The following is a 45,643-nucleotide window of genomic DNA, read 5'->3' as shown; positions in this document are numbered from 1 at the left end:
TGGGGCCTCGAGAACCACCAGCCTCCAAGGAGGACCGGATGAACAACCTGCCTAGGAACTACACCTAGCCGACACAGCGGGCGAGGCCGCGGCCCGCGCCAGCCCGGCACAGGCGTGGCAGAAAACGTGGGCTGAACGTCATTGCTGCCATGCGTCGGCGGCGCCATGATGCACTGCATGTCGATCCATCGCGTGCTCGTCGTCCTCTTCGACGGCGTCCAGAGCCTTGACGTGACCGGTCCGATGGAGGTCTTCACCGGCGCGGCGCGGCATCACGCCTGCGATGCCAGATACGTCGTGCAGACCGCCAGCCTCGACGGCGGACCGGTGCGCTGCTCCAGCGGTCTGACGCTGGTGCCCGACGTCGCGCTCGACGCCGCCGGCACACCCGACACGCTGCTCGTCCCGGGCGGCGAGGGGACGCGTAGCGCCGACCCGCGCCTGGTCGAGTGGCTGCGGGGCGCAGCGCCGTGCGCCGGGCGGATCGTCTCCGTCTGCAGCGGCGCGTTCCTGCTCGCGCAGGCGGGCCTGCTCGACGGCCGCCGCGCGACGACGCACTGGGCCTACTGCGACCTGCTCGGCAGACTGTTCCCGGCGGTCGCCGTCGATCCGGAGCCGATCTGGGTCCGCGACGGCAACGTCATGACCTCTGCCGGCGTCACGGCCGGGATCGACGCGGCGCTCGCGCTCGTCGAGGAGGACGCGGGACGCGAGGTCGCGCTGATGGTCGCGCGCCACCTCGTCGTCTTCCTGCGCCGGCCTGGCGGGCAGAGTCAGTTCAGCGCCCAGCTGGCGGTGCAGGTCGCCGAGCGCGAGCCGCTGCGCGAGCTGCAGCAGTGGATCGCCGACCATCCGGCGGCCGACCTGTCCGTCGAGGCGCTGGCGGCGCGCGCGAGCCTGTCGCCGCGTCAGTTCGCGCGCGCCTTCCGCGCCGAGGTCGGCGTCACGCCGGGCCGCTACGTCGACGACGTGCGGCTGGAAGCGGCGCGGCGGATGCTGGAGGACTCCGCCGACGGCGTCGAAACGGTCGCCCGCCGTTGCGGCTACGGCGCACCGGAGACGATGCGGCGCGCGTTCGTGCGCACGCTGGGCGTGGCGCCGGCGGAGTACAGGCGCCGGTTTCAGCCACGGCCGGTCAGCTACTCACCCTGACGAGCGAAAGGACCCACCGTGCAGATCGCCATCCTCATCTACGACCGCCTCACCGCGCTCGACGCGATCGGGCCCTACGAGGTGCTCAGCCGCCTGCCGGGCGCGGAGGTCGTCTTCGTCGCCGAGCAGGCGGGGCCGCTCACGACCGACACCGGCAGCCTCCAACTGGTCGCCGCTCATGCGCTCGACGAGGTGCCCGCGCCGGACATCGTGCTCGTGCCCGGCGGCCCGGGGCAGACGGCGCTGATGGACGAAGGTCCGGTGCACGCGTGGCTGCGCGCCGCCGACGCGACGAGCACGTGGACGGCCTCGGTCTGCACCGGTTCGCTGATCCTCTCCGCGGCCGGCCTGCTCGAAGGTCGCCGCGCGACCTCGCACTGGCTCGCGCTGGAGCGGTTGCGGGAGCTCGGCGCCGAGCCGACGGGCGAGCGGGTCGTCTTCGACGGCAAGTACGTCACCGCGGCCGGCGTCTCGGCCGGGATCGACATGGCGCTGACGCTCGTCGGCCGGATCGCCGGGCCCGAGGTCGCGCAGACGATCCAGCTCGGGATCGAGTACGACCCGCAGCCGCCCCATGACGCCGGCGCGCCGCACAAGGCGCCGGCGGAGAGCGTCGAGCTGCTGCGCGCGATGAGCCGCTTCGTGCTGGAGGGGGAGCAGGTGGAGCAGGGCTAGTCGGCCGTGCTCGCGGCCCCCGTGCTCGCGGCGCCCGCGCCCGCCAGCTCCGCCAAGAATCCCCGCAGCAGCTCCAGCACCAGCTCCGGCTGGTCTTCCGACACGAGCGTGTAGCTGTCCTCGATCTCGACGAGCCGACCGCGCGGCAGCAGCTCGGCGAGGCGGCGGCCGTGGTCGCGCGGCATCAGCTTGTCCTCGGGCGCCCACAGCACGAGCGCCGGGCGGTCGAACTCGCGCAGACGCTCAGTCGCGGCGGTCGTCCAGGGTCTGTCGAGCGGGCCGCCGGCGTACTTGGCGACGTCGCGGCGAATCGCGTGATCGCGCAGGATCGCGGCGAACCAGGCGTCGGCGATCGCGTTGGGGACGGGCCGTTTGCTCATCCAGCCGAACAGCAGCGGGAAGCGGCGCAGCCGCCGGATCGCGAGCGGCTGCAGCGCGAGCTTGACACCGAGCGGCCCGCCCTTGCCGGCGAGCGCGGCGAGGCGGCCGGGGATCCCGGGCGGGAAGTTGTCGAACGCCTCGCTTGGCGTGATCACGAGCGCGCCGACGCGCTCGTCGCGGCCGAGCGCGGTGAGCAGCAGCGCGCCGCCCCAGTCGTTGGAGACGAGCACCACGTCGCGCAGCTCGAGCGCATCGAGGAAGTCGGCGACGAGCCCGACCATCGCGGGCAGCGACAGGTCGGCGTCGGGTCGCATCGGGATGCGGTGGCCGCCGAGCGGCAGGGTCGGGCGGATCACGCGCGCATGCTCGGCGAGGCCGGGCGCCACGTTGCGCCAGACGCTGCCGTCCATCAGCAGGCCGTGCAGGAGCACGACGGTCGGATGGTCGGCAGCGTCCGCGCGAGAGCCTGGCTGCGCGGCGGACGCCGCGGACTCGGATCCCGCGGGCGGGCCGCTGTCCTCGTACTCGATCGTCCCCGCCGTCAGGTGAACTTCGGGCATCGCGAGACACTCCTCCCGACTAGATAGATCGCTCTAGCTGGAAGGTTAGCTATGCTCGCCCGGAATGTCGAGCGAACCGACCACAAAGGAGCGCATCGTCTTTGCGAGTGCTGAGCTGTTTCGCCGCCAGGGCTTCACCGGCACGGGCGTCAAGCAGATCGTCGCGGCGGCGCAGGCGCCGTTCGGCTCGCTCTACCACCACTTTCCCGGCGGCAAGGAGCAGCTCGGAGAGCAGGTGATCCGCGTCGCGGGCGGCTTCTACGGCGTGCTCGTCGAGGAGGTGATCGACCCCGCTCCCGACCTCGTCGGCGGCGTCGAGCAGTTCTTCTCGCTCGCCGGCGTCCACCTCGCCGAGAGCGGTTACCAGGACGCCTGCCCGATCGCGACGATCACGCTCGAGACGGCCTCCAGCTCGGAGTCGATGCGCCAGGCCAGCGCCGACGTGTTCGAGGGCTGGCTCGCCAAGCTCGCCGACCGCTTCGCCGCCGCCGGCATCGCGCCCGCGACCGCCCGCCCGCTCGCGCTCGCCACCCTCTCGCTGCTGGAAGGCGCCTTCATCCTCTGCCGCGCCGCCCGCACGACCGAGGCGCTCGACGCCGCGGGTGCCCAGGCCGCGGCGGCGGTCCGGGCGGCGTTGCCGGGCGCCTGAGTCTTGAACCGCACTTGAAGTCAAGCGCGGTCTTTGATCTCCTGGACGGCATGTCTGAGACGCTCACGATCGGCGAGGTCGCGGAGCGCAGCGGGGTCGCGACCTCGGCGCTGCGCTACTACGAGGAGCGCGGGTTGATCCGGGCCGAGCGCAACTCGTCCGGTCACCGTCGCTACGGGCGGCCGGTGATCCGGCGCGTCGCGTTCATCGTGTTCGCGCAGCGCGTCGGGCTGACGCTCGAGGAGATCGGCGAGGAGCTGGCGAAGCTGCCGGAGGATCGTGTGCCCAAGCGCGCCGACTGGGCGAAGCTGTCGTCGCGCTGGAGCGAGCGGATCGACATGCGGATCGCGGAGCTGGAGCGGCTCAAGGACGGCTTGACCGACTGCATCGGCTGCGGCTGCCTGTCGCTCGCGCGCTGCAAGCTCGCCAACCCCGACGACCGCGTCGCCCGCTTCGGGCCCGGCCCGGTCGTGTGGACCGGCGGCAACGCGGCCGCCTGATCGAGCCGGAACGGGACCCGCTGTGGGTCGTCAGCCATCGCCGTTGGACGCCGGATGCGGTTCGCTCCAGCGGTCCAGTTCGGTGTCGGCGAACGAGATCGGGTCCTCGAGCGGCTCGAGGTGGGTGAAGACCGTCACGTTGCCGAGCGTGTCGTGCAGCGCCGCCTCGACCTGCTCGGCGAGGTCGTGGCCGCGCTGCACCGACCAGTCGCCCGGCACCAGCACGTGCGTGGACACGAACGCGCGACTGCCGGCACGGCGCGTGCGCAGCGCGTGGAACTGCACCTCGTCGGACGCGAACGAGTCGAGCACGGCGTGGATCCGGGCAAGCTCCTGGACCGTCAGCGCGCGGTCCAGCAGCCCGTCGGTCGACCTGCGCACGAGTCGGACGCCGGTCACGAGGATGTTGCCCGCGACGACGAGCGCGATCAGCGGGTCGAGCGCGTCGATGCCCGTGATCGCGACCGCGATCACCGCGACGACGACGCCGCAGGAGGTGACCACGTCGGTCATCAGGTGGCGGCCGTCGGATTCCAGCGTGATCGAGCTGTACTCCCTGCCGGCGCGGATCAGCCGCTGGCCGACGGCGAGGTTGACGAGCGACGCGGCGATCGCGATGCCGACGCCGACCGCCACATCGGAGATCTCGCTCGGGTTCATCAGCCGGTCGACGGCGGAGACGCCGATCGTGACGGCGGCGAGCAGGATCAGCGCGCCCTCGACGCCGGCGGACAGGTAGTCGGCCTTCTCGTGGCCGTAAGTGTGCTCCTCGTCCGGCGGCCGCGTCGACCACTGCACGACGACGAGCGCGAACAGCGCGGCGACGAGATTGACGACCGACTCGGCCGCGTCGGACAGCAGGCCGACGGAGCCCGTCACAGCCCAGGCGCCGAACTTCATCGCGATCGTGACGAGCGCCGCGGCGATCGAGAGATAGACGAGGCGCAACAAGCGACCGCGTCGCTCGGCGCTTGTGTCTGGGCCGGACACGGACGGGCCAGTCTAGCCCGCTCGCCGCGGTCGTTCAGCGCCGTGCGGCGGCCATCACGCGCTCGATCACGTCGAAGTAGCGCACCGGGGCGATCCGCGTCACGAGCGAGATCGCGACCGCGTCAGGGCCGATCAGAATCCGCTGCTTGCCGTTCTCGACGCCCGCGTGGATCGTCTTGGCCGCCTTCGCGGGCGACGTGCGCGCGTTCTTGGCGAACTCCTGCACGAGCTTCTCGTGGTCGGTGTTGCCGGTGTCGTCGACGTGGAAGCGCGCGTTTCTGACGATGTTCGTGCGGATCCCGCCGGGGTGGACGGTGATCGCGCGCACGTCGCTGCCGCGCAGCTCGTGGCGCAGCGACTCGGTGTAGCCGCGCACGGCGAACTTCGACGCGCAATAGGCGCTCTGCGTCGGGAAGCCCATCAGGCCGAAGACGCTGGAGACGTTGACGATCGCGCCGCTGCCGTTGGCGAGCAGGATCGGCAGGAACGCGCGCGTGCCGTGCACGACGCCCCAGAAGTTGACGGTGACGACCCACTCGTCGTCCTCGACGGCCGCCTCCGCGGCGGTCTGCGAGACGGTCACGCCGGCGTTGTTGACCGCCAGCCCGATCGGCGCCGGCGCCCACTCCTGCACGGCGGCCGCGAACTGCAGCTGCGCCTGGCGGTCGCTGACGTCGAGCTTGCGCGCGAAGACGGGCCCGGGGATCGATGCAGCGGTCTCCTGCAGCCCGTCCTCGTCCCAGTCGCAGATCGCGACCGGGCTGCCGTGCGCCGCGAGCCGCTGCGCCAGCGCGCGCCCTATCCCGGACGCCGCTCCGGTGACGACCGCGGTGCGCCCGTTCAAGCTCGCCGGCCGCCCGTTCCTACGAGTTCGCTGTGCCATGGTACGCCACGGTACCGGGAGCGCGACCCGGCGCGCGCCGGTGTCTGCACGCATGGATATGTGGGAACGAGCTACAAATGTGGGACATTTGCACAGCGTGGTACATTTGGTTTATGGCCCATGCGGAGCGTCATGTCACCGTCGGCGATCGCGGTCGCCTCGTCTTGCCGGCCGCGGTGCGCAGTCAGCTCGGGCTCGAGCCCGGCACCAGAATGCTGCTCACGACGGAGCCCGACGGCTCGCTTCGTCTGCGGCCGTATCGTGCGGTCGCCGATCGCCATCGCGGCATCCTTGGCGCCGCGAACGGCCCGTCGCTGGTCGACGAGCTGATCGCGGAGCGTCGTCGCGAAGCGGCGCGCGAGGACGCCGAGTAGCTCATGGCGACGGTCCTGGACGCGTCCGCGTTCCTCGCTTACCTGCAGGGCGAGCCAGGGGCCGACGTGGTCGCCGACGCGATCGCGAGCGGCACGTCGATCTCCTCGGCGAACCTGGCCGAGGTGCTCAGCCGTGTCGCCGATCGTGGCCGCGATCCGGTCGCGCTGATGGAAGGGTTCGTCGCCGAAGGGCTGCTGGAAGGCGCGGTCGAGGTCGAACCGGTGACGCTCGACGACGCCGCGGAGATCGCGCGCCTGCGTCCGCTGACGCGTGCTGCCGGCCTCTCGCTCGGAGACCGCGCCTGCCTGGCGCTCGCGCGGCGGCTCGGGGCCGAAGCGCTCACCGCCGACGCGGCATGGGGAGAGGTCAGGCTAGACGTCAGGTTGGTGCAGATCTGCTGAGCTGGCGGTCGATGCGCGCCGAGTTGGCGCGCGTCAATGACCTCGTGGCCGCCTCCAGGCCGAGACGCCGAGCGCGATCAGCAGCAACTGCTTCTCGGCGTGGTGGACGATCTCGGCCTCGGCCTCGCGTGAGTCGGTCGGGCGGTCGACGATCGCCTCGGCGGTCGAGACCATCGTGCTGACGATCAGCGAGGCGACGACGGCGAGGTCCTCGGTCGGCCAGCGGTCGAGGTAGGGGAAGCGCGCGAGGTCGGTCGCCAGCTCGCTGGAGAAGAGGCGGATCTCGGTGCGGATCGCCTGACGCATGACGGGCACGCCGCTGGAGCGCTCGCGCGCGATGAAGCGGAAGTGCAGGCGGTGCTCGTGGATGTGCGTGACGAGGATCTCGACCGAGCGTCTGATCACGTGCTCGGGCCGCTGCGGCTCGGCGCGGGCGGCGCGGATCATCTGGCGCAGGGTGCGGAACGAGTCGTCGATCAGGACGAGCCCGAGTTCCTCCATCGAGTCGAAGTGGCGGTAGAAGGCGGTCGGCACGACGCCGGCCTCGCGTGCGACCTCGCGCAGCCCGAGGCTGCTGAAGCTCTTCTGCTCCAGCAGGCGCAGCGCGGCGTCCAGCAGCGCGACGCGCGTGCGCTCCTTCTGCTCGGCGCGTGTGAGTCTCCTCACACTGAGTGTCTCGATGTTCACTGAATCCGGCATGTGGTGGCATCAGAAATTCTACTACGGGACTGGACAGACGGAAAACTGGGTACTACCTTGTGCACAAGTGTTCACTGAAACCGCGACAGCCCGCCGTCCTCGCCTCGCGCGCCGCCTGCTCGGATCGCCGCTCGCCCAGGCGCTCACGACGCCGCATGGCGTCGACCGTTACGTCGAGCTCGTCAAGCCCGCCTTCTCGCTGCGCGACGTGCGCGCCGAGGTGATCGCGGTGCGCCGCCCGACGCCGGCCGCGGTCACGCTGACGCTGCGCCCGAACGAGAACTGGCAGGGCTTCCGCGCGGGCCAGCACGTGCTGCTGAGCGTCGAGATCGACGGCGTGCGGCATACGCGCCCGTACTCGCCGGCATCGTCGGAGCACGCGCCGGACGGCCTGATCGAGCTGACCGCCCACGCGCGGCCGGACGGGCGCGTCTCGCCGCACCTGCGCGCCGCGCTCGCGCCCGGCGAGGTCGTCGGGCTGTCGCAGGCCGCCGGCGACTTCGCGCTGCCCGCCGCCGCCCGCCCGCCCGAGCTGCTGCTGATCAGCGGCGGCAGCGGGATCACGCCGCTGATGTCGATGCTGCGCACGCTCTGCGACGAGGGGCACGACGGCCGCATCGCCTTCCTCCACTACGCCCGCTCCGAGCGTCACGTCGCCTACGCGGCCGAGCTGCGCGCGCTCGCCGACGCGCATCCGAACGTGAGGCTGCTGCGCGGCTTCAGCGCCGGCGGCACGCTCGCCGCGGCGGAGCTGGACGGCCGCTTCTCACGCGACCACGTGCACGCGGCGAGGGTCGATCCGGCGGTCGCGCCGGCCTACGTCTGCGGGCCGACCGCGCTCGTCGACGCGGTGCGCGAGCTGTGGGTCGACGACGGGCACGAGACGCGCCTGCACGTCGAGCAGTTCGCCGCGCCCGCGCCGGTCGCCGATCCCGGCGCCGCCGGCATCGCCAGCGGCGCGATCCGCTTCGCCCGCAGCGGCGCGCAGACCGCCAACAGCGGCGGCACGCTGCTGGACCAGGCCGAGGCCGCGGGCCTCACGCCGCAGTCCGGTTGCCGCATGGGGATCTGCCACACCTGCAGCTGCCGCAAGCTCGAAGGGGCGGTCCGCGACGTCCGCACCGGCGTCGTCTCGACGGCGCCCGACGAGCAGATCCAGATCTGCGTCAACGTCCCGGTCGGCGACGTGACGCTCGACATCTAGGGGTACGACGAGCATGACGACGACAGCACCACGCTTGACGCCGGAGCAGCTCGACGCGTTCGGCCGTGAACTGGACGCGATCCGCGAGCGCGTGCTCGCCGACCGCGGCGAGCGCGACGCCGGCTACATCCGCCGCGTCATCAAGGCGCAGCGCGGCCTGGAGGTCGCCGGTCGCGGTCTGCTCTTCTTCAGCGCGCTGCCGCCCGCGTGGCTCGCCGGCACCGCCGCCCTGTCGCTCTCCAAGATCCTCGACAACATGGAGATCGGCCACAACGTGATGCACGGCCAGTACGACTGGATGAACGATCCGGCCGTCAACGGTCAGAGCTTCGAGTGGGACAGCGCCTGCCCGTCGGAGCAGTGGCGTCACTCGCACAACTACATGCACCACACGCACACGAACATCCTCGGCAAGGACCGCGACATCGGCTACGGCGTGCTGCGGATGTCGGCCGATCAGAGCTGGCATCCGTACTACCTGGGCAACCCGCTGTACGCGCTCCTGCTGGCGTCGTTCTTCCAGTGGGGCGTCGCGTTCCACGACCTCGAGATGGACCGCATCGCGGCGGGCAGGACCGGCTGGCGCGACAAGGTCGGGATGGCAGGCCAGATCTGGCGCAAGGGCCGGCGCCAGGCGCTGAAGGACTACGCGCTGTTCCCGCTGCTGGCCGGCCCGAACGCCCCGACCACGCTGACGGCGAACCTGACCGCCAACTTCGTCCGCAACGTGTGGGCGTTCATGATCATCTTCTGCGGTCACTTCCCCGACGGCGTCGAGGAGTTCACCGAGGAGGAGACCGAGGGCGAGACGCGCGGCGAGTGGTACCGCCGCCAGCTGCTCGGCTCCGCCAACCTCACCGGCGGCCAGCTCTTCCACATCATGAGCGGCAACCTCAGCCACCAGATCGAGCACCACCTCTTCCCCGACCTCCCCGCGCACCGCTACGGCGAGCTGGCGGTCGAGGTGCGGGAGATCTGCGAGCGCTACGGCCTCCCGTACAACAGCGGCCCGCTGCACAAGCAGTTCGGCAGCGTCGTGAAGAAGATCGTGCGGCTGGCGCTGCCGGACGGCGGCGAGGCGGTGCCGATGGTCGAGCCCGGCGCCGCCCCGGGCCCGGCGTCACCGGATCCGGCGAGCCGCGCGCGCGAGCTGGCTGTGGCCTGAGCCGGGAGCGGGCCGCGGCATCCGTGCCACGGCCCGCCCGCTCGTCCGCCGCGCTCAGCGCCGGCGAGCCTTGCCTCTTCTGCCTCCTCTTCTCGGCGCCGCTCTCACCGTCACCGCGAGCGCGCGGGAGCCGGCGCCGGCGGCGGTGAAGTTGCCGGTCCACTGGGCGACGAACTGGGTCGTGCCGCGCGCGACGGGCCAGCTCGAGACGAACGCGCCGTTGGCGGCGACGTCGACCGTCTGGGAGGTCCAGCGCGTGCCGCCCGGCGCGAGCGCGGAGACCGTCACGCGCGCGTTTGCGCCGGCCGGGCGCAGACGGCCGCTGATCGTGACGCGCGTCGGGTTCGTCAGCGTGCGCCGGCGCGTCGAGAGCGTCAGCGTCGAGCGTTCACCCTCGCTGCCGCCGCTCGTGCTCGTCAGCAGCGACGACGTGCCCGCCAGCAGGTAGTCGATGCCGCCGGCCGGCGCCGCGATGCCGGCCGAGCGGATCGTGTCGTTGACGACGAACTGCGGCTGCCAGGTGGCGCCGGCATCCGTCGTGCGCAACAGGTAGCCGCCGTTCTCGTTGCCGAACCGCTCGACCACGAGGTACGCCGAGCGGTCGGAGCCGACCGCCATGCCGGTCGCGCCGGCGCTGCCGACGCTCGTCAGCACGGACCAGCTTCTGCCCGCGTTCGTCGTGCGCCAGATGCGGCCCTGGACGTCGCGCAGCAGGCCCGTCGTCGGCGAGGAGAAGGCGACCTGGCGGATCAGCAGCCGCTTGCGCGCTCTTCTCGTCGCGCCCGGCTTCGCCAGCGCCGTCCACGTGCGGCCGCTGTCGCGGCTGCGGGCGATCGCGTCAGGTCCCCAGACGACGATCGCGCCACCGCGTGCGGCGACAGCGCCGCGCAGCCCCTTGCGCGCGACCGCTCTGTCCCTCAGCTGCACGAACGTCTCGCCGCCGTCGGTCGAGCGCCGCAGGCTGCGCGGCCCGACCGCCAGCACGACGTCCGCGCTCGGCGCCAGCACCGCGCTCGCGATCGAGGTCGAGCCGGTTCCGAGCGTCTTCCAGGTCGTGCCGCCGTTGGCGGTGCGGAACAACCCGCCGCCATCGTCGAGCGCGTAGCCGACATCGCCGCTCGGGAACGACACGTCGAGCAGATCGGCCGCCGTCGGGACGCTGCCGCGCGTCCAGCTGCTGCCGCCGTCGGTCGTCTTCGCGAACGCGCCGACGCTGCCGGTCGCGTACGCGCGCCCGCGCGCGGCTGACGGGCGGATCGACGAGTAGCTGCCGCTCAGACGTCTCCCGATCGCCGAGAAGGTCGTGCCGGCGTCGTCGGAGAGGACGGTCGCGCCGCTGGCGCCGACCGCCGAGACGCGCGTCGGCGAGGCGAACGCGGCCGCCAGGATCGCGTCGCTGGACGGCGTGATCACCGCGCCGGGCGTGTCGCCCGCGTCGGCGGTGCGCACGAGCTGGGCGCCGGTCGAGGTCGACAGGATGCACAGCTGCGGGCTCGCGCAGCGGATCGCGGTGTAGTCGAGCGCACCCGCGCCGAGATCTCTCGGCGTCCACGTCGCGCCGCCGTCGTCGGTGCGCAGGAAGAGGCCGCCGGAGCCGACCGCGAAGCCGTGGGCGGCGTCGAAGAACCACAGTTGGCTGACCGGGCGGGGGAACTGGCCGACGACTCTCCACGAGACGGCCGCGTCGGTCGTCTGGAAGATCCGTCCGTCGTTGGTCGCGGCGACGCCGGTCGTCGGTGCCGTGAAGGCGAGCGACGTCGGCGCCGCGCCGCCGCCCGCCGCGCTGGTGCCGGGCAGCGCCGTGCGCTGGCCGAACTGCGTGCCGCCGTCGTCGGTCGTGAAGACGCTGCCGTCGTCGAGCAGCAGGTAGCCGAGCGTGGCGGAGGTGAAGGAGAGCGCGCGCAGCGACGCGCGGCAGCTCGACTCGACCGGCGTGAACGCGACCGCGGTGAAGGATCTGCCGCCGTCGGTCGAGCGGCGCGCGACGCAGCCGCCGCCCGCGAAGACGGTGTCCGCGTCGACCGCCTGCACGATCGAGAGCCCCTGGAACGTGCCGACCGGCAGGCCGCTCCAGGTCGCGCCGCCGTCGGTCGTCTTCAGCAGCGTGCCGAAGTCGCCGGCGGCGTAGCCGGTGCTGCCGGCGAACGACGCGGACCGCAGCGTGTTGCCCTGCGGGAGCGGGTTGCCCCACTGCCAGCCGGACGCACCGACCTGGACGTTCGCGTCTGCGGCGGCCGGAATCGCCGTCGCCCCCGTCGTCGCGATCGCGGCAGCGACCAGCGACGCGGCGAGCGCGCGCTTGAGAACCATCTGTATTAACCCCTTGTTGGAGTAACGGACTGCCTACATCAACGGCGCCTAGGGCGAGGTGTTGCGCAGAAGCTTGCAAGACCTATCGTCTGGCGGTGAAGTCGCACGCCGGGCAGAAGGTAGTTGCGCGCGCAACGACATGATATAGTTGCGCAAGCAATCACATTGAAGAGAGCGACGAGGAGCGGCGATGAAGCTCGAAGGGCTGCACCACATCACGATGATCACCGGCGACGCGCACAAGAACGTCGCTTTCTACGCCGACCTGCTGGGGCTGCGGCTCGTCAAGAAGACCGTCAACTTCGACCAGCCCGAGGCCTACCACCTCTACTTCGGCGACGAGAGCGGTGCGCCCGGCTCGATCCTGACGTGGTTCGAGTTCGCCGGCGCCGCGCGCGGTCGCGCCGGCCTCGGGATGGTCCACACGCTGCAGCTCGGGGTCCCGTCGGCCGCCTCGATCGACTTCTGGGAGCAGCGCCTGCGCGACGGCGGCTACAGCTCCACCCGCGGCGAGCGCGGATCGCTGCGCTTCGCGGACTACGACGGGCTCGGGCTCGAGCTGGTCGTCGCCGACGATGGCAACCCGCCGCTGCAGGCGACCCACCCCGACGTGCCGGCGGAGCACGCGATCACCGGCCTCGAGGGCGCGCGCGCCTACAGCACCTTCGCGAAGGTCGAGGAGTCGCTGCTGACCGACGTGCTCGGGTTCTCCTACCTCGGCGACGGTGAGTACCGCCTCGACGGCGAGCAGCGCCACTTCCACTGGGCCTTCGACCAGGCGCAGCAGGTCGGCGAACAGGGCGCCGGGACGGTCCACCACATCGCATGGGCGTCGCAGGACGACGACCACCTCGAGTGGCAGGCGCGCGTGCGCGAGGCTGGCGGCTTCGTCACCGACGTGCGCGACCGCGACTACTTCAACGCGATCTACTTCCGCGAGCCGCGCGGGATCCTGTTCGAGATCGCGACGCTGTCGCCCGGCTTCGCCGTCGACGAGGACCTGCAGACGCTCGGCGAGGCGCTGCGCCTGCCCAAGCAGCACGAGCACCTGCGCGACCACCTGGAGCAGTCGCTGGTGCCGATCGTCAACCCGCGCGCCGAGCGCCGCGAACAGGTCGCCGGCGAGGTGTCGGCATGAGCGCGCTGACGTATCTCGAACGCCCCGCCGACGGGGCGCCGGAGGGCCTGCTGGTGCTGCACCACGGCCGCGGCGCGGACGAACACGACCTGCTTCCGTTCGGCGACGTGCTCGATCCCGACCATCGCCTCCACGTCGTCACGCCGCGTGGGCCGCTGACGCTGCCGGGCTGGCCGGGGAGCCATTGGTACTACGTGCCGCGCGTCGGCTATCCGGACCATGACACCTTCCACGCCGCGTACGCGAAGCTGGCGGCGTTTCACGACGGGCTGTGGGAGCGCACCGGCATCGCGCCGTCGCAGACCGTCTTCGGCGGCTTCTCGATGGGGTCGGTGATGAGCTACGCGCTCGGGCTCTCGGGCGAGCGGCCGGCGCCGGCCGGGATCCTCGCGTTCTCCGGCTTCGTCCCGACGGTCGACGGCTGGCAGCCCGACGTCGCGAGCCGTGCCGAGGCCGGCACGCGCGCCTTCGTCGCACACGGCCGCAACGACCAGGTGATGGACGTGACGTTCGCGCGTCACGCGCGCACGCTGCTGGAGGCGGGCGGGATCGAGCTCGAGTACCACGAGTCCGACGCGGCCCACCACATCGACCCCGCACACTTCCCCGCCGCGACGCGCTGGGTCACGACGACGCTGGCACTCGACAAGGCGGCACGGTGATGGCGCGGGATTCTGCGTCCGAGGCGGAACCCGGCGCGCCGTCGCGGCCGGCGGGCGCGCCGGCGTCGGTCGCGGCGTTCCGCCAGCGCGAGCTGGACCGCACGCTCTTGTTCGGCCGCGGCGCTCTCGCCGAGGCGGGCGAGCTGCTCGGCGACGGCTACACGCTGCTGAGCACGCCGCGCGCGGTCGCGGCCGCACCCGACGTCGCTGCGGCCGCGCCGCGCACGATCGAGGTCCCCGCAGGCAGGGTCGACGCGATCGCCGGCGACCTGCTGGCGGCCGAGGTCGACCTCGGCCCCGCGGACGCGCTGCTCGTCGCGCTCGGCGGCGGCCGCGTGGTCGACGTGACGAAGGCGCTCGCCGCAGCATCGACGCCGCCGCGCGTGGTCGCCGCGATCCCGACGACGGCGTCCGGCGCGGAGATGACGGCGAGACACCGCCGGGCGCGCGGGGCCCCCGCCGAGACGCCGTTCGTGCGCCCGGCGATCGTCGTCAACGACCCCGCGCTGAGCGCGTCGCACGCCGTCCCCGACCTCGCCGCCAGCAGCGCGAACGCGCTCGGCCACGTCCTGATAGCGCTCACGAGCGACCGCGCGACTCCGTTCAGCAGCGCCGTCGCGCGGGAGGCCGCGCAGCGGTTCGCGCGGGCGTGGGGCGGCGCGGGTTCCCTGACCGACACCGACCGCGACGAGATCGCGCTCGGTGCGCTGCTCGCCGGCTGGGCGGTCGATCAGAGCGGGCTCGGCTTCCACCACGCGCTCGCGCAGACTGTCGTGCGCGAGGCCGACGTCGCGCACGCGGTCGCGAACGCCGCGCTGCTGCCCGAGTCTGTCATCGCCGTCCATGGCCGCCGCCCGGAGCCGCTCGACACGCTCGACGCCCAGTTGCCGATCGACTTCCTCCAGCTCACGCGTCTGCTGCGCGCGCAGGCCGGCGGCGACGGCCTCGCGCTCCTCGCGCGCGACGAAACGCTGCTGCAGCACGTCGTAGCGATCGCCGCCCGCCGCACCGCCGACCTCGCCCACGTCCCGCCGCCGCTCGACGAGACCGAGATCCGCCGGCTCTACGAAGCCGCCGCCGCAGCGAGCGCGTGATACCGATCGACCGCATTCGGCTCCGAACGAGGTGCGGTGACACCGGTCGGTGTCACCGCACCTCCTCCCGCCGGATCCGCCACCAGCCGGCGACGAGCGGGAAAACCATCCACAGCAGCAGGGTCGTGCCGGCGCGCGCCCATTCGGTCGCGCTCAGCAGCTCGTTCGGGAGATGTGCGAGCGACTGCGTGCTGTCGAGCCATTCGCCCGCGGTCTGCAGCGCGGAGATCGAGCTGAGCGCCGCCCACACGAGCGGCAGCACGAAGTAGAGGACGATCGCCGGGGCGGAGGCGAGCAGCAGCGCGCCGAAGCCGACGCCCATCGCCATCGCCGTCACGACGTAGACGAGCACCTGCAGCAGGAGGCCGGCGGACATGCTCCAGGTGTCCGGCACGTCGGGCGCCATCACCGCGGTGGCGACCGCCGCGATCGCCACGCAGAGCACGGTCGCGGCCACCGACAGCAGGATGCCGGCGAGCAGCTTCGCGACCAGCACGCGACCGCGCTGCGGTACGAGCGCGAACGTGATCAGCGCCGTGCGCTGGTTCCACTCGGAGCTGACGAGCAGGATCCCGATGATCGGCAGCAGCAGGCTGACCGGGAAGATCGCGAGCTCGAGCATTCTGCTGAACGTGTGGTCGACCGGGTCACCGGCGATGCAGACGATCGCGACGAGCGCGAGCGTCACGGCGGCGGTCGCGATCAGCAGCCACAGGCCGGCGCGCGTGTCGACCATCTTGCGCAGCTCGACCCCGGTCAGACGACCGAGGCCGGGACGGGCGTGCGCGGAGCGGGCCGCGGCGGGGACGGGACCAGCGGTGGTCGCACTCATGCGACGTCCTCCTCGATCGTGTCGGTGGCGCCGGTTGTGCCGGCGCCGCCCGCAAACGCGGGCTGCTCCAGCGGCCGCGCCGCCGGCGGCGCGTTGCCGTCGGCGCGGGCGGCGCCGCTGCCGTCACCGGTCAGGTCGAAGAACAGCTGCTCCAGACCCGCTCCCTCCGACGGCCCGAGCGCCGTCAGCACGACGCCGCCGGCCAGCGCGGCCCGCCCGACCTGCTCCGGCTCGGCCTCGACGACGAAGCCGCCGTCGCTGCCGCGCCGGGCGGCGAGTCCGGCCGCCTCCAGCGCCGCCAGCAGGATCCGCTCGTCGCTCGCGCGCACGAGCGTCCCCGCATCCGACAGCAGCTCGTCGCGCGTGCCCTGCGCGACGATCCGGCCGTTGCCGATGATCACCATCCGGTCGGCGACCGCCTCGACCTCGCGCAGCAGATGCGAGGACAGCAGCACGGTGCCGCCGCGGTCGGCGAAGTCGCGCAGCAGCTCGCGCATCCAGCGCATCCCCTCCGGGTCGAGGCCGTTCGCCGGCTCGTCGAGGATCAGCACCTCGGGGTCGCCCAGCAGCGCGTGCGCGAGGCCGAGCCGCTGGCGCATCCCGAGCGAGTACTGGCGCACACGCTTGCGCCCGGCGGCGCGATCGAGCCCGACGCGCACGAGCAGCTCGTCGACGCGGCGCTCGTCGACGCCGAGCGTCTGCGCCGAGACCGCGAGCGCCTCGCGCCCGCGGCGGCCGGCGTGCTGCGCGGAGGCGTCGAGCAGGATCCCGACGCGCATGCCGGGGTTGGGCAGGTCGCGGTAGCGCCCGCCGAGCACGCGCGCGTCGCCGCCGTCGGGGCGCGACAGGCCGCACAGCATCCGCATCGTCGTCGTCTTGCCGGCGCCGTTGGGGCCGAGGAAGCCGGTCACGCTCCCGGGCTCGCAGCGGAACGAGATGTCGTGCACGACGGTCCGTCCGCCGAACTCCTTGGTGAGGCCGTCGGATTCGATCATGGCCGGGAGGATCGCCGCGGCGGACGTGCGCGCGCCACGGCCGCCGGTCGAGACTCGGATCGACTTCGGTAGGGGGTCGGGGCGTCTGGGTCGCCGTAGGCTGTCGGGTGCGATGAGCGAGCTGGTCCAGTCTCCGCCCGACGCTGCGGCGCCGCCGGCCTCCGCGCCGTTCGTGCCCTCGCGCTGGCAGCGGGCGCTGCTGCCGGGCGAGCTGCGCGGCGCGGGCGACCAGGGGCGCTCGGCGCGTGACTGGGTCGTCGACGTGGTGCAGTTCATGCTCGCGGTGGGGATCGGCGCCGCGTTGCTCGCGACGACGTGGGACGACCACAGCCAGCTCGGCAAGGTGCTCGACGTTGCGCTCGGAGTCGTCTGCTGTGGGGCGCTGTGGTGGCGTCGGCGACACCCGCTCGCGATCGCCCTGCTGACCGGTGCGGCGGGCGTCGTCGCGGCGGCGCCGGCCGGCGCCGGCGCGATCGCGCTGTTCGGCGCGCTGATCCGGTTGGAGTGGAAGTGGGTCGCGTGGCTGTCGCTGCTGGCGGTGGTGGCGGCGTTCGTCTTCCCGCTGCTGCTGCCGACCGAGGAGCGCTACAGCACGGACCTGGTGTTCGGCCTGCTGTTCACGGGGGTGGTGATCGGTTGGGCGCTGTTCGTGCGGGTGCAGCGCGAGCTGGTCCGCTCGCTGCAGGAGCGCGCCGTGCGGCTGGAGTCGGAGCAGCGGTTGCGGGTCGACCAGGCGCGCGAGGCGGAGCGGCGGCGGATCGCGCGTGAGATGCACGACGTGCTTGCCCACCGCGTCGCGCTGCTGTCGCTGCACGCCGGCGCGCTGGAGTTCCGCCCCGACGCGCCGCCGGAGGAGATCTCCGCGGCGGCGGGCGTCGTGCGCGCATCGGCGCGGGCGGCGCTGGAGGATCTGCGCGAGGTGATCGGGGTGCTGCGCGAGCAGGAGGCGGAGGGCGAGGCGAGCGCCGGCGCGGGCGGCGCCGGTCTCGGCGACGGCGCGCGCACGGCCGGTGCGCCCGAGCCGCCGCAGCCGACGCTCGTGCAGATCCCCGCGCTGGTCGAGCGCTCGCGCGCGGCCGGGATGCGCGTCGGCTGCAGGATCGAGCTGGGCGGACTCGACGGCGCCGCCGTCGGCGACGTACTCGGCCGAACCGCCTACCGGATCGTCCAGGAGGGCCTCACGAACGCGCACAAGCACGCGCCTGCCGCGGCGGTGGAGGTGCTGGTGGAGGCGCACGACGGGACGCTGGTCGTCGAGGTCGTCAGCCGCCGCTCGGTCGGTGCGGCGACCGCGGAGGCCGCCGCGCGCGGCGAGCAGCTGCCAGGGACGGGGATCGGGCTCGTCGGCCTCGCCGAGCGGGTCGCGCTCGCGGGCGGGGAGCTGGAGCACGGGCCGGACACGCGCGGCGATTTCGTGTTGCGCGCGACGTTGCCGTGGGAGTCGCGATGACCCCCGTCCGCGTCCTGCTCGTCGACGACGACGCGCTCGTTCGCTCGGGGCTGCGGATGATGCTGGCGGGGGCGGCGGATCGCGTCGAGGTCGTCGGCGAGGCGGACGACGGCCGCGGGGTGCTGGCGGCGGTCGACCGTCACCGGCCCGACGTCGTGCTGATGGACATCCGCATGCCGCAGCTCGACGGGATCGCCGCCACGCGGCTGCTGCGTGCGCAGCCGGCGCCGCCGCAGGTCCTCGTGCTGACGACGTTCGACGCTGACGAGCTGGTCCTGCAGGCGCTGCGCGCGGGCGCCGCCGGCTTCCTGCTGAAGGACACGCCGCCGCCGCAGATCGTCCAAGCGATCGAGCTGGTCGCGGCCGGCGAGGCGATGCTGTCGCCGGGCGTCACGAGGCAGCTGATCGCGCTGGTAGCGGGTGACGGCGAGGCCGCGGCGCGCGCCGAGCGGGCGCGCGAGCGGCTGGCCATGCTGAGCCCGCGCGAGCACGAGGTCGCGCTCGCGGTCGGCCGCGGCTGCGCGAACGCCGAGATCGCCGCGCAGCTGCACATGAGCGTCGCGACCGTGAAGGCGCACGTCTCGCGGCTGTTGGCGAAGCTCGAGTTGGACAACCGCGTCCAGATCGCGCTGCTGGTCAACGACGCGGGGTGAGCGGCTCCCGCCGCATCAGCCACACGTGCGGCCCGCCGTCGGGCATGTCCAGCTCCGCGGTCGTGACGAAGCCGAGCCGCTCGTAGAGGCGCACGTTCGCGGCCGAGGAGGTGTCGAGCACGGCCGGCTCGCCGCGCGCGTCGAGGTCGGCGAGGGCGGGCTCCAGCACACGCGTGCCGAGCCCCTCGCCCTGCCGCGCCGGCAGCACGCCGACGGCGGCGAGGACCCAGTGCTCGTCGCGGGGCGCGTACGGCAGCAGCGCCTCGATCCCGCGCGCGACGTTGTCGATCCGCGCCCCGCTCAGCTGCGCGATCCGCTCGATCAGCCCGTCGCGCTCGAACAGCTCGTCCTGCGCGGCAGCGGACCGGCTCGACGTCCACGCCGCGACCGCCGCCGCGTCGTCGCTGACCCACAGCTGGCCGAGCTGCAGCGCGACCTTCAGATAGATCCCGTACAGCTGCTCCAGCCGCTGACGGTGGTCGCGCTCGTCGACGACCCAGCGCGTCCACGCATAGTCCGCGAACGCCTCCGCCAGCGCCCCCGCCGCCCACGGCAGATCGGCGGCAACGGCACGGCGGATGACAGGCACGGCGTCAGGCACGACCCGTCCGAGGATGCCACGTCAGGGCCCGAGCAGCGCCGCGGGGACGACGGCGATCCCGTCTCTGCGTCGGTACGCGTCGGTCCCGGTCGTGACGACGACGGCGTCGAGCAGGTCGTCGCCGAGCTCGCGCGCGAGCCATCTCAGGTGCGTCGTGTCGTGGTCGCGCGCGTCGCGCGCGAGCTTCACCTCGAACGCGACGACACGACCGTCGGCGCGCTCGAGGATCACGTCGACCTCGCGCGCGCCGCCGGCGGTGCGAAGGTGCTTGACCGACGCTTCGGCGGCCTGGGCGTAGGTGCGCAGGGAGAGCGTGACGAGCGACTCGAACAGCGTCCCGGCGAGCGTGTCGTCGCGCGGGATCGGCGGGCCGGCGGCGCGGCCGTCGAGCAGCGTGTCGGCATCGACGCCGAGCAGCCGTGCGGCCAGCGCGGGGTCGGCGAGCTGGTGCTTCGGCGGCGACGCGAGGCGCGATATGCGGTTGCGCGTCGGCAGCCACGCCTGCACCGAGTCGACGATCCACAGCCGTTCGAGCACGTCGCGGTACGGGATCGTCGTCGTCTTCGCCGGCTTGTCGCCGTGGCCGCTCGTGGCAGCGTCGCGGATCGTCTCGAACGTCGCCGTCGTCGACGAGGCGGCTGCGTACGCCGTCATCCATCGGCGCAGCGCCGCCGGGTCGCGCACGTTGTGACCCAGCTCCGGGAAGTCGCGGTCGACGATCCGCAGCAGGTAGCTGTCGAGTTGGGCACGCAGCGCCCGGCTGGAGCGCGACCGCAGGCCCGGGAAACCAGAGGCTACGATCTCGTGCACGTAGTCGTCGAGGCGCAGCGGGCTGGAACCGTCGATTGCGGGTCTGTCACCGGACAGCAGCGCTGCGCAGCTGACGGAGCTGGGCGTCAGCCCGCGCTCGGCGAGGGCGAGCGGTCGCATCCGCACGCTGACGATGCGCGCGGCACCGGAGTGCAGGCCGCGCTCGTCGGGCTGCGAGGAACCGGTCAGCAGGAAGCTGCCGGGCACCGCGCCGCGATCGACCGCGCGGCGTACGAGGTCCCACGTCTCAGGGACGTACTGCCATTCGTCGATCAGGATCGGTGTGGGGCCTTCAAGCAGCCGCGCCGGGTCGGCGAGCGCGAGGTTGCGCTGGGCTGGATCGTCCAGCTCGCGCAGCGTCCGCGCGCGCTGAGCAGCGGTCGCCGTCTTGCCGACGCCCTTGGCGCCCTCGATCGCCAGCGCGGCGATCTCCGGCATCAGCTCGTCGAGCTCAGCATCGACGACGCGTGCGGCGTAGACGTCCGTGGGCATCGCTCCAGACTACCGCTTCGCAGGCGGCTGCGCTACCGCTGTGCAGCGCTATACACTACCGTTATGCAGCATCGGACGCTACCGATGTGCACGTTCAGCCGCCGGCGAGGACGGCGTCGTAGCCGTCGGCGCGCAGCACGTCCATGACGGCGTCGCGGTGGTCGCCCTGCAGCTCGATCACGCCGTCCTTGGCGGAGCCGCCGACGCCGCAGCGCTTCTTCAGGCGGCCGGCCAGCTCGCGCAGGCCCTCGTCGTTGAGGGGGACGTTGGTGATCGTCGTGACCGTCTTGCCGCGGCGGCCGGAGGTCTCGCGGCGCACCTTCACGCGGCCGCCGCCCTGGGGCGCCGACGCGGATCGGCTGTCGCGCGCCTTGCGCAGATCGCCGTCGCTGCTGGACCAGACGAGGTTCGAGTCGCGCTTCGCCATTCGCGAAACGCTAGCGGGTGAGCTCGCGTGTCGAGCCGCCGGCGCGGCGAGCGGGGAGGATGACTCCGATGACGTCCCTCACGCCGATCGATCGCGGGTCGCGCGCCGCCGTCGCAACGGCGCGCGCGCTGGGGTTGCGGGTACAGGAGCCGGTCGTGTTGAAGGACGGCAGCAACCTGCTGCTGCGGTTGGCGCCGGCGGCGGTCGTCGCCCGGGTGGCGACCGGGACGGCCGAGATGCGGCCGGACGGCGTCGCGCTGGCGCGCGAGGTTGCGATCGCGGGAGCGCTCGCGCGGGCGGGTGCCCCGGTCGTCGGCCCGAGCGCCGAGCTGCCGCCGGGCCCGCATCGCCGCGACGGCTTCACGCTCAGCTTCTGGGAGTACGTCGCGCCGGCCGATCGTCCGCTCGACGCGTACGCGGCCGGGCGGCGGTTGCGGGAGTGCCATGAGGTGCTCGGCGACACGGCGCGCGACACTGGGGCGGTCGATGCGGCTGGGGCGGCTGAGGCGGCGGGGGCGGCTGAGGCGGCTGGGGCGGATCCGGCGGCGCCTGCGGCCCGCGCTCTCGCCCTACCGCGCATGGGCGCGCTCACGGAGGCTGCAGCGATCGTCGAGCGGCTCGCGGATGCCGGCTCGCTCGACGCCGACGAAGCTGCGCTGCTGCGCGCCGTCGGCAGGCGTGTGCGGGAACGGGTGGAGCTGCTCGGACTGCCGTTGCAGCCGATCCACGGCGACGCGCACCTGCGCAACGTGCTCGACGACGCCGCGCGCGGACCGCTCTGGAACGACTGGGAGGACGCGTTCCTCGGGCCGCGCGCGTGGGATCTGGCGTGCCTGTATGCGGCGCTGCCGCCGTTCGGCACACACGATCCGGCCGCCGCCGGGCAGGCCTACCGCGGCTACGGCGCGCCGGTGCACGCGGACGTGCTGCGGGCGCTCGTCGCCGCGCGGCGCTGGCAGCTGCTCGTCTGGGGTGCGGCGCTCGCGCGCGGCTGGCCGCAGCGACGCGGCTGGTTCGACGAGCGGATCGCATGGCTGCGGGAGCGGGAGCACGGCCGCGCTGGCGACACGGGCGCCTGACAGAGCTCGGTCGTCAGCGTTGCGGGGAAGGGGGTCATCGGCGCGGCGTACGGGCGGCGGGTGTCAGGCGTCGGCGCGCCGCTGGAAGCGTGCGCGACCGCGCTTGACTTCAAGCCGCCTTGAAGCGCGACAGTGTCGACATGACGCTTGCGTGGATCGATCGCTCCGAGGCCGGCAAGCTCGGCGTCGGCGGCCCCGACGCGCTCGCCTTCCTGCAGGCGCTGCTGTCGGCCGACGTCGCGCGGGTGGCGATCGGCGACGGCGTGCCGACGGCGCTGCTGACGCCGAAGGGCCAGCAGCGCGCGCTCGCGCGGGCGCTGCGGACCGAGCGCGGCTGGCTGCTGCACTGCGAGCGCCCCGCGCTCGAAGGGCTCTTCCGCGGGCTGTGGAGCGGCCGGATCGGGTGGCGGGTCGAGCTGCACAAGCTGACGCTGGCGCAATGCCTCGTAAGCGTGGTGGGGGACGAAGAGGAGCTGGCGCGGTTCGCCGTTCGCGACCCGCGCACCGATGCCGCTGCGCCGATCGTGGGCGCCGAGGCCCCGGCGGTCGCGCTGGGCGCGCTGGGCGCTGCGTCGATCACAGGCACCGAGGATCCGACGCCCGCGCTGGCCGCGCTGGTCGCGGCTCCCGACCTGACGCACCTCCCGACCCGCTGCGCCGGCATCCCCGTTCGCGCGGTGCGCACCTGGGCGGGCATCGATCTCGTCGCGCGCGCCGATCGACTGCCCGCGCTGGAAGCGGCGCTCGCACGCGCCGGCGCGGCGCCGCTCGACCACGCCGGCTGGGACGCGCTGCGGATCGAGCGCGGGCGGATCGCCTACGGCGCGGACGCGCGCGAGACGCTGCTGCCGGCCGAACTGGGGCTCGACGCGACGACGGTCGCGACCGAGAAGGGGCTCTATCCGGGCCTGCAGACGGTGCTGCGGCAGCAGCGCTCGGGCACGGTCCACCGTCGCCTCTGCCGTGTCCACTCCGACCACGCGCTGCTGGCGAGCGGGGATCGGCTGCTCGTCGCCGGCGGCGACGGCGGTCGCCCGGCGGGCGAGGTCACGAGCGCGCTCGCGTTCGACGGGCTCGCGCTCGTGCGCAGCGGGGCCGAGGAGCCGTTCCTGCATGCGCCGACCGGGACGCGCGTGCGCATCGAGCCGCTCGCGGACGCGGCGTCGTCGCTCTAGACGCGGTTTCGACCGAGGACCGAAGGATCACTGCGGTAGAGCAGCAGCAAACGTGCGCTGCTCCGGTGGCGCTCGGGCTGTCGATGTGAACGCCCCTGGCGTGGCGCCGGCCCGCTTGCGAGCATGTGCGGCGTGATCGAGACGACGCAGGTCGAGGGGTTCGAGGCGCTGCGGTTGAGTTCCGAGGAAGGGCTGACGGCGACGTTCCTGCCAGGCGCCGGGATGCTCGGCGTCTCGCTGCGTGACGGCGAGCAGGAGCTGCTCGGGCAGCGGCACGGGCTCGCGACGTACCTGCGCGACGCGAGAACGATGGCGCTGCCGCTGCTGCACCCGTGGGCCAATCGCCTCTCTCGCGACGCGTTCGAGGTCGCCGGCCAGCAGGTGCGGATCGCCGACGGCGCGGCGGGCCTGCATCGCGACGGGAACGGACTGCCGATGCACGGGTTGCTCGCCGGTCGCCCGGAGTGGATCGTGGAACGCGACGGCACGGCCGGCGGCGAAGCGGCGGACGCCGGCGGCGCCGCCTTCGGGGCGACGTTCGACTACGGCGCCCACCCCGAGCTGCTCGCCTCGTTCCCGTTCCCGCACATGCTGCGGATCGAGGTCGCCCTGCACGCTCGCACGCTGCGCCTGACGACGACGCTGACCGCGACCGGCGACGTGCCGGTCCCCGTCGCGTATGGCTTCCACCCGTACCTGAGACTGCCCGACACGCCACGCGAGCGATGGCAGGTCGAGCTGCCCGCGTTGCGTCACCTGCAGCTCGACGCGCGCTCGATTCCGACCGGCGCGGCCGAGCAGGAGCCGGCGAGCGTCCACCTGCTGGGCGACCGCGCGTTCGACGACGCCTACGACGGCGTCGAGCCCGGCACGCGCTTCGCGGTCGGCGACGGCACACGCCGGATCGAGCTCCGCTTCGAGCAGGGCTTCGCCGCCGCGCAGGTGTTCGCCCCGCTGAGCGAGCCGGTCGTCTGCTTCGAGCCGATGACGGCGCCGACCGATGCACTCGTCTCGGGCAACGGCCTGCGCCTCGTCGAGCCGGGCGAGCGCGACGTCAGCGCCTTCTCGCTCACGGTCGCCTGAATCGCCGCGACGGCGGCGCCGCGCGTGCGCGCGCCGTTCGCGTCAGGCTGCGGCCGCTTCGTCGCCGAACGCCGTCGCGCGCGAGACCTGCTCCCAGTCGCGCATGTCCTGCCGCAGCCGTTCGGCGTCGGCGCGGGCGCGGTCGAGCGCGTCGGCGCCGAGCACGAGGTCGACGGGCGGATTCGACGACTGCACAGCGTCGATCATCGCCACGGCGGCCTTCGCCGGGTCGCCGGTCTGCGTCCCCGCGATCCCCGCGAACCTGCCGAGCACCGCGCCGGCGGTCGGCGCGTAGGCGTCGAGCGTGCGGGCGGTGGAGCGGATCGAGTGGTCGGACAGGAAGTCGGTCCGGAACTGGCCGGGCGCGACGATCGTGACACCGATCCCGAGCGGTCCCGCCTCCTGCGCGAGCGCCTGCGAGACGCCGCGCAGCGCGGCCTTCGCGGCGGCGTAGAGGCCGGAGCCGGCGCCCGGCGCGAGCGCCGCGATCGAGATCACGTTGACGACGTGACCGCCGCCGCGCTGCTCGCGCAGCAGCGGCAGCGCCGCCTGCATCACGCGCAGCGGGCCGAAGAAGTTGACCTCGAACAGGTGCGCGACCTCGTCGGCCGAGGCGCCCTCGACCGTGCCGAGCAGGCCGTAGCCGGCGTTGTTGACGACGACGTCGAGGCGGCCGTGGACGGCGTGCGCCCGCTGCACGGCGACCGCGGCCTGGGCGGGGTCGGTGACGTCGAGCGCGACGGCGTCGAAGCGGGCGGGCGCGGCGTCGGCGGATGCGATGGCGCCGGGTGCGCCGCCCGCAAGCGTCCGCGGATTCTCGGCGAGCGACGCCGGCGCCGACCCGTCGCGCGTCGTGCCGACGACGTGGTGTCCGCGCCGCAGCAGTTCGCGTGCGAGCGCCTCGCCGAGCCCGCGCGAGACGCCGGTCACGAACCACACCTGCTGGGATTGCTGAGTCATCGGGCGAGTCCTTCTCGTCGGGGAGCCGGAAGCAGCTCGATGCAGTCAAGCCGCGATCCGCGGGTCCAGCCAGGTCCCTGCGAAGGGTGGTAGTCGCACGGTCACCACCGCGTTCGCGACCGCGCCTATCGTTGAGCGCATGCCCGACGACAATCGCCTCGGAGCGTTCCTGCGTGCACGCCGCGAGCTGGTCACCCCGGAGCAGGCGGGGGTGACGGCGTACGGGCGCCGTCGCGTGCCGGGTCTGCGGCGCGAGGAGCTGGCGATGCTGGCCGGCGTCAGTGCCGCCTACTACGTGCGGCTGGAGCAGGGCCGCGACAGGCATCCGTCGGAGCAGGTGATCGACGCGCTCGCGCGCGTGCTGCAGCTCGACGACGACGCGCTCGAGCACCTGCGCGCACTCGCCGCGCCGACCACGCGCCGCCGCCGTTCCGCATCCGCGCGTCCCGAGCGCGTGCGTCCGGAGCTGGCGCGGCTGGTCGCGGCCCAACCGACCCCCGCGACCGTCCTCAGCCGTCACATGGACGTGCTCGCCGCCAACGCGCTCGCCAGCGCCCTGCACCCGAGCTACCGTGCGGGCCGCAACATCGTGCGCGACGTCTTCCTCGACGCGGGCGCCCGCGCGCAGTACGTCGACGTGCCCAGACGCTGCGCCAGCTCCGTCGCCTCCCTGCGCGCCGCCGTCGGCGCCGACCTCGACGACCCCCGCCTCACCGAGCTGGTCGGCGAGCTGTCGCTCAAGTCCGACGAGTTCCGCCGCCTCTGGGCCCGGCACGACGTGCATGAGAAGAGCGGCGGAAGCAAGTCCTACGACCACCCCCAGCTCGGCGAGCTGACGCTCGCCTACCAGTCCTTCAACGTCCCCGGCACCGCCGGCCAGCTGCTCCTGATCTACACCGCCCCACCCGACTCCGCCGCCGAGCAGTCGCTCGCGCTGCTGGTGACGATCGCGGCGGAGGAGCGCGGCGTATCGATCTCGTCCGCGCCGCGCTAGCGTCCCGCGCCATGAGCGTTCCCATCGCGCGGCGGCTGCGGCCGTTCGGCACGACGATCTTCACCGAGATGTCGGCGCTCGCGCTGCGGACGGGGGCGATCAATCTGGGGCAGGGGTTTCCGGACACGGACGGGCCTGCGGAGCTGACGGAGGCGGCCGCGGCGGCGTTGCGCGAGGGGCGCAATCAGTACGCGCCGCTTGCCGGGGTGCCGCCGCTGCGGGCGGCGATCGTCGCGCATCAGCGACGGTGCTACGGGCTGGAGATCGATCCTGACGACGGCGTGCAGGTCACGTTCGGGGCGACCGAGGCGATCGCTTCGGCGATGCTGGGACTGCTGGAACCGGGCGACGAGGCGATCGCGCTGGAGCCGACGTACGACTCCTATGGCGCGGCGGTCGCGATGGCCGGCGGGGTGCTGCGGCCGGTGACGCTGCGGGCACCGGACTTCGCGCTCGACCTCGACGAGCTGAGACGGGTGGCGGCAAGCGCGAGACGAGCCCGCGTGCTGCTGCTCAACTCGCCGCACAACCCGACCGGACGCGTGCTCACGCGCGCGGAGCTGGAGGGGATCGCGGCGGTCTGCGTCGAGCATGACCTGGTCGCCGTCACCGACGAGGTCTACGAGCACCTCGTCTTCGAGGGCGCGAAACACATCCCGCTCGCGACGCTGCCCGGGATGGCGCAGCGGACGCTGACGATCTCCAGCGCCGGCAAGTCGTTCTCGCTGACTGGCTGGAAGATCGGCTGGTGCAGCGGGCCGCCCGAGCTGGTCGCCGCTGCGCGCGCCGCGAAGCAGTTCCTCACCTTTGCCGGCGGCACGCCGCTGCAGCACGCCGTCGCGCACGGGCTCGCCGAGGCCGAGCGCCACACCGCGCCGCTCACCGCCCAGTTGCAGGCCAACCGCGACCGGCTCGCGAGCGGCCTCGAAGCCGTCGGCTTCGCCGTCTCGCCGACGCAGGGCACCTACTTCGTCAACGCCGACGCCGCCCCGCTCGGCGTCACCGACGCGGCGAGCTGGTGCCGGGAGCTGCCGCAGCGCATCGGTCTCGTCGCGATCCCGACGAGCGCCTTCTACGCCGACCCCGCCGACGGCCGCACGCTCGTTCGCTTCGCCTTCTGCAAGCGGCCGGAGGTGATCGAGGAGGCGGTGGGCCGGCTCACGCGGCTGGCCGGATGAGGAGCGACCGCCGAAGGTCCTGAAACGAAGCGCGGCCCCCGCTACAGTCGACTCACCATGAGCGCCGACCGCGCCACCGCCGCGCAGCCAGTCATCGCCGACTCGATCCTCGACACGATCGGGGGCACGCCGCTCGTGCGGCTGTCGCGCTACGGGGCGGGGCTGACACCGCAGCTGGTCGCGAAGGTCGAGTCGGCCAACCCCGGCGGGTCGATCAAGGACCGCGTCGCGATCAGGCTGATCGAGGCGGCCGAGCGCGACGGCAGCCTGCAGCCCGGCGGCACGATCGTCGAGCCGACCTCCGGCAACACCGGCACCGGACTCGCGATCGCCGCGCGCATCAAGGGCTATCGCGTGATCGCCGTGATGCCGGACAAGATGTCGCGCGAGAAGATCGACCTGCTGCGCGCGTACGGCGCCGAGGTCGTGATCGCGCCGACCGACGTCCCGCCCGACTCGCCGCGCTCCTACTACCGCGTCGCCGATCGCCTCACCGAGGAGATCCCCGGCGCCTTCCAGCCCAACCAGTACTTCAACCCCGCCAACCCGGCCGCGCACGAGGCGTCGACCGGCCCCGAGATCTGGGAGCAGACCGGCGGGCGCATCACGCACCTCGTCGCGGGCGTCGGCACGGGCGGGACGATCAGCGGCGTCGCGCGCTTCCTGCGCACGCGCAACCCGGAGATCAGAGTGATCGGCGCCGATCCCGAAGGCTCGATCTACTCGGCTGGCGCCGACGACCAGGTGCGGCCGTACCTCGTCGAGGGCGTCGGCGAGGACTTCTGGCCCGCGACCTTCGACCGCTCCGTCGTCGACCGCTACGTGACCGTCAGCGACAGAGACTCGTTCCTCGCCGCGCGCCGGCTCGCGCAGACGGAGGGGATCCTCGCCGGCGGCTCGTCGGGCACCGCGCTGCACGCCGCCTTCCAGGTCGCGCAGGAGCTGACCGACCCGCAGGCGCTCGTGCTGGTGGTCCTGCCCGACGGTGGGCGCAGCTACCTCAGCAAGGTCTTCAACGACACCTGGATGACCGAGCACGGCTTCCTCGACCGCGGCACCGCGCAGCGCGTCGACGACGTGCTGCGGGCGAAGGCCGCCGGCGCGAGCGCGCCGCCCGCGCTCGTGACCGTCCACACGCACCAGCAGGTCAAGGACGCCGTCTCGCTGCTGCACGAGCACGGCGTCTCGCAGCTGCCGGTCGTCTCGGCGACCGACCCGAGCGCGATCGTCGGATCCGTCGGCGAGCGCGGCCTGCTCGCCCACGCCGTCGGCGACCCGTCGCTGCTGACGGCGCAGATCGTCGACGTGATGGAGCCGCCGCTGCCGGCCGTCGCGGCGAGCGATCCGGTCCGCGACGCGGTCGCGCTGCTGACCGGCGAGCGCCAGGCGCTGCTGGTCACGCGCGACGGCGCGCCCGCCGGGATCCTCACCCGCACCGATCTGCTCGAAGCGCTCGCCAGATGACCTCGTTCCGCACGCGCGCGGTTCACGCCGGCCTCAGACCGGATCCGACCTACGGTTCGGTGATCCCGGCGATCCACCAGACCTCGACGTACCGCCAGTCGGCCGTCGGCGAGTTCGTCGGCGACTACGACTACGCGCGCTCCGCCAACCCGACCCGCTTCGCGCTGGAGGAGGCGCTCGGAGAGCTGGAGTCCGGCCGCGCGGTCGCGTTCTCCTCCGGCCTCGCCGCCGCGCACGCGCTGCTCGTGCACGTCGCCAGAACGGGCGACCACGTCGTGCTGCCGTCCGACCTCTACGGCGGCACCTTCCGGCTGATCGACAAGGTGCTCGTGCAGTGGGGGCTCGACTACACGCTCGTCGACCAGACCGACCTCGACGCGCTCGCCGCCGCGATCACGCCGCGCACGCGGATCGTCTGGGTCGAGACGCCGACGAACCCGCTGCTGAACGTGGTGGATGTGCGCGGCGCGGTCGAGCGGGTCGCGGCGAGCGCGGGCTCGGGGGCGGGTGCCCGCCCGCTCGTCGTCGTCGACAACACGTTCGCGACGCCGGTCAACCAGCGGCCGCTGGAGCTGGGCGCCGACGCCGTCGTGCACTCGACGACGAAGTACCTCGGCGGCCACTCCGACGTCGTCGGCGGCGCCGTGATCGCGAGCGACGAGGCGCTCTACGAGGGCATGCGCTTCGTGCAGAACGCGGTCGGCTCCGTGCCCGGTCCGTTCGACTGCTTCCTCGTCCACCGCGGCCTGCGCACGCTGCCGCTGCGGATGGCGGCGCACGCCGAGAGCGCCGCGGCGGTGTCGGCGTTCCTGAGGACCGCGCCCGGCGTCAGCGACGTGCGCTGGCCCGGCTTCAGCGGGATGGTCTCGTTCCGCCACCCCGACGCGATCGGGATCGCGCAGCGCACGACGCTGTTCACGCTGGCGGAGTCGCTCGGCGGCGTCGAGTCGCTGATCGAGGTCCCGCAGGCGATGACGCATCAGTCGGTCGAGGGATCCGACGCGGCCGTGCCGGCCGACCTGATCCGCCTCTCGTGCGGGATCGAGGAGCCGGCCGACCTCGTCGGGGACCTGCGCGCCGCGTTGGCGGCCTGACCTCAGACCGGCGCGACCGACCGTCCCGGGCGCCGCCGGCTCGGTCCGCGGCCGGGCGGCTGCACCGGCACCGGGCCCGCCTGCGGCGGCGACCAGCTGCGCGTCTGCGGTCTGCCGACCTCCAGCGTCAGCTCCTCACCGTTGTGGGCGATCGTCAGCGGCTCGCCGTCGCGCAGCTCGTAGGTCGCCTCGCCGTGGACGATCTCGACGCGGAGCCTGCGCCCGCGGAACATCAGGCGGAACGCGAGCCTCTGCAGCGAGTGCGGGATCCGCGGCGCGAAGGTCAGCTCGCCGTCGTGGTCGCGCAGCCCGCCGAAGCCGGCGACGGCCGCCAACCATGAGCCCGCCAGCGACGCGATGTGCAGCCCGTCGCGCGTGTTGTGCGCGAGGTCGTCGATGTCGACCAGCGCCGCCTCGCCGAAGTAGTCGTAGGCGAGGTCGAGGTGGCCGACCTCGGCCGCGACGATCGCCTGCACGCATGCCGACAGCGACGAGTCGCGCACGGTCAGCCGCTCGTAGTAGGAGAAGTTGCGCGCCTTCTGCTCGTCGGTGAACGCGTCGCCGCGCTTGTAGAGCGCGAGCACGAGGTCCGGCTGCTTGACGACCTGCTTGCGGTAGAGGTCGAAGTAGGGGAAGTTGAGCAGCAGCGGGTACTGCTCCGGCGCGGTGTTCTCGAAGTCCCACTCGGCGTGCCCGGTGAAGCCCGCCGACTGCTCGTGGACGCCGAGCCGCTCGGAGAACGGCACGTACATCGCGGCCGCCGCGTCGCGCCAGGCGGCGATCTCCTCGTCGTCGACGCCGAGTCTCGCCGCCGTGCGCGGATGGCGCGCGGCGGCCTCGACGGCGCCCTGCAGATTGCGCTGCGCCATCAGGTTCGTGTAGACGTTGTCGTCGACGATCGCGGTGTACTCGTCGGGTCCGGTGACGCCGTCGATGTGGAAGGCGCCTTCGACGTCGTGGTGGCCGAGCGAGCGCCACAGCCGCGCGGTCTCGACCAGCAGCTGCAGCCCGGTCTCGCGCTCGAACGTGAGATCGCCGGTGACGTCGACGTGGCGGATGACCGCGTCGGCGATGTCGGCGGCGACGTGGAACGCGGCCGTGCCGGCCGGCCAGTAGGCGGAGCACTCGTGGCCGCGGATCGTGCGCCACGGGAACGCAGCGCCCTCGAGCCCGAGCTGGAACGCCCGCTCGTGCGCGAGCGGCAGCGTCGACTGGCGCCAGCGCAGCGCGTCGGCGGCGGCGGTCGGCGCGACGTAGCTGAGCACCGGCAGCACGAACGTCTCGCTGTCCCAGAAGGAATGGCCGTCGTAGCCGGAGCCGGTCAGGCCCTTCGCCGCGATCGCGCGCCGCTCGGTCCGCGCGCCGCACTGCAGCGTGTGGAAGAGCGCGAAGCGGATCGCCTGCTGCAGCTCCGCGTCGCCGTCGATCTCGACGTCGGCGCTGTCCCAGAACTCGTCGAGGTACTCGCGCTGCTCCTCCACGAGCCCGTCCCAGCCGCTGCGGCGAGCGGACGAGAGCGCGGCGTCGACCTGGTCGCGCACGGCCGGCAGCGAACGACGGCTGGACCAGCCGTAGCCGATGAACTTCGTCAGCACGAGGCTCTCGCCGCGGCCGATCTCGGTCGCGACCGTGAGGCGTGCGAGGTCCTCGTGGCTCTCGACCTCGATCACGGTCCCGTCGGGGCCGTCGACGACGTGGTCCATGCCCGCGGCCATGCGGATGCCGCTGGCGCGCGTGCGGTGCACGAGCACCGCGCGGCACTCATGGTCCTCGTGCATCTCGGCGACGAGCGGCTGCGCCAGCGCGGCGGCCGCGCGCGGGTCCTTGGAGACCGCGGCGCCCGGCTCGTTGGCGACCAGCTCGGACTGCACGACGATGCGCGTCTCGCCGTCGAGCGGGCGCACCTCGTAGCGGATCGCGGCGACGCCGCGCTGCGCGAACGAGACGAGCCGCGTCGATCTGACCTCCAGCTCGCGCCCGGCCGGCGAGCGCCAGCGAACGGTTCGCTGCAGCGTTCCCGCTCTGAGGTCGAGCGCGCGTCTGTGGCTGACGAGCGTGCCATAGCGGACGTCGAACGGCTCGTCGTCGACGAGCAGGCGGATGATCTTGCCGTTGGTGACGTTGACGACCGTCTGGCCGTCCTCCGGGTAGCCGTAGCCGGCCTCGGCGTACGGCAGCGGGCGCGTCTCGTAGAAGCCCGCGAGATAGGTGCCCGGCAGGCCGAACGGCTCGCCCTCGTCGAGGTTGCCGCGCATGCCGATGTGGCCGTTGGAGAGCGCGAAGACGGACTCCGCCTGCGCCAGCAGCTCAGGCTGGAAGTGACCTTCGCTGACGCGCCACGGCTCGACGGTGAAGTGCGGTTCGATGTTCACAGCAGCTCCGAGAGGTCGTCGACGACGATGTCAGCGCCGTTTGCGAGCAGCGCCTCGCGCTGCCCGACACGGTTGACGCCGACCACGAATCCGAATCTGCCCGCGTGCCCGGCGGCGACCCCGGCGAGCGCGTCCTCGAACACGACCGCCTGCGACGGCTCGAAGCCGAGCTGGCTGGCGCCTGCGAGGAACGTGTCGGGCGCGGGCTTGCCGTGCAGTCCCGCCGCGTGCGCGGTCAGGCCGTCGACGCGGACCTCCAGCAGGTCCTCAATCCCGGCCGCCTGCAGCACCGCCTGGCAGTTGTTGGAGGAGGAGACGACGGCGGTTCTCATGCCGGCGTCGCGGACCGCGTGCAGGTATCTGATCGAGCCCTCGTAGGCCTCGACGCCGCCGTCGGCGATCAGTCTCAGCACGAGTGCGTTCTTGCGCGTGCCGAGGCCGTTGACGGTCTCGGCCGTCGGCGGGTCGTCGCGCTCGCCCTCGGGCAGGACGATCTCGCGTGAGGCGAGGAAGTCGCGCACGCCGGCCTCGCGCGGCTTGCCGTCGACCCACCTGTCGTAGTCCGCCTGCTCGAACGGGACGAACGGCGCGCCCTCGCGTTCGGAGCGCTCGCGCAGAAACTCGTCGAACATCGTCTTCCACGCGGCCGCATGGACCTTGGCGGTCTGCGTGAGCACACCGTCGAGGTCGAAGAGGCAGGCCGTGACACCGTCTGGGAGGCCGAGCATCCGCTGGAAGATAGGCGAGCGCGGGATCGGACGTGTTGCCAAGCGGCCAACGCTGGACCGCCGGTCCATTGGCGTCCGACGCCGGGTACGACATTCTTGCTGCGCTGATGGACCACATCGAACTCACGCTGCTGAGTCTGCTGCTCGCGGTCACGGCCCTCACGGCGCTCGCGCGGGTGCTGAACGTGCCCTATCCGATCCTGCTGGTGATCGGCGGCAGCCTGCTCGGATTCGTGCCGGGCCTGCCCGACGTCGAGCTGGATCCGGACCTCGTGCTGCTGGTGTTCCTGCCGCCGCTGCTGTTCATCGCGGCGTACTTCTCCTCGCCGCGCGAGCTGCGCAGACTGGCGCGCACGATCACGCTCAACGCGATCGGCCTCGTCGTGCTGACGGCCTGCACCGTCGCCGTGATCGCGCACGCGCTCGTGCCGGACCTGTCGTGGGCGGTCGCGTTCACGCTCGGCGCGATCTGCGCCCCGACCGACCCGCTCGCCGCGACCGCGATCGCGCGCAGACTGGGCGTGCCGGCACGCCTCGTCAGCGGGATCGAGGGCGAGAGCCTCGTCAACGACGGCAGCGCGCTGGTGATCTACCGCGTCGCGGTCGCGGCTGCTGTCGGTGGCAGCTTCGACCTGCTCAGCGCGGGCGGCGAGTTCGTCGTCAACGTCGTCGGCGGGATCGCGATCGGCCTCGCCGTCGGGTACGCGCTGCTGCCGCTGTTCCGCCGTGCGCTCGCCGACCCGCTGCTGCACGTGACGATGTCGCTCGTCGCCGGCTTTCTCGCCTACATCCCGGCGGAGCAGCTGGACGTCTCCGGCGTGCTCGGCGCGGTGACGGTCGGCCTCGTGCTGTGCTGGCACGCGCCGCAGATCACCGACCCGCTCGTGCGGATGACCGGCTACGCGTTCTGGGACGTGCTGGTGTTCCTGCTCAACGCGCTGCTGTTCGTGCTCGTCGGCTTCCAGCTGCATTCGATCGTCGAGCATCAGGACCGTTCGCTGCCGACGCTGCTGGGGCTCGGCGCGGCCGTCAGTGCGACCGTGATCCTGACGCGAATGGTGTGGCTCAACACGATCCCGTACGTGATCCGCACGCTCGACCGGCGCCCGCAGCAGCGGCTGATGCGGATCGGCTGGCGGATGCGGATGGTCGGCGCTTGGAGCGGCATGCGCGGCGCGGTCTCGCTCGCGGCGGCGCTCGCGCTCCCGCTGGACTTTCCGGAGCGCGACCTCGTGCTGTTCCTCGCGCTGTGCGTGATCTTCGCGACGCTGGTGGCGCAGGGGTTGACGCTGCCGTGGCTGATTCGCAAGCTCGGGATCGAGGACGACGGCGTCAGCGAGCGCGAGGAGCTGCTCGCGCGCCGAGCCGCGACCGACGCCGCGATCGCGCGGCTGCACGAGCTGCGCGAGGCGGAGTGGACGCGCGACTCGACCGTGCGCTTCCTGCTGAAGAACTTCGACGTGCGCCAGCGGCGGCTGGCGCAGGTCGCGGGCGAGCGGGCGCTGGAGCAGGATGGCGAGGACCTCGGCGATCACACCCACGCGCGCACGCGCCTGGTGAAGGCGCTGATCGACACGCAGCGCGCGGTCGTCGTCGGGCTGCGCAACGACGGCACGATCTCCGACGAGGTGATGCGGACGCTGGAACGCGAACTGGACCTGGAGGAGCTGGGGCTGGCGCCGTACATGGGGACGGCGGACGCGGAGGCGTCGGTCGAGCGGGCCGATTCCGCCGAGCGGCCGTGACGGAGGACTATCGTCGGACCGATGAGCGATTCCACTTCTTCCCAACGGATCGGCATCGTCGGCGCCGGCCACATCGGCGGCACGCTCGCGCAGCTGTTCTCGGCTGCCGGGCACGAGATCGCGCTGGCCAACTCGCGCGGACCCGAGACGCTCGAGGCGACGATCGCCGGGCTGGGTCCGCGGGCGCGGGCGGCGACCGTCGCCGACGCGCTGCGCTTCGGCGGCGTCGCGGTCGTCTCGATCCCGCTCGGGCGCATCGACGAGCTGCCGGCCGACGGCGTCGGCGGCACGATCGTGATCGACACGAACAACTACTACCCCCAGCGCGACGGGCAGATCGCCGAGCTGGACGCCGACGCGATCTCCTCCTCCGGGCTGCTGCAGCGCCACCTCCCGGACGCGCGCGTGGTGAAGGCGTTCAACGCGATCTACTGGGAGAACCTGCGCGACCGCGGTCGTGCGGCCGGCGACCCCGAGCGGCTCGCGATCCCGATCTCCGGCGACGACGCCGACGCGAAGCAGCTCGTTGCGCGGCTGATCGACGAGATCGGCTTCGACGCCGTCGATGCGGGAACGCTGGAGGAGGGCGGCCGCAAGCACCAGCCCGACACCCCGCCCTACGGGGCGAGAGTGGGCGCCGAGGAGCTGCGGGGCATGCTCGGCTGAGCAGCCGAGCGATCGAACGAGTCAGAGAGCGGAAGAGGAGATCAGACGATGGGCTTCGACCAGTACCACGAGCCGCCGGACGAGCTGCCGGCGCCGACGCGCACCTTCGCGCGCATGTGCGCCTCGCTGACCGAGGAGGCCGAGGCGATCGGCTGGTACGAGCAGCGGCTCGCGGTCGAGCCCGACGCGGAGGCGCGCGCGATCATGCGCGACGCGCAGGGCGAGGAGTTCAAGCACTTCGCGATGGACCTCGAGTATCTGCTGCGGCGCACGCCGCGCTGGCGCGAGATCGCGCAGGGCGTGCTGTTCCAGCCGGGCGACGTCGTCGAGCACGGCGAGGCGGCGGAGGCTGCGAGCGGTGACGAGGACGAGGGCTCCGGAGGGTCGAGCGGTCCGTCGCTGCGCCCGGGGCCGAGCGGCTCCGGCTCGCTCGGGATCGGCAGCCTGAAGGGAGCGACGCTGTGAGCCATCTGCTGCGGGAGCACGCACCGATCACCGCCGACGGCTGGCGCGAGATCGACGACGAGGCGCGCGAGCGCCTGACGCCGGCGCTGGCCGGCCGCAAGCTGGTCGACTTCGCCGGTCCGTTCGGCTGGGAGCGCTCGGCGACGAACCTCGGGCGGATCACGCCGCTGGACGGCGAGCCGGTCGCGGGCGTGGAGGCGGTGCAGCGGCGCGTGCTGCCGCTGGTGGAGCTGCGCGCGCCGTTCACGATCTCGCGCGCGGAGCTGCGCGACCTCGACCGCGGCGCCGACGACATCGATCTCGACGCGCTCGACGCGGCCGCGCAGAGAATCGCGGTGGCGGAGAACCTGGCGGTCTTCCACGGCCTTGCGGCGGCCGGGATCGAGGGCATCGCGGAGGCCTCGACGCATCCCACGATCGCGCTCGGCGACGACGCGTTCGACCGCTATCCGACGCACGTGGCGCGCGCGGTCGAGCTGCTGTTGTCGGTCGGGATCGAGGGGCCGTACGGCCTCGCGCTCAGCCCCGAGGGCTACACCGGCGTGATCGAGACGACCGAGCGCGGCGGCTACCCGCTGCTGGACCACCTCAAGAAGATCGTCGGCGGCCCGCTCGTGTGGGCGCCCGGTCTGAGCGGCGCCGCCGTCGTCAGCATGCGCGGCGGCGACTTCCTGTTCGAGTCCGGCCAGGACCTCTCGATCGGCTACGACCACCACGACGCCGACGACGTCCACCTCTACATCGAGGAGTCCTTCTCCTTTCGCGTCGCGACCCCGGAAGCCGCGGTCGCATTGACGCACTGAGCGAGCGGCCGCCCGCCCCCATCGCAGGGGCGGGCGGCCGAGGAGCGTGAAGTCGCCGTCGTTCAGCGACAGCAGCTTCACGCTGCTGTCTGCTAGCGGTCCGACGCGAGCCGCTGGCCGCCCGCGGCGCGCGCGCCCTTTTCGCCCATCGTCGGTCTGAGCGCCGGGGTGATCGCGCGCGAGGCCGGCTTGCCGTAGAGCGACGGGTCGAGGTAGCGGCCCTTGTCGCGGCCCTTCTTCGACTGCACCGCGACGATCGCGTCCTGTCTTGCCTGCGGATCGTGGCGGCGGCCGGTGACCGTCCACGAGACCTTCGTGTTCGGGTGCTCGGTACGGATCGTGAACGCCCCGCCCGTGACCTCCGTCTCGACGATCGCCTGGCCGAAGCGGCCGATCGGCGTCAGCTGGTAGCTCCAGTCGCCGGCGATCGCGATCGCGTAGCTCGGCAGCTTGACCGTCGCGCGGCCGTCGTCGCCGGTCGTGATGTTGCCGCTGTAGGTCACCTTCAGCGAGTCGGACTCGAGCGGCGTGTGCGTCAGCGTCCGCTCGCTCGGCGCGCGCGGATCGTCGATCTTGAAGCCGCTCTTGGTGCCGGTCACGGTCAGGTCGCCGTCGATCGTGACGGCGCCTCTGAACGTCGCGGCGGTCGTTCTGCCTGACGCGTAGAGCGCCGAGCCGTTGCCGTTGGTGACCGCCTCCAGGGCGTTGCCGTCGTTGGCCGCGTTGACGTTCTCCGCGCGCACGCCGACGCCGGTACCGCCGCTGATGCCGGCCTGCCCGATCACGCCGATCGCGCCGTTGGGGTCGGTCACGAAGCCACGCACGCCGAAGCCGCCGGTGCCGTCATGACGGCCGACGACCGCTCCTATGCCGTTGCATCTCCCTATGTTTCTCTCGCAGATCGCACCGTTCTGGCGTGCGACGACGGCCTCGCCGGACGACGAGTCGCCGATCACGGCCGCGCTCGATATCGAGCCGACGACGCCCCAGATCGAGTTGCCGCCGACAGTGTTGGAGAAGATGCCCGGGCCGACGCCGTTGTGCTGGACGCTGACGCCGCGCGCGCCGGAGACGTTCGGCAGCGTGACGTCGATCCCGTTGCCGGTTCCCTGGTGGTTGACCGTGACCGCGGTGTTGGAGTTGGCGGGGTTGCTCACCGTCGCTCTCAGCACGCCGTCCGTCGTCCCGCTCTGGTCCAGGTTGAGCGGCACGGCGACCGACGACACCTCGCACGTGACGGTGCCGTTGGCCGCGACCTCGCGGACGTAGCTGCCGGTCGGGCAGGTGCCGCTGACGCGCTGCTGGTAGAAGCTCGACGGGTTGCCGTCGAGGAACTCGGCGTCGAGGCCGGAGCCCGGGCCGTCGACCGTGAGGAGCTTCGCCAGCACCTCTGCCGGCGTGTCAGCGGAGCCGTTGGGGCCGACCGGGCCGGTCGGGCCGGTCGGGCCGACCGCTCCCTGCGAGCCGGCGGGGCCCTGCGCGCCAGCCGGTCCGGTGGTGCCTCTCGCGCCGGGCGCGCCTCTCGCGCCTCTCGGTCCGGGCGCGCCTCTCGGCCCGCGCGGCCCGACGTCCCCGGCCACGCTCCAGGAGACCTTGAACTGGCCCGCCGGGCAGCGGCCGTCCTTGGTCGACAGGTTGAGCGTGTTGAACTCCTGTGTCACGCACGCGTAGATCTTTCTCGGCGCGGTCGCCGCGCCTGCGAGGCTGGCGCCTGCCAGCACCAGCATCGCCGCAACTGTCGCCGCGACCATCGCCGCAACGCCCGCGGGCCATCGCGTCGCTTGCCTGTGTTCCCTGTGCATCACTCCACCACCGTCTGGTCGGTTGTCGACCAGGAGGTTTTCAGGCGAAAAGCGGTATTCCTTCGCGCAGCAGAGAACATGGCGTTTCGGCGACCATCAGTTCTACTGTTTCTGGTGCAAAGCCGGCCGAGGTCAGCGCGGCGACCGCCGCGCTGAGCACCGGGCCGCGGCTCGGCCGATGGGCGTCGGAGGCGATCACGGCGACGCGGCCGGCGCGCGCCAGCTCCAGCGCCCAGCGGCGCGCCTGCTCGCCGTGCCGGCCCGTCAGCGACGAGCCGTTGACCTGCAGCAGCGGCGCGCCGGCCGCGGCCAGCTCGTCGAGGCCGCGCCCACCCTGGCCGGTCATCAGGCTGGGGCAGCGCTCGGGGTGGCCGATCAGCACGGCGTAGCCGCGCGCGCGGACCTCCGCGACGGCGTCGAAGAGGCCGGCCGGGTCGAGCGAAAGCGGCGCCTCCAGCAATATCCAGCGTCTGCCGGGCGGGCCGTGGGCGGCGATCTCCAGCGCCGCGTCGCTCATCCCCGCGACGTCGTCCTGCGCGACCTCCGCGCCGATCTCCAGCTGCAGCGGCACGCCCGCTGTGCGCAGCTGTGCGCGCAGCTCCTCCACGCGCGCCGGAACGCTCAGCACGTCCACGTCACGCACATGCGGCGTGCAGACGACGGTGCCGGTTCCGTCAGCGAGCGCAAGCGTCGCCAGCTCGATGCTCTCCTGCACGGAGGTCGGCCCGTCGTCGACTCCGGGCAGCAGATGGAAGTGCAGTTCGACGCGCACGCGTCAGCGCGTCAGCAGGCGGTCGAGCGTCAGCTCGGGGTGGTCGCGCTCCAGCCGCTGCAGCACGAACTCGCTGCGGAAGACCGCCAGGTGCGTGCCGTCGGCGCGCACCAGCACGTCGGAGCCGGTCGCCTCGCGGATCTTCGGCACGTCGCCGGGCTCGGTTCGGCGCGCGACGTTCCAGGGCGCCTCCTCCAGCCGCACGGTCGCGTTGAACTCGTTCTCCATGCGGTTGACGGCGACGTCGAACTGCAGCCGCCCGACGCCGGCCAGCACCGGCACGGGGTCGCCGGCGGCCTCGCGTCTGAGGACGTGCACGACGCCCTCCTCGTCGAGCTGCTCCAGCCCGCGGCGGAACTGCTTGTAGCGCGACACGTCGCCGTTGCGCACGAACATGAAGAACTCGGGCGCGAGCGTCGGGATCGCGGGGAAGCGCGCCGGCACGTCGAGCCACAGCGTGTCGCCGACGCGCGTGTCGGCGGCGCCGACGATGCCGACGACGTCGCCGGGGAACGCCTCCTCCATCAGCGAGCGCTCGCGGCCGAAGACCTCGTGCGCGTGCGCCATCGCGAGCGTGCGGCCGGTGCGCTCGTTCGTCACGCGCATGCCGCGCTCGAAGCGGCCGGAGCAGATCCGCACGAACGCGATCCGATCGCGGTGGCGCGGGTCCATGTTCGCCTGCACCTTGAAGACGAGCCCGGAGAAGGGCGCGTCGAGCGGTCGCTCGCCGGCCGGCTCGCCGTCGGCGTCGACCTCGCGCCGCGGCGACGGCGCGGGCGCCAGCTCCACGAGCGCTCTCAGCAGCGGCCCGACGCCGAAGTTCGAGACGGCGGAGCCGAAGAACAGCGCCGTCGCGCGGCCGTCGCGGAAGGCCGCGTCGTCGAACTCCTCGTCGACCGCGTCGAGCAGCTCCAGCTCCTCGCGCGCGGTCGCCCAGGCAGGGTCGTCGGCGTCCTGCGCGGAGGACGCGTCGAGGATCATCTCGGGCGCGATCGTGGCGCCGCCGGTCGTGCGCGTGAAGCGGTGGAAGAGGTCGGTTCTGCGGTCGATCACGCCCTGGAACGCGCCCGGGATGCCGACCGGCCAGTTCATCGGGATCGCCTGCAGGTCGAGCGTCGCGGAGAGGTGGTCGAGCACCTCCAGCGGCTCCATCCCGGGGCGGTCGTACTTGTTCACGAACGTCAGCAGCGGGATCCCGCGGGCGCGCGCGACCTCGAACAGCCGCAGCGTCTGCGGCTCGACGCCCTTCGCCGCGTCGATCAGCATCACGGCCGCGTCGACGGCGGACAGCACGCGCAGCGTGTCCTCGGAGAAGTCCTTGTGGCCAGGTGTGTCGAGCAGGTTGAAGACGTCGCCCTCGTACTCGAAGCGCAGCACCGTGGAGGAGACGGAGATGCCGCGTCTGCGCTCCAGCTCCATCCAGTCGGAGGTGACCTCGCGCCGGCCCGCTCTCGCCTTCACCGCGCCGGCCTCGCCGTGCAGCGCGCCGGCGTACAGCAGCAGCTTCTCGGTCAGCGTCGTCTTGCCGGCGTCCGGGTGGGAGATGATCGCGAACGTCCGCCGCCGCGCCGCTTCCGCGGCGATCGTCGACGACGCCGCAGGGGCGAGTGGCGTGCTGCTCATCCCTTCAGGATGGCAGGGTCGCGGCGATCCGCGCGCGAGGCCGCGTTCGCGCGAGGTCGCGTGCGTCAGGAAGCGCGCGGCGCCGAGGCGTCGAGCGCCTCCAGCGGCGTCGGCTCGCCGCGCGCGCCCCTGCGACGGCCCGAGGCGTACTCGCCGGCGATCACCGCGACGAGCACCACCAGCAGCAGCGCGGCGAGCGCGAGCCCCGAGATCGCGCCGCCCAGCAGCACGCCGATCGCGACACAGGCGACCGCGCCGGCCGGTCGCTTCCAGCCCGGCGAACCGGTCATCCGCCAGCGGAACAGCGAGTGCGCGAGCAGGTAGATCGCGGGCCCTGCGACGCTGACGGCGACCTCCGGGCCGGGCAGCACCTCGCCCGGGTGCGCGATCGTCAGCTCGTCGCCGACGGCGCCGACGATCACGCCCGCGACCAGCAGCGCGTGCAGATAGGTGTATCCGTCGCGCGCGAGCTTCGTGCGGTTGGTCGACAGCTCCAGCCGCCGCTCGGCGATCTGCGCGACGTAGTTGAAGTAGAGCCACCACATCGCGGCGGTCGTCAGGAACGCGACGCAGAAGGCGACCACACGCTCGCCGGTCAGGTCCAGCTCGGAGGTCGTCGCGCCCGTCAGCACGATCGACTCGCCCAGCGCGATGATCACGAACAGCTGGAAGCGCTCGGCGAAGTGCGAGGTCTGCACCTCCCACGTCGCGCCCGTCGCGCGTCTGAGCCCCGGGACCCAATAGAGGTGCAGCGGCGCCGTGTAGTCGAGCGCGAGCGCGATCAGCCACAGCAGCGTGCGCGTCGAGCCGTCCGCGAGCGCGCCCGCGATCCAGAAGACGCCGGCGATCGCGAACCAGATCAGGATCCGCGCCGCGCGCTCGCGCTCGGGCGTGTGCCGCGCCGCCGCTCCGAACGTGAGGAAGAGATGGCGCCCGACCTGGATCGCGACGTATGCGCCCGCGAACAGCAGCGCACGGTCGCCGAACGCCTCCGGGATCGCGACCGCCATCAGCAGCGACGCGAGCATCACCGCGATCAGCACCAGCCGCACGACGATCGACTCCGGGTCCAGCTCGTTCGTGACCCAGGTCGTGTAGTTCCACGCCCACCACACGACCAGCAGCACCAGCGCCGACTGCCCGACGCCGGTCCAGTCGAGATGTCTCAGCAGCAGGTGCGAGACCTGCGTGATCGCGAACACGAAGACGAGGTCGTAGAACAGCTCGAGCGTCGTCGCCCGCTGTCTCTCCGGGTCGCCCGCGGCGCGCTGGAAACGGCTCATGCGGGAAGCCTACGTGGGGAGGAAGCGGATCGCTGGGCGGCCGTTCGGGCCGTCACGAGTGACGCGCGCGTCGACCTCGTAGACGTCCGCGATCAGCCGCGGGGTGAGGACCTCGGCAGGCGTGCCGGCGGCGGCGACGCGGCCGGCGGCGAGCACGACGAGGCGGTCGCAGAAGGTCGCGGCGAGGTTGAGGTCGTGCAGCGCGACGACGGTCGTCAGCGGGAGCCGCCGCACGAGCGCGAGCAGGTCGAGCTGATGGCGCACGTCGAGGTGGTTGGTCGGCTCGTCGAGCAGCAGCTCGCGCGGCTCCTGCGCCAGCGCGCGGGCGATCTGCACGCGCTGCTGCTCGCCGCCCGACAGCGTGTGCCAGCGGCGGGCGCGCAGCTGCCGCAGGCCGGTGTCCTCCAGCGCGCGATCGACCGCGCGCGCGTCGGCGTGCGCGTCACCGGACCAGCTGCCGCGGTGCGGGATCCGTCCCAGCCGCACGACCTGCTCGACGCTCAGGTCGACCTCGGTCGAGGCCTGCTGCTCGACGACCGCGACCCGCCGCGCGACCGCGCGCCGGCCGAGTCCGCTCAGCGCAACGTCGTCCAGCAGGACCGCGCCGCCGGTCGGTCTGCGCAACCCGGCGAGCAGTCGCAGCAGCGACGACTTGCCGGACCCGTTGGGACCGAGCAGGCCGAGCGTCGCGCCGTCCGGGACGTCGAGCGTGACGCCGTCGACGACGAGGACGCCGCCGGCCGACCACGACAGCTCGCGCGCGTGGATCGTCATCGGCTCTGCCTCACGTCCGCCGCCCCCGCCGCGCGAGGATCGCGGCGAACGCGGGGACGCCGAGCAGGGCGGTCACGACGCCGACGGGCAGCTCCTGCGGCTCGAAGAGGGTGCGGGCGGCGGTGTCGACCCAGACGAGGAAGATCGCGCCGGCGAGCGCGGTCGCCGGCAGCAGACGGCGGTGGCCGGGGCCGGCGAGGATCCGCGCCGCGTGCGGCAGCACGAGCCCGACGAAGCCGATCGCGCCCGCCGCGCTGACGAGCGTCGCCGTGATCAGCGCTGTCGTCACCAGCAGCAGCGCGCGCACGCGCGTGACCGCGATCCCCAGCGACGCGGCCGCGTCCTCGCCGAACGAGAAGGCGTCGAGCGCGGCCGACTGCGTCAGACAGATCGCCAGGCCCAGCAGACAGACCGCGCCGCACAGCGCGACGTCCTGCCAGTCGGCGCCGCTGAGCGAGCCGAGCAGCCAGAACAGCACGCCGCGCGTCTGCTCCGCGTCCGCCGAGGAGAACACGACGAACGTGGTGATCGCCGAGAACAGCTGCGTTCCGGCGACGCCCGCGAGCACGACGCGGTCAGATCCACCGCCCGCGACCGCCGCCAGCGCCAGCACGAGCGCGAAGGCGGCGAGCGCACCGGCGAAGGCGCCGGTCGAGAGCGCGATCGCGCCCCCGCCGACGCCCGCGACCATCACCAGCACCGCGCCCGTCGAGGCGCCGGAGGAGATCCCGAGCACGAACGGATCCGCCAGCGGGTTGCGCAGCAGCGACTGCAGGATCGCCCCGCACAGCGCGAGCCCCGCGCCGCAGACCGCCGCCAGCAGCGTGCGCGGCAGCCGCAGGTCCCACACGATCCCCTCCTGGATCCGCGTCAGGCCCGCGTCGCCGAGCCCGAGGTGCTGCCCGACGACCCCGTACACGTCCCCGACCGCGATGTCGGCCGGCCCGATCGTGATCGCGATCCCGATCGACAGGACGAGCAGGGCGGCGCCGAGCAGCGCGAGGGCGAGGACGCGGCTGCGCCGGCCCGCGTCCGCCGCGCCGGGACGACGCCGACGCCGGCCTGCGCCGGACACGGCCGTGTCCAGCGCCGGCGATCCGCTCGGCGCAGGGCTCATCGCCGGCCGAAGACCACGTAGTCGTCGAGCAACTGCCAGACGGTCCCGGTCTCAGCGAAGCCCGCCTGCGCGAGCGCGGCGAGGTGGAAGTCGACGGCGGTCGTCGGCGGCGCGTCGCGGCCGGCGAAGCGGCGCTCGCGCTCGGCCGCCAGCGCCGCGCCGCCAGGGCCCGAGCGCGCCTCGTCCCACCACGCGTCCCACGTCGGCGCGCCGGCCGCGTGCGCGGCCCGCTGCGTCTCCTCGTCGTGCGCCGCCGCGACGCCGCGCAGCGTCGGCGAGCGTGCGTCGAAGCGGAAGTGGTCGCCGTTCAGCAGCACGCCGCCTCGGCGCAGCAGGCTCGCCGCCTGCGCGTAGACGCGCACGAGCTGATCCGGCCTCAGCCAGTGCAGGGCGGTGGTGGAGACGATCGCGTCGGGCGCAGCGCCGCCCAGCGCGTCGAGGACCGCCGCCGGCCACCCCCCGTCGAGCAGATCCGCGTCGAGCAACGTCAGCCGCTGCTCCCTGCGGCCGGCGAGCGAGCGACGCGCGACGTCGAGCAGGAGCGGGTCGTGATCGAGGCCCAGGACGCGGGCGCCGGGCAGCGCGTCGAGCACGCGCGCGCTGAGCGAGCCCGGCCCGCAGGCGAGGTCGAGCACCAGCGGCGCGTCGCCGAGCGTCAGCCGCAGCACGTCCACGATCGCCCGGAAGCGGCCCTCGCGATCGGCGATGTACGCGGCCTGCTGATCGTCCCAGCGGCCGAGGAGCGAGTCGGGGCCGGCGGGCGCCGCGGCGCCCGATCCGCCCGGCGAGCGGGCCGCCATCAGCCCGCCAGCCCGAGTCTGCGCAGGCCGTCGGCCACCTTCTCGACCGCGTCGACGTTGCGCAGCGACGGATCCATGTCGGAGCCCGACAGCACGATGTAGCGTCTGTTGCGGACCGCGGTCAGGCGCTTGGCGACCGGATCGGACTCGAGGAACCTGATCTTCGCGGCGGCGCTGTCGCCCTCGTCGCCCCGCGTCAGATCGGCGAGCACGAGCACGTCGGGGTCGCGATCGAGGATCGCCTCCCAGCCGATCTCCGGCCACAGCTGTCTGTTGTCCTCGAACGCGTTTCTGGCGCCGACCGCGCGCGTCACGATCCCGGGCGCGCCGCAGCAGCCGGCGATGTACGGCGTCTTCGAACTGGAGTACCACCACATCAGCGAGACGTCGCTCGCGTCGAGGCCGCCCGCGGCTCTCGCCATCCGTGCTCTCAGCGACTCGACCAGCTCAGCGCCTCGTTCCGGCACCCCGAAGATCTCCGCGACGTCGTCGACCTCGGCGTAGACGTCGTCGATCGTCAGTGCGCTGTCCTGCTGCGCGTCCTGACCGCCGCACTCGCTGGAGGACT

General features: G+C 73.0%; 44 protein-coding genes and 1 pseudogene (1 of these 45 only partly in view). 24 read left to right on the top strand and 21 right to left on the bottom strand.

What is annotated here, in order from left to right; translation table 11 throughout:
• Window positions 1-177 precede the first annotated feature (177 nt).
• Window positions 178-1,152, top strand: coding sequence for a GlxA family transcriptional regulator (locus Q7L65_RS08295; RefSeq protein WP_304720241.1), 975 nt, complete (start codon window positions 178-180; stop codon window positions 1,150-1,152).
• A gap of 18 nt (window positions 1,153-1,170) precedes the next feature.
• Window positions 1,171-1,827, top strand: a complete 657-nt coding sequence (locus Q7L65_RS08290) for a DJ-1/PfpI family protein (protein WP_304720240.1) — start codon at window positions 1,171-1,173, stop codon at window positions 1,825-1,827.
• Here Q7L65_RS08290 and Q7L65_RS08285 read toward each other — a convergent pair.
• Window positions 1,824-2,768 carry an alpha/beta fold hydrolase gene (locus Q7L65_RS08285; RefSeq protein WP_304720239.1) on the bottom strand — a complete coding sequence of 315 codons (945 nt, stop codon included), beginning with the start codon at window positions 2,766-2,768 and terminating at the stop codon, window positions 1,824-1,826. The two genes, Q7L65_RS08290 and Q7L65_RS08285, sit on opposite strands and share 4 nt — an antisense overlap.
• Window positions 2,769-2,832: 64 nt before the next feature.
• Between Q7L65_RS08285 and Q7L65_RS08280 the strand changes: the two genes are divergently transcribed.
• Complete coding sequence (locus tag Q7L65_RS08280; protein ID WP_304720238.1) at window positions 2,833-3,417, top strand: TetR/AcrR family transcriptional regulator; 585 nt, start codon at window positions 2,833-2,835, stop codon at window positions 3,415-3,417.
• Between the two features lie 50 nt (window positions 3,418-3,467).
• The gene (gene soxR, locus Q7L65_RS08275; RefSeq protein ID WP_304720236.1) at window positions 3,468-3,917 is read left to right on the top strand and encodes a redox-sensitive transcriptional activator SoxR; all 450 of its coding nucleotides are present in this window, start codon (window positions 3,468-3,470) and stop codon (window positions 3,915-3,917) included.
• A gap of 30 nt (window positions 3,918-3,947) precedes the next feature.
• Here the strand turns inward: soxR and Q7L65_RS08270 are convergent, their stop codons facing one another.
• Together Q7L65_RS08270 and Q7L65_RS08265 are read right to left on the bottom strand one after the other, a co-directional pair.
• Window positions 3,948-4,907 carry a cation diffusion facilitator family transporter gene (locus tag Q7L65_RS08270; RefSeq protein WP_304720234.1) on the bottom strand — a complete coding sequence of 320 codons (960 nt, stop codon included), beginning with the start codon at window positions 4,905-4,907 and terminating at the stop codon, window positions 3,948-3,950.
• A gap of 34 nt (window positions 4,908-4,941) precedes the next feature.
• Window positions 4,942-5,790, bottom strand: a complete 849-nt coding sequence (locus Q7L65_RS08265; protein WP_304720232.1) for an SDR family oxidoreductase — start codon at window positions 5,788-5,790, stop codon at window positions 4,942-4,944.
• 113 nt (window positions 5,791-5,903) lie between these two features.
• Here Q7L65_RS08265 and Q7L65_RS08260 point away from each other — a divergent pair, with 113 nt between their 5' ends.
• Entirely contained in the window at window positions 5,904-6,164 is a 261-nt protein-coding gene (locus tag Q7L65_RS08260) for an AbrB/MazE/SpoVT family DNA-binding domain-containing protein (protein ID WP_304720231.1), read from the top strand.
• A gap of 3 nt (window positions 6,165-6,167) precedes the next feature.
• Complete coding sequence (locus Q7L65_RS08255; RefSeq protein WP_304720230.1) at window positions 6,168-6,566, top strand: type II toxin-antitoxin system VapC family toxin; 399 nt, start codon at window positions 6,168-6,170, stop codon at window positions 6,564-6,566.
• A gap of 33 nt (window positions 6,567-6,599) precedes the next feature.
• Here the strand turns inward: Q7L65_RS08255 and Q7L65_RS08250 are convergent, their stop codons facing one another.
• Complete coding sequence (locus tag Q7L65_RS08250; protein ID WP_370552525.1) at window positions 6,600-7,265, bottom strand: TetR family transcriptional regulator; 666 nt, start codon at window positions 7,263-7,265, stop codon at window positions 6,600-6,602.
• Window positions 7,266-7,332: 67 nt separating this feature from the next.
• On the opposite strand from Q7L65_RS08250, the gene Q7L65_RS08245 reads away from it, so the two are divergent.
• Together Q7L65_RS08245 and Q7L65_RS08240 are read left to right on the top strand one after the other, a co-directional pair.
• Window positions 7,333-8,469 (top strand): ferredoxin reductase, encoded by a 1,137-nt coding sequence (locus Q7L65_RS08245; RefSeq protein WP_304720225.1) that lies wholly within the window; start codon window positions 7,333-7,335, stop codon window positions 8,467-8,469.
• Between the two features lie 13 nt (window positions 8,470-8,482).
• Window positions 8,483-9,634, top strand: a complete 1,152-nt coding sequence (locus Q7L65_RS08240; protein ID WP_304720223.1) for a fatty acid desaturase — start codon at window positions 8,483-8,485, stop codon at window positions 9,632-9,634.
• A gap of 54 nt (window positions 9,635-9,688) precedes the next feature.
• Here Q7L65_RS08240 and Q7L65_RS08235 read toward each other — a convergent pair whose 3' ends face one another.
• Complete coding sequence (locus Q7L65_RS08235; RefSeq protein WP_304720221.1) at window positions 9,689-11,944, bottom strand: YCF48-related protein; 2,256 nt, start codon at window positions 11,942-11,944, stop codon at window positions 9,689-9,691.
• A 190-nt stretch (window positions 11,945-12,134) separates the two neighbouring features.
• On the opposite strand from Q7L65_RS08235, the gene Q7L65_RS08230 reads away from it, so the two are divergent.
• From Q7L65_RS08230 to Q7L65_RS08220, 3 genes are read left to right on the top strand one after another with little or no spacing between them, the layout of a single operon-like run.
• Window positions 12,135-13,082: a VOC family protein gene (locus Q7L65_RS08230; RefSeq protein ID WP_304720219.1), complete on the top strand. Its 948-nt coding sequence runs from the start codon at window positions 12,135-12,137 to the stop codon at window positions 13,080-13,082.
• A complete protein-coding gene (locus tag Q7L65_RS08225) occupies window positions 13,079-13,744 on the top strand; it encodes an alpha/beta hydrolase (RefSeq protein WP_304720217.1) in 666 nt (221 codons plus the stop codon). The genes Q7L65_RS08230 and Q7L65_RS08225 overlap by 4 nt, the downstream gene beginning before the upstream one ends.
• The gene (locus Q7L65_RS08220) at window positions 13,744-14,838 is read left to right on the top strand and encodes an iron-containing alcohol dehydrogenase (protein ID WP_304720216.1); all 1,095 of its coding nucleotides are present in this window, start codon (window positions 13,744-13,746) and stop codon (window positions 14,836-14,838) included. The genes Q7L65_RS08225 and Q7L65_RS08220 overlap by 1 nt, the downstream gene beginning before the upstream one ends.
• Window positions 14,839-14,890: 52 nt before the next feature.
• Here Q7L65_RS08220 and Q7L65_RS08215 read toward each other — a convergent pair whose 3' ends face one another.
• Together Q7L65_RS08215 and Q7L65_RS08210 are read right to left on the bottom strand one after the other, a co-directional pair.
• A complete protein-coding gene (locus tag Q7L65_RS08215) occupies window positions 14,891-15,670 on the bottom strand; it encodes a hypothetical protein (protein WP_304720214.1) in 780 nt (259 codons plus the stop codon).
• Window positions 15,667-16,665: an ABC transporter ATP-binding protein gene (locus Q7L65_RS08210; protein ID WP_304720213.1), complete on the bottom strand. Its 999-nt coding sequence runs from the start codon at window positions 16,663-16,665 to the stop codon at window positions 15,667-15,669. Before Q7L65_RS08210 ends, Q7L65_RS08215 begins: the two co-directional genes overlap by 4 nt.
• Window positions 16,666-16,777: 112 nt before the next feature.
• Between Q7L65_RS08210 and Q7L65_RS08205 the strand changes: the two genes are divergently transcribed.
• Complete coding sequence (locus Q7L65_RS08205) at window positions 16,778-18,115, top strand: sensor histidine kinase (RefSeq protein WP_304720212.1); 1,338 nt, start codon at window positions 16,778-16,780, stop codon at window positions 18,113-18,115.
• Window positions 18,112-18,768: a response regulator transcription factor gene (locus Q7L65_RS08200; protein WP_304720210.1), complete on the top strand. Its 657-nt coding sequence runs from the start codon at window positions 18,112-18,114 to the stop codon at window positions 18,766-18,768. Before Q7L65_RS08205 ends, Q7L65_RS08200 begins: the two co-directional genes overlap by 4 nt.
• Here Q7L65_RS08200 and Q7L65_RS08195 read toward each other — a convergent pair.
• The 3 genes from Q7L65_RS08195 to Q7L65_RS08185 all read right to left on the bottom strand — a co-directional run bounded on the left by Q7L65_RS08195 (window position 18,752) and on the right by Q7L65_RS08185 (window position 21,098).
• On the bottom strand, window positions 18,752-19,369 hold the full coding sequence (locus tag Q7L65_RS08195; RefSeq protein ID WP_304720209.1) for a GNAT family N-acetyltransferase: 618 nt from the start codon (window positions 19,367-19,369) through the stop codon (window positions 18,752-18,754). The two genes, Q7L65_RS08200 and Q7L65_RS08195, sit on opposite strands and share 17 nt — an antisense overlap.
• 21 nt (window positions 19,370-19,390) lie before the next feature.
• Entirely contained in the window at window positions 19,391-20,671 is a 1,281-nt protein-coding gene (locus Q7L65_RS08190) for an ATP-binding protein (protein WP_304720207.1), read from the bottom strand.
• Window positions 20,672-20,765: 94 nt separating this feature from the next.
• Complete coding sequence (locus tag Q7L65_RS08185) at window positions 20,766-21,098, bottom strand: translation initiation factor (protein WP_304720205.1); 333 nt, start codon at window positions 21,096-21,098, stop codon at window positions 20,766-20,768.
• Window positions 21,099-21,166: 68 nt separating this feature from the next.
• Between Q7L65_RS08185 and Q7L65_RS08180 the strand changes: the two genes are divergently transcribed.
• The 3 genes from Q7L65_RS08180 (at window position 21,167) to Q7L65_RS08170 (ending at window position 24,435) form a co-directional block, all read left to right on the top strand.
• Window positions 21,167-22,177 (top strand): phosphotransferase, encoded by a 1,011-nt coding sequence (locus tag Q7L65_RS08180; protein ID WP_304720204.1) that lies wholly within the window; start codon window positions 21,167-21,169, stop codon window positions 22,175-22,177.
• A 140-nt stretch (window positions 22,178-22,317) separates the two neighbouring features.
• Window positions 22,318-23,352 (top strand): folate-binding protein YgfZ, encoded by a 1,035-nt coding sequence (locus Q7L65_RS08175; RefSeq protein ID WP_304720202.1) that lies wholly within the window; start codon window positions 22,318-22,320, stop codon window positions 23,350-23,352.
• Between the two features lie 132 nt (window positions 23,353-23,484).
• Complete coding sequence (locus Q7L65_RS08170; protein ID WP_304720201.1) at window positions 23,485-24,435, top strand: aldose 1-epimerase; 951 nt, start codon at window positions 23,485-23,487, stop codon at window positions 24,433-24,435.
• 42 nt (window positions 24,436-24,477) lie between these two features.
• Here Q7L65_RS08170 and Q7L65_RS08165 read toward each other — a convergent pair whose 3' ends face one another.
• The gene (locus tag Q7L65_RS08165) at window positions 24,478-25,395 is read right to left on the bottom strand and encodes an SDR family NAD(P)-dependent oxidoreductase (protein ID WP_304720199.1); all 918 of its coding nucleotides are present in this window, start codon (window positions 25,393-25,395) and stop codon (window positions 24,478-24,480) included.
• 139 nt (window positions 25,396-25,534) lie between these two features.
• Between Q7L65_RS08165 and Q7L65_RS08160 the strand changes: the two genes are divergently transcribed.
• From Q7L65_RS08160 to Q7L65_RS08145, 4 genes are read left to right on the top strand one after another with little or no spacing between them, the layout of a single operon-like run.
• Entirely contained in the window at window positions 25,535-26,389 is an 855-nt protein-coding gene (locus Q7L65_RS08160; RefSeq protein WP_304720197.1) for a helix-turn-helix transcriptional regulator, read from the top strand.
• Between the two features lie 11 nt (window positions 26,390-26,400).
• The gene (locus Q7L65_RS08155; RefSeq protein WP_304720195.1) at window positions 26,401-27,567 is read left to right on the top strand and encodes a pyridoxal phosphate-dependent aminotransferase; all 1,167 of its coding nucleotides are present in this window, start codon (window positions 26,401-26,403) and stop codon (window positions 27,565-27,567) included.
• Window positions 27,568-27,624: 57 nt separating this feature from the next.
• Window positions 27,625-29,031, top strand: a complete 1,407-nt coding sequence (locus Q7L65_RS08150) for a cystathionine beta-synthase (RefSeq protein ID WP_304720193.1) — start codon at window positions 27,625-27,627, stop codon at window positions 29,029-29,031.
• Window positions 29,028-30,125, top strand: coding sequence for a PLP-dependent transferase (locus Q7L65_RS08145; RefSeq protein WP_304720191.1), 1,098 nt, complete (start codon window positions 29,028-29,030; stop codon window positions 30,123-30,125). Before Q7L65_RS08150 ends, Q7L65_RS08145 begins: the two co-directional genes overlap by 4 nt.
• A gap of 2 nt (window positions 30,126-30,127) precedes the next feature.
• Here the strand turns inward: Q7L65_RS08145 and Q7L65_RS08140 are convergent, their stop codons facing one another.
• Together Q7L65_RS08140 and Q7L65_RS08135 are read right to left on the bottom strand one after the other, a co-directional pair.
• Window positions 30,128-32,497: a glycoside hydrolase family 65 protein gene (locus tag Q7L65_RS08140; protein ID WP_304720190.1), complete on the bottom strand. Its 2,370-nt coding sequence runs from the start codon at window positions 32,495-32,497 to the stop codon at window positions 30,128-30,130.
• A complete protein-coding gene (locus Q7L65_RS08135; RefSeq protein WP_304720188.1) occupies window positions 32,494-33,225 on the bottom strand; it encodes an HAD family phosphatase in 732 nt (243 codons plus the stop codon). The genes Q7L65_RS08140 and Q7L65_RS08135 overlap by 4 nt, the downstream gene beginning before the upstream one ends.
• A 107-nt stretch (window positions 33,226-33,332) precedes the next feature.
• Between Q7L65_RS08135 and Q7L65_RS08130 the strand changes: the two genes are divergently transcribed.
• The 4 genes and pseudogenes from Q7L65_RS08130 to Q7L65_RS08115 all read left to right on the top strand — a co-directional run bounded on the left by Q7L65_RS08130 (window position 33,333) and on the right by Q7L65_RS08115 (window position 36,904).
• A complete protein-coding gene (locus Q7L65_RS08130; protein WP_304720186.1) occupies window positions 33,333-34,970 on the top strand; it encodes a Na+/H+ antiporter in 1,638 nt (545 codons plus the stop codon).
• A gap of 21 nt (window positions 34,971-34,991) precedes the next feature.
• Window positions 34,992-35,636, top strand: coding sequence for an NADPH-dependent F420 reductase (locus Q7L65_RS08125; protein ID WP_304720184.1), 645 nt, complete (start codon window positions 34,992-34,994; stop codon window positions 35,634-35,636).
• A 48-nt stretch (window positions 35,637-35,684) separates the two neighbouring features.
• Window positions 35,685-35,984, top strand: a pseudogene (locus Q7L65_RS08120) (hypothetical protein); the annotation flags it as partial.
• A 113-nt stretch (window positions 35,985-36,097) separates the two neighbouring features.
• Window positions 36,098-36,904, top strand: coding sequence for a family 1 encapsulin nanocompartment shell protein (locus Q7L65_RS08115; protein WP_304720181.1), 807 nt, complete (start codon window positions 36,098-36,100; stop codon window positions 36,902-36,904).
• Window positions 36,905-36,996: 92 nt separating this feature from the next.
• Here Q7L65_RS08115 and Q7L65_RS08110 read toward each other — a convergent pair whose 3' ends face one another.
• The 8 genes from Q7L65_RS08110 to Q7L65_RS08075 all read right to left on the bottom strand — a co-directional run.
• Window positions 36,997-38,631 carry a hypothetical protein gene (locus Q7L65_RS08110; protein WP_304720180.1) on the bottom strand — a complete coding sequence of 545 codons (1,635 nt, stop codon included), beginning with the start codon at window positions 38,629-38,631 and terminating at the stop codon, window positions 36,997-36,999.
• Between the two features lie 115 nt (window positions 38,632-38,746).
• Window positions 38,747-39,478 (bottom strand): tyrosine-protein phosphatase, encoded by a 732-nt coding sequence (locus tag Q7L65_RS08105; protein WP_304720179.1) that lies wholly within the window; start codon window positions 39,476-39,478, stop codon window positions 38,747-38,749.
• Between the two features lie 3 nt (window positions 39,479-39,481).
• Complete coding sequence (locus Q7L65_RS08100) at window positions 39,482-41,101, bottom strand: peptide chain release factor 3 (RefSeq protein ID WP_304720177.1); 1,620 nt, start codon at window positions 41,099-41,101, stop codon at window positions 39,482-39,484.
• 65 nt (window positions 41,102-41,166) lie between these two features.
• A complete protein-coding gene (locus tag Q7L65_RS08095; RefSeq protein WP_304720175.1) occupies window positions 41,167-42,384 on the bottom strand; it encodes a low temperature requirement protein A in 1,218 nt (405 codons plus the stop codon).
• A 9-nt stretch (window positions 42,385-42,393) separates the two neighbouring features.
• Complete coding sequence (locus Q7L65_RS08090) at window positions 42,394-43,158, bottom strand: ABC transporter ATP-binding protein (protein ID WP_304720173.1); 765 nt, start codon at window positions 43,156-43,158, stop codon at window positions 42,394-42,396.
• Between the two features lie 10 nt (window positions 43,159-43,168).
• Window positions 43,169-44,275: an iron ABC transporter permease gene (locus tag Q7L65_RS08085; RefSeq protein WP_304720172.1), complete on the bottom strand. Its 1,107-nt coding sequence runs from the start codon at window positions 44,273-44,275 to the stop codon at window positions 43,169-43,171.
• Entirely contained in the window at window positions 44,272-45,075 is an 804-nt protein-coding gene (locus Q7L65_RS08080) for a trans-aconitate 2-methyltransferase (protein WP_304720170.1), read from the bottom strand. Before Q7L65_RS08080 ends, Q7L65_RS08085 begins: the two co-directional genes overlap by 4 nt.
• Window positions 45,075-45,643 carry the 3' portion of an ABC transporter substrate-binding protein gene (locus Q7L65_RS08075; protein ID WP_304720169.1) on the bottom strand. The gene runs 460 nt beyond the window's last position, so the window shows 569 of its 1,029 coding nt (coding positions 461-1,029); its start codon lies off the right edge, out of view; its stop codon occupies window positions 45,075-45,077. Before Q7L65_RS08075 ends, Q7L65_RS08080 begins: the two co-directional genes overlap by 1 nt.

The organism is Conexibacter sp. CPCC 206217 (assembly GCF_030646165.1).
In the GTDB taxonomy this organism is placed as follows: Bacteria; Actinomycetota; Thermoleophilia; order Solirubrobacterales; family Solirubrobacteraceae; genus Conexibacter.
Note: the sequence above shows the minus strand (reverse complement) of the source record. Positions and strands in the feature narration are given on the sequence as shown.

Excerpts from the sequence above, each read along its gene's own strand:
- Q7L65_RS08295 (WP_304720241.1), top strand. The coding sequence starts at position 178 with ATGTCGATCCATCGCGTGCTCGTCGTCCTCTTCGACGGCGTCCAGAGC.
- Q7L65_RS08285 (WP_304720239.1), bottom strand. The coding sequence starts at position 2,768 with ATGCCCGAAGTTCACCTGACGGCGGGGACGATCGAGTACGAGGACAGC.
- Q7L65_RS08280 (WP_304720238.1), top strand. The coding sequence starts at position 2,833 with ATGTCGAGCGAACCGACCACAAAGGAGCGCATCGTCTTTGCGAGTGCT.
- soxR (WP_304720236.1), top strand. The coding sequence starts at position 3,468 with ATGTCTGAGACGCTCACGATCGGCGAGGTCGCGGAGCGCAGCGGGGTC.
- Q7L65_RS08265 (WP_304720232.1), bottom strand. The coding sequence starts at position 5,790 with ATGGCACAGCGAACTCGTAGGAACGGGCGGCCGGCGAGCTTGAACGGG.
- Q7L65_RS08260 (WP_304720231.1), top strand. The coding sequence starts at position 5,904 with ATGGCCCATGCGGAGCGTCATGTCACCGTCGGCGATCGCGGTCGCCTC.
- Q7L65_RS08255 (WP_304720230.1), top strand. The coding sequence starts at position 6,168 with ATGGCGACGGTCCTGGACGCGTCCGCGTTCCTCGCTTACCTGCAGGGC.
- Q7L65_RS08250 (WP_370552525.1), bottom strand. The coding sequence starts at position 7,265 with ATGCCGGATTCAGTGAACATCGAGACACTCAGTGTGAGGAGACTCACA.
- Q7L65_RS08240 (WP_304720223.1), top strand. The coding sequence starts at position 8,483 with ATGACGACGACAGCACCACGCTTGACGCCGGAGCAGCTCGACGCGTTC.
- Q7L65_RS08235 (WP_304720221.1), bottom strand. The coding sequence starts at position 11,944 with ATGGTTCTCAAGCGCGCGCTCGCCGCGTCGCTGGTCGCTGCCGCGATC.
- Q7L65_RS08230 (WP_304720219.1), top strand. The coding sequence starts at position 12,135 with ATGAAGCTCGAAGGGCTGCACCACATCACGATGATCACCGGCGACGCG.
- Q7L65_RS08225 (WP_304720217.1), top strand. The coding sequence starts at position 13,079 with ATGAGCGCGCTGACGTATCTCGAACGCCCCGCCGACGGGGCGCCGGAG.
- Q7L65_RS08220 (WP_304720216.1), top strand. The coding sequence starts at position 13,744 with ATGGCGCGGGATTCTGCGTCCGAGGCGGAACCCGGCGCGCCGTCGCGG.
- Q7L65_RS08215 (WP_304720214.1), bottom strand. The coding sequence starts at position 15,670 with ATGAGTGCGACCACCGCTGGTCCCGTCCCCGCCGCGGCCCGCTCCGCG.
- Q7L65_RS08210 (WP_304720213.1), bottom strand. The coding sequence starts at position 16,665 with ATGATCGAATCCGACGGCCTCACCAAGGAGTTCGGCGGACGGACCGTC.
- Q7L65_RS08205 (WP_304720212.1), top strand. The coding sequence starts at position 16,778 with ATGAGCGAGCTGGTCCAGTCTCCGCCCGACGCTGCGGCGCCGCCGGCC.
- Q7L65_RS08200 (WP_304720210.1), top strand. The coding sequence starts at position 18,112 with ATGACCCCCGTCCGCGTCCTGCTCGTCGACGACGACGCGCTCGTTCGC.
- Q7L65_RS08190 (WP_304720207.1), bottom strand. The coding sequence starts at position 20,671 with ATGCCCACGGACGTCTACGCCGCACGCGTCGTCGATGCTGAGCTCGAC.
- Q7L65_RS08185 (WP_304720205.1), bottom strand. The coding sequence starts at position 21,098 with ATGGCGAAGCGCGACTCGAACCTCGTCTGGTCCAGCAGCGACGGCGAT.
- Q7L65_RS08180 (WP_304720204.1), top strand. The coding sequence starts at position 21,167 with ATGACGTCCCTCACGCCGATCGATCGCGGGTCGCGCGCCGCCGTCGCA.
- Q7L65_RS08175 (WP_304720202.1), top strand. The coding sequence starts at position 22,318 with ATGACGCTTGCGTGGATCGATCGCTCCGAGGCCGGCAAGCTCGGCGTC.
- Q7L65_RS08165 (WP_304720199.1), bottom strand. The coding sequence starts at position 25,395 with ATGACTCAGCAATCCCAGCAGGTGTGGTTCGTGACCGGCGTCTCGCGC.
- Q7L65_RS08160 (WP_304720197.1), top strand. The coding sequence starts at position 25,535 with ATGCCCGACGACAATCGCCTCGGAGCGTTCCTGCGTGCACGCCGCGAG.
- Q7L65_RS08155 (WP_304720195.1), top strand. The coding sequence starts at position 26,401 with ATGAGCGTTCCCATCGCGCGGCGGCTGCGGCCGTTCGGCACGACGATC.
- Q7L65_RS08150 (WP_304720193.1), top strand. The coding sequence starts at position 27,625 with ATGAGCGCCGACCGCGCCACCGCCGCGCAGCCAGTCATCGCCGACTCG.
- Q7L65_RS08145 (WP_304720191.1), top strand. The coding sequence starts at position 29,028 with ATGACCTCGTTCCGCACGCGCGCGGTTCACGCCGGCCTCAGACCGGAT.
- Q7L65_RS08135 (WP_304720188.1), bottom strand. The coding sequence starts at position 33,225 with ATGCTCGGCCTCCCAGACGGTGTCACGGCCTGCCTCTTCGACCTCGAC.
- Q7L65_RS08130 (WP_304720186.1), top strand. The coding sequence starts at position 33,333 with ATGGACCACATCGAACTCACGCTGCTGAGTCTGCTGCTCGCGGTCACG.
- Q7L65_RS08125 (WP_304720184.1), top strand. The coding sequence starts at position 34,992 with ATGAGCGATTCCACTTCTTCCCAACGGATCGGCATCGTCGGCGCCGGC.
- Q7L65_RS08110 (WP_304720180.1), bottom strand. The coding sequence starts at position 38,631 with ATGCTGGTGCTGGCAGGCGCCAGCCTCGCAGGCGCGGCGACCGCGCCG.
- Q7L65_RS08100 (WP_304720177.1), bottom strand. The coding sequence starts at position 41,101 with ATGAGCAGCACGCCACTCGCCCCTGCGGCGTCGTCGACGATCGCCGCG.
- Q7L65_RS08095 (WP_304720175.1), bottom strand. The coding sequence starts at position 42,384 with ATGAGCCGTTTCCAGCGCGCCGCGGGCGACCCGGAGAGACAGCGGGCG.
- Q7L65_RS08090 (WP_304720173.1), bottom strand. The coding sequence starts at position 43,158 with ATGACGATCCACGCGCGCGAGCTGTCGTGGTCGGCCGGCGGCGTCCTC.
- Q7L65_RS08085 (WP_304720172.1), bottom strand. The coding sequence starts at position 44,275 with ATGAGCCCTGCGCCGAGCGGATCGCCGGCGCTGGACACGGCCGTGTCC.
- Q7L65_RS08080 (WP_304720170.1), bottom strand. The coding sequence starts at position 45,075 with ATGGCGGCCCGCTCGCCGGGCGGATCGGGCGCCGCGGCGCCCGCCGGC.